General features: G+C 43.5%; 53 protein-coding genes and 1 tRNA gene (1 of these 54 running past the window's edge). 30 read left to right on the forward strand and 24 right to left on the reverse strand.

Annotated features, from left to right (window positions below):
* Positions 1–173: 173 nt before the first annotated feature.
* The 4 genes from FHS10_RS23000 to FHS10_RS23015 all read right to left on the reverse strand — a co-directional run bounded on the left by FHS10_RS23000 (position 174) and on the right by FHS10_RS23015 (position 4,752).
* Positions 174–812: a gluconate 2-dehydrogenase subunit 3 family protein gene (locus FHS10_RS23000; protein ID WP_259095633.1), complete on the reverse strand. Its 639-nt coding sequence runs from the start codon at positions 810–812 to the stop codon at positions 174–176.
* A 21-nt stretch (positions 813–833) separates the two neighbouring features.
* Positions 834–2,567 (reverse strand): GMC family oxidoreductase, encoded by a 1,734-nt coding sequence (locus tag FHS10_RS23005; RefSeq protein WP_259095635.1) that lies wholly within the window; start codon positions 2,565–2,567, stop codon positions 834–836.
* Between the two features lie 126 nt (positions 2,568–2,693).
* A complete protein-coding gene (locus tag FHS10_RS23010) occupies positions 2,694–3,356 on the reverse strand; it encodes a 3-keto-disaccharide hydrolase (protein ID WP_259095636.1) in 663 nt (220 codons plus the stop codon).
* A 346-nt stretch (positions 3,357–3,702) separates the two neighbouring features.
* Positions 3,703–4,752 (reverse strand): hypothetical protein, encoded by a 1,050-nt coding sequence (locus tag FHS10_RS23015; RefSeq protein ID WP_259095638.1) that lies wholly within the window; start codon positions 4,750–4,752, stop codon positions 3,703–3,705.
* Between the two features lie 431 nt (positions 4,753–5,183).
* On the opposite strand from FHS10_RS23015, the gene FHS10_RS23020 reads away from it, so the two are divergent.
* The 5 genes from FHS10_RS23020 to FHS10_RS23040 all read left to right on the forward strand — a co-directional run bounded on the left by FHS10_RS23020 (position 5,184) and on the right by FHS10_RS23040 (position 9,852).
* Positions 5,184–5,612 (forward strand): CBS domain-containing protein, encoded by a 429-nt coding sequence (locus tag FHS10_RS23020; RefSeq protein WP_259095639.1) that lies wholly within the window; start codon positions 5,184–5,186, stop codon positions 5,610–5,612.
* A 392-nt stretch (positions 5,613–6,004) separates the two neighbouring features.
* The gene (locus tag FHS10_RS23025) at positions 6,005–7,261 is read left to right on the forward strand and encodes a DEAD/DEAH box helicase (protein ID WP_259095640.1); all 1,257 of its coding nucleotides are present in this window, start codon (positions 6,005–6,007) and stop codon (positions 7,259–7,261) included.
* A 188-nt stretch (positions 7,262–7,449) separates the two neighbouring features.
* Complete coding sequence (locus FHS10_RS23030) at positions 7,450–8,448, forward strand: glycoside hydrolase family 43 protein (protein WP_259095641.1); 999 nt, start codon at positions 7,450–7,452, stop codon at positions 8,446–8,448.
* Between the two features lie 445 nt (positions 8,449–8,893).
* A complete protein-coding gene (locus tag FHS10_RS23035; protein ID WP_259095642.1) occupies positions 8,894–9,250 on the forward strand; it encodes a hypothetical protein in 357 nt (118 codons plus the stop codon).
* The gene (locus tag FHS10_RS23040; RefSeq protein ID WP_259095644.1) at positions 9,247–9,852 is read left to right on the forward strand and encodes an HAD family hydrolase; all 606 of its coding nucleotides are present in this window, start codon (positions 9,247–9,249) and stop codon (positions 9,850–9,852) included. The genes FHS10_RS23035 and FHS10_RS23040 overlap by 4 nt, the downstream gene beginning before the upstream one ends.
* 424 nt (positions 9,853–10,276) lie before the next feature.
* On the opposite strand, the gene FHS10_RS23045 is transcribed toward FHS10_RS23040, so the two are convergent.
* From FHS10_RS23045 to bshA, 5 genes are all read right to left on the reverse strand, one after another.
* Positions 10,277–10,822, reverse strand: coding sequence for a dihydrofolate reductase family protein (locus FHS10_RS23045; RefSeq protein WP_259095647.1), 546 nt, complete (start codon positions 10,820–10,822; stop codon positions 10,277–10,279).
* Between the two features lie 122 nt (positions 10,823–10,944).
* Positions 10,945–12,333 carry a LutB/LldF family L-lactate oxidation iron-sulfur protein gene (locus FHS10_RS23050; protein WP_259095648.1) on the reverse strand — a complete coding sequence of 463 codons (1,389 nt, stop codon included), beginning with the start codon at positions 12,331–12,333 and terminating at the stop codon, positions 10,945–10,947.
* Positions 12,334–12,627: 294 nt separating this feature from the next.
* Positions 12,628–14,172: a M28 family peptidase gene (locus tag FHS10_RS23055; protein ID WP_259095650.1), complete on the reverse strand. Its 1,545-nt coding sequence runs from the start codon at positions 14,170–14,172 to the stop codon at positions 12,628–12,630.
* A gap of 200 nt (positions 14,173–14,372) precedes the next feature.
* On the reverse strand, positions 14,373–14,807 hold the full coding sequence (rpiB, locus tag FHS10_RS23060) for a ribose 5-phosphate isomerase B (RefSeq protein ID WP_259095652.1): 435 nt from the start codon (positions 14,805–14,807) through the stop codon (positions 14,373–14,375).
* Between the two features lie 376 nt (positions 14,808–15,183).
* Positions 15,184–16,326, reverse strand: coding sequence for an N-acetyl-alpha-D-glucosaminyl L-malate synthase BshA (gene bshA, locus FHS10_RS23065; RefSeq protein ID WP_259095654.1), 1,143 nt, complete (start codon positions 16,324–16,326; stop codon positions 15,184–15,186).
* A gap of 123 nt (positions 16,327–16,449) precedes the next feature.
* Between bshA and FHS10_RS23070 the strand changes: the two genes are divergently transcribed.
* Positions 16,450–16,872 (forward strand): VOC family protein, encoded by a 423-nt coding sequence (locus tag FHS10_RS23070; RefSeq protein ID WP_259095656.1) that lies wholly within the window; start codon positions 16,450–16,452, stop codon positions 16,870–16,872.
* 386 nt (positions 16,873–17,258) lie between these two features.
* Here FHS10_RS23070 and FHS10_RS23075 read toward each other — a convergent pair whose 3' ends face one another.
* From FHS10_RS23075 to FHS10_RS23085, 3 genes are all read right to left on the reverse strand, one after another.
* Entirely contained in the window at positions 17,259–18,119 is an 861-nt protein-coding gene (locus tag FHS10_RS23075; RefSeq protein WP_259095658.1) for a DUF4407 domain-containing protein, read from the reverse strand.
* Between the two features lie 154 nt (positions 18,120–18,273).
* Entirely contained in the window at positions 18,274–19,857 is a 1,584-nt protein-coding gene (locus tag FHS10_RS23080) for a M56 family metallopeptidase (protein WP_259095660.1), read from the reverse strand.
* An 11-nt stretch (positions 19,858–19,868) separates the two neighbouring features.
* Positions 19,869–20,267, reverse strand: a complete 399-nt coding sequence (locus FHS10_RS23085) for a BlaI/MecI/CopY family transcriptional regulator (RefSeq protein WP_259095662.1) — start codon at positions 20,265–20,267, stop codon at positions 19,869–19,871.
* Between the two features lie 356 nt (positions 20,268–20,623).
* On the opposite strand from FHS10_RS23085, the gene FHS10_RS23090 reads away from it, so the two are divergent.
* The gene (locus FHS10_RS23090) at positions 20,624–20,980 is read left to right on the forward strand and encodes a glyoxalase superfamily protein (RefSeq protein WP_259095664.1); all 357 of its coding nucleotides are present in this window, start codon (positions 20,624–20,626) and stop codon (positions 20,978–20,980) included.
* 591 nt (positions 20,981–21,571) lie between these two features.
* On the opposite strand, the gene FHS10_RS23095 is transcribed toward FHS10_RS23090, so the two are convergent.
* On the reverse strand, positions 21,572–23,389 hold the full coding sequence (locus FHS10_RS23095; RefSeq protein ID WP_259095665.1) for a serine hydrolase domain-containing protein: 1,818 nt from the start codon (positions 23,387–23,389) through the stop codon (positions 21,572–21,574).
* Positions 23,376–25,010: an amidohydrolase gene (locus FHS10_RS23100; protein ID WP_259095667.1), complete on the reverse strand. Its 1,635-nt coding sequence runs from the start codon at positions 25,008–25,010 to the stop codon at positions 23,376–23,378. Before FHS10_RS23100 ends, FHS10_RS23095 begins: the two co-directional genes overlap by 14 nt.
* A 686-nt stretch (positions 25,011–25,696) precedes the next feature.
* On the opposite strand from FHS10_RS23100, the gene mutL reads away from it, so the two are divergent.
* The 6 genes from mutL (at position 25,697) to cysS (ending at position 32,717) form a co-directional block, all read left to right on the forward strand.
* The gene (mutL, locus tag FHS10_RS23105; protein WP_259095669.1) at positions 25,697–27,559 is read left to right on the forward strand and encodes a DNA mismatch repair endonuclease MutL; all 1,863 of its coding nucleotides are present in this window, start codon (positions 25,697–25,699) and stop codon (positions 27,557–27,559) included.
* Between the two features lie 21 nt (positions 27,560–27,580).
* Entirely contained in the window at positions 27,581–28,300 is a 720-nt protein-coding gene (locus FHS10_RS23110) for a rhomboid family intramembrane serine protease (RefSeq protein ID WP_259095670.1), read from the forward strand.
* A 38-nt stretch (positions 28,301–28,338) separates the two neighbouring features.
* Positions 28,339–29,217, forward strand: coding sequence for a rhomboid family protein (locus FHS10_RS23115; protein ID WP_259095671.1), 879 nt, complete (start codon positions 28,339–28,341; stop codon positions 29,215–29,217).
* A complete protein-coding gene (locus FHS10_RS23120; protein ID WP_259095672.1) occupies positions 29,207–30,322 on the forward strand; it encodes an endonuclease/exonuclease/phosphatase family protein in 1,116 nt (371 codons plus the stop codon). Before FHS10_RS23115 ends, FHS10_RS23120 begins: the two co-directional genes overlap by 11 nt.
* A 10-nt stretch (positions 30,323–30,332) precedes the next feature.
* Positions 30,333–31,178: an NAD-dependent epimerase/dehydratase family protein gene (locus tag FHS10_RS23125; RefSeq protein ID WP_259095673.1), complete on the forward strand. Its 846-nt coding sequence runs from the start codon at positions 30,333–30,335 to the stop codon at positions 31,176–31,178.
* A gap of 75 nt (positions 31,179–31,253) precedes the next feature.
* Positions 31,254–32,717 (forward strand): cysteine--tRNA ligase, encoded by a 1,464-nt coding sequence (cysS, locus tag FHS10_RS23130; RefSeq protein WP_259095675.1) that lies wholly within the window; start codon positions 31,254–31,256, stop codon positions 32,715–32,717.
* A 294-nt stretch (positions 32,718–33,011) separates the two neighbouring features.
* Here the strand turns inward: cysS and FHS10_RS23135 are convergent, their stop codons facing one another.
* Positions 33,012–33,413 (reverse strand): hypothetical protein, encoded by a 402-nt coding sequence (locus tag FHS10_RS23135; protein ID WP_259095676.1) that lies wholly within the window; start codon positions 33,411–33,413, stop codon positions 33,012–33,014.
* 322 nt (positions 33,414–33,735) lie between these two features.
* Here FHS10_RS23135 and FHS10_RS23140 point away from each other — a divergent pair, with 322 nt between their 5' ends.
* Positions 33,736–34,611: a Cif family virulence factor gene (locus tag FHS10_RS23140; protein WP_259095677.1), complete on the forward strand. Its 876-nt coding sequence runs from the start codon at positions 33,736–33,738 to the stop codon at positions 34,609–34,611.
* 155 nt (positions 34,612–34,766) lie between these two features.
* Here FHS10_RS23140 and pyk read toward each other — a convergent pair whose 3' ends face one another.
* Positions 34,767–36,206, reverse strand: a complete 1,440-nt coding sequence (gene pyk, locus FHS10_RS23145) for a pyruvate kinase (RefSeq protein WP_259095678.1) — start codon at positions 36,204–36,206, stop codon at positions 34,767–34,769.
* Between the two features lie 66 nt (positions 36,207–36,272).
* Positions 36,273–36,794: an IPExxxVDY family protein gene (locus FHS10_RS23150; RefSeq protein WP_259095679.1), complete on the reverse strand. Its 522-nt coding sequence runs from the start codon at positions 36,792–36,794 to the stop codon at positions 36,273–36,275.
* A 52-nt stretch (positions 36,795–36,846) separates the two neighbouring features.
* Here FHS10_RS23150 and FHS10_RS23155 point away from each other — a divergent pair, with 52 nt between their 5' ends.
* From FHS10_RS23155 to rnc, 3 genes are read left to right on the forward strand one after another with little or no spacing between them, the layout of a single operon-like run.
* Entirely contained in the window at positions 36,847–37,083 is a 237-nt protein-coding gene (locus tag FHS10_RS23155; RefSeq protein ID WP_031266521.1) for an acyl carrier protein, read from the forward strand.
* A 20-nt stretch (positions 37,084–37,103) separates the two neighbouring features.
* Positions 37,104–38,357 (forward strand): beta-ketoacyl-ACP synthase II, encoded by a 1,254-nt coding sequence (fabF, locus tag FHS10_RS23160; RefSeq protein WP_259095681.1) that lies wholly within the window; start codon positions 37,104–37,106, stop codon positions 38,355–38,357.
* A gap of 10 nt (positions 38,358–38,367) precedes the next feature.
* Entirely contained in the window at positions 38,368–39,093 is a 726-nt protein-coding gene (rnc, locus tag FHS10_RS23165) for a ribonuclease III (RefSeq protein WP_259095683.1), read from the forward strand.
* Positions 39,094–39,112: 19 nt separating this feature from the next.
* On the opposite strand, the gene FHS10_RS23170 is transcribed toward rnc, so the two are convergent.
* Positions 39,113–39,889 (reverse strand): hypothetical protein, encoded by a 777-nt coding sequence (locus FHS10_RS23170; RefSeq protein ID WP_259095685.1) that lies wholly within the window; start codon positions 39,887–39,889, stop codon positions 39,113–39,115.
* Positions 39,890–40,163: 274 nt separating this feature from the next.
* Between FHS10_RS23170 and FHS10_RS23175 the strand changes: the two genes are divergently transcribed.
* The 7 genes from FHS10_RS23175 to FHS10_RS23205 all read left to right on the forward strand — a co-directional run bounded on the left by FHS10_RS23175 (position 40,164) and on the right by FHS10_RS23205 (position 44,273).
* On the forward strand, positions 40,164–41,039 hold the full coding sequence (locus FHS10_RS23175) for a YicC/YloC family endoribonuclease (RefSeq protein WP_259095687.1): 876 nt from the start codon (positions 40,164–40,166) through the stop codon (positions 41,037–41,039).
* Positions 41,040–41,130: 91 nt separating this feature from the next.
* Positions 41,131–41,712, forward strand: a complete 582-nt coding sequence (gene gmk / locus FHS10_RS23180; protein ID WP_259095689.1) for a guanylate kinase — start codon at positions 41,131–41,133, stop codon at positions 41,710–41,712.
* A gap of 88 nt (positions 41,713–41,800) precedes the next feature.
* Positions 41,801–42,373 (forward strand): nicotinate (nicotinamide) nucleotide adenylyltransferase, encoded by a 573-nt coding sequence (gene nadD, locus FHS10_RS23185; RefSeq protein ID WP_259095691.1) that lies wholly within the window; start codon positions 41,801–41,803, stop codon positions 42,371–42,373.
* 31 nt (positions 42,374–42,404) lie between these two features.
* Positions 42,405–42,584 carry a hypothetical protein gene (locus FHS10_RS23190; protein WP_259095693.1) on the forward strand — a complete coding sequence of 60 codons (180 nt, stop codon included), beginning with the start codon at positions 42,405–42,407 and terminating at the stop codon, positions 42,582–42,584.
* Complete coding sequence (locus FHS10_RS23195) at positions 42,575–42,889, forward strand: type II toxin-antitoxin system RelE/ParE family toxin (protein WP_259095695.1); 315 nt, start codon at positions 42,575–42,577, stop codon at positions 42,887–42,889. Before FHS10_RS23190 ends, FHS10_RS23195 begins: the two co-directional genes overlap by 10 nt.
* Positions 42,890–42,946: 57 nt before the next feature.
* Positions 42,947–43,546, forward strand: a complete 600-nt coding sequence (locus tag FHS10_RS23200; protein WP_259095696.1) for a MiaE family protein — start codon at positions 42,947–42,949, stop codon at positions 43,544–43,546.
* 25 nt (positions 43,547–43,571) lie between these two features.
* A complete protein-coding gene (locus FHS10_RS23205) occupies positions 43,572–44,273 on the forward strand; it encodes a LytR/AlgR family response regulator transcription factor (RefSeq protein ID WP_259095698.1) in 702 nt (233 codons plus the stop codon).
* A 201-nt stretch (positions 44,274–44,474) separates the two neighbouring features.
* On the opposite strand, the gene FHS10_RS23210 is transcribed toward FHS10_RS23205, so the two are convergent.
* The 3 genes from FHS10_RS23210 to FHS10_RS23220 are packed head-to-tail and all read right to left on the reverse strand — an operon-like array spanning position 44,475 to position 48,254.
* Positions 44,475–45,845, reverse strand: a complete 1,371-nt coding sequence (locus tag FHS10_RS23210) for a glycosyltransferase family protein (RefSeq protein WP_259095700.1) — start codon at positions 45,843–45,845, stop codon at positions 44,475–44,477.
* A 48-nt stretch (positions 45,846–45,893) separates the two neighbouring features.
* Complete coding sequence (locus FHS10_RS23215) at positions 45,894–47,540, reverse strand: FAD-dependent monooxygenase (protein ID WP_259095702.1); 1,647 nt, start codon at positions 47,538–47,540, stop codon at positions 45,894–45,896.
* 3 nt (positions 47,541–47,543) lie between these two features.
* On the reverse strand, positions 47,544–48,254 hold the full coding sequence (locus FHS10_RS23220; RefSeq protein WP_259095705.1) for an SAM-dependent methyltransferase: 711 nt from the start codon (positions 48,252–48,254) through the stop codon (positions 47,544–47,546).
* 56 nt (positions 48,255–48,310) lie between these two features.
* Here FHS10_RS23220 and FHS10_RS23225 point away from each other — a divergent pair, with 56 nt between their 5' ends.
* The gene (locus FHS10_RS23225; RefSeq protein WP_259095707.1) at positions 48,311–49,027 is read left to right on the forward strand and encodes a hypothetical protein; all 717 of its coding nucleotides are present in this window, start codon (positions 48,311–48,313) and stop codon (positions 49,025–49,027) included.
* 185 nt (positions 49,028–49,212) lie between these two features.
* Here the strand turns inward: FHS10_RS23225 and FHS10_RS23230 are convergent, their stop codons facing one another.
* Positions 49,213–49,689 (reverse strand): Lrp/AsnC ligand binding domain-containing protein, encoded by a 477-nt coding sequence (locus tag FHS10_RS23230; protein WP_076373882.1) that lies wholly within the window; start codon positions 49,687–49,689, stop codon positions 49,213–49,215.
* Between the two features lie 151 nt (positions 49,690–49,840).
* Between FHS10_RS23230 and FHS10_RS23235 the strand changes: the two genes are divergently transcribed.
* Positions 49,841–49,952, forward strand: a tRNA-Asp gene (locus FHS10_RS23235).
* 757 nt (positions 49,953–50,709) lie between these two features.
* Complete coding sequence (locus tag FHS10_RS23240) at positions 50,710–54,135, forward strand: ThuA domain-containing protein (RefSeq protein WP_259095712.1); 3,426 nt, start codon at positions 50,710–50,712, stop codon at positions 54,133–54,135.
* Positions 54,136–54,243: 108 nt separating this feature from the next.
* Here the strand turns inward: FHS10_RS23240 and FHS10_RS23245 are convergent, their stop codons facing one another.
* Entirely contained in the window at positions 54,244–54,825 is a 582-nt protein-coding gene (locus FHS10_RS23245; RefSeq protein WP_259095714.1) for a porin family protein, read from the reverse strand.
* A gap of 178 nt (positions 54,826–55,003) precedes the next feature.
* A complete protein-coding gene (locus FHS10_RS23250; protein ID WP_259095716.1) occupies positions 55,004–56,458 on the reverse strand; it encodes an aminotransferase-like domain-containing protein in 1,455 nt (484 codons plus the stop codon).
* Between the two features lie 81 nt (positions 56,459–56,539).
* Here FHS10_RS23250 and FHS10_RS23255 point away from each other — a divergent pair, with 81 nt between their 5' ends.
* From FHS10_RS23255 to FHS10_RS23265, 3 genes are all read left to right on the forward strand, one after another.
* Positions 56,540–57,175, forward strand: coding sequence for a pyridoxamine 5'-phosphate oxidase family protein (locus FHS10_RS23255; protein WP_259095718.1), 636 nt, complete (start codon positions 56,540–56,542; stop codon positions 57,173–57,175).
* A gap of 79 nt (positions 57,176–57,254) precedes the next feature.
* Entirely contained in the window at positions 57,255–57,470 is a 216-nt protein-coding gene (locus FHS10_RS23260; protein ID WP_259095720.1) for a hypothetical protein, read from the forward strand.
* Positions 57,471–57,537: 67 nt separating this feature from the next.
* Positions 57,538–57,671: the 5' end (the start) of a S41 family peptidase gene (locus tag FHS10_RS23265; RefSeq protein WP_259095722.1), read on the forward strand. It continues 1,603 nt past the right edge of the window; only the first 134 of its 1,737 coding nucleotides appear in the window; its start codon is at positions 57,538–57,540; its stop codon lies off the right edge, out of view.

Below are 57,671 nucleotides of genomic sequence, written 5' to 3' on the forward strand. Positions count from 1 at the left end.
GCTAAACTGCTACACTGCCATAAGTTGCTTTTATAAAGCAAAACTCATAACTATTCGTGTCATTTGCAATGCGATTATTTGTGCGCAAATAAAACTTACTCAGGATGACAGTATTTTTTAATATATCCTCCCAAAACAAAAAAGGTGTCTTTCGACACCTTTTTTGTTTATATTTAAACTCCTGCTTTTACATCCTGCATGTTGTAGTGTTTTAGCACATCATCAGGTACGCCGGTCCATTTGTTGGGTGAGTTGCCTACGTAACCGATATCATCTATACCCATTTTGGTGGTATAAAAGCCCGACGCGGTTAAATCGCGCATGCGGTTAAAAAAGGCTACGCCCTGGGCCATTTCTGGCTTGGCCTTTTTAGGATAGGCAATCATATCAACCAGTTCAATTTGCTGGGCATGGCTGCAATCGGTAAATACCTTACCAAAGCGGTTAAGGCATTGCAAATCTAACCAGCGCAAACCGCCACGCATCGGGGTTTGATGATCTGGTATATCTTTTACAATAAACTCAATAAAATCCGGCACCTTGGCATCAGATGCGCTGCCCGATTTGGCATCTTTAGGGATAATAATATCGCCCAAAACGGTAATGGTAGCCATTTCTGCCGCGGTAAAGAATTTATCGCCGTTTAGTTTTTTATCGCGGTCAACCTCAAAGGCCTGGCGGCCGGCTTCGGCCTCTGCTGCTGCCGGGGCCGCCTCTTCGGCTGGTTTGGTATCGGTTTTACAGGCTTCCAGTAATAACCCTGCCGATAGTGTGGTAAAGCCTAAGGCTTTAATGGAGTCACGTCTGTTCATGATATTTTATTGGGTTAGCTGTTAAACGTTTAATGCTTTTCTTTGCTGTAAAATGTATTCAGCGGTACGCATACTCATGGCCAGGATGGTCCAGGTAGCGTTTTTATCGCCTTGCTGTACAAACGGCGCAGCATCAACCACAAACAGGTTTTTACAATCATGCGCCTGGCAATATTTATTTAATGCCGATTTTTTGGGATCGTCGCCCATACGGATGGTACCCACTTCGTGGATGATCTTGCCCGGGGCCTCTAAACCATAATTGGTTTCGGGGCCTTGCGGACCACCATAAATAGCGCCCATGTTGTGCATAATTTCCTGGAAGGTTTCCTGCATGTGCTTGGCTTGTTTGATCTCGTCATCGGCCCATTTGTAATGGAAACGCAATACCGGGATACCGTATTTATCAACCACGTTGGGGTCTATCTCGCAATAGTTATCATAACGGGCAATAGCGGTACCACGCCCGGCCATACCAAACTGGGTACCATAAAAACGACGGTAATCTTCTTTTAAGGAAGCACCGTAGCCACCGGCTTCATGCGGTTTACCATCTTTACCCGGCACCAGGCCATTCATGTTGTGGATACCGCCGCTAAAGCCGTATGATGGCATATGCAGGCCGCCGCCATATTCAATATGGTAACCGCGAGGGAAATCCAGTTTCTTGTTATCTAACCACCATGGCGAGTAGATGTGCACACTACCGGCACCATCCTCGTTATAGCGTTTACGATCCATTAGCTGGGGCAAAAAGCCACCGGCGCTTGAACCGGTAGAATCATGTAAATAGTGACCAACTACGCCGCTGCTGTTAGCCAAACCACCCGGATGCGCTTCTGATTTTGAGTTCAGTAAGATCCTGGCCGATTCGCCGGCACTTGCACCCAGTATTACCGTTTTGGCATTTACCTGGTATTCCTGTAAATCTTCGCGGTTTACATAGGATACACCGGTTGCCAGGCCTTCTTTGTTGGTAATTACTTCGCGCACCATCGCATTGGTGATCACTTTTAAATTACCTGTTTTTATAGCCGGGATAACCAAACATGACGATGCCGAGAAATCGCCATAAATTTTACAGCTGCGCCCGCACTGGCCGCAAAAGAAACAGGCACCACGGTCTTTATTATTTGGTAAAGCTTCTGTCAATACCGCACCGCGACCGGGGATAATAGTCACCCCCGCCTTTTTGGCACCGTCAACAATGTAAAGCTCATTTAGCCTTGGTTTTGGTGGAGGTAAAAAGATACCATCCGGTTCGTTTTCCAAACCTTCTTTGGTACCGTAAACGCCTATCATGCGGTCAACCTTGTCATAAAAAGGTTTTACCTCTTCATAAGTGATTGGCCAGTCGTCAGTTAAGCCGTCTTTGGCCTTAAAATCATGCGGCCCCATGCGTAACGAAATACGGCCCCAGTGATTGGTACGGCCGCCCAGCATACGCGAGCGGAACCAGTAAAACTCGGTTTTATCTTTAGTGGTATAAGGCTCACCATCAATTTGCCAGCCACCATAAGCGGCATCAAAATCGCCAAAAGGACGGGTGGTACCGGCACCACGGCGCGGCGACTCCCATGGCCACTTTAACTGGGCCGAATCTTTTTGCGGATCAAAGTAGGCACCCGCCTCCAGCATCAGCACTTTAACACCGGCGTGGGCCAAAACATAACCAGCCATACCGCCACCGGCACCAGAGCCAACAATAACTACATCATAGGTTTCTGATGATTTTTTAATTTGTAGATCGCTCATATTATCTCAAAAATATCCTTTGTTTAAAACAGGAAAAATGCACACCAGCGGCATGCATCAGGAAATGGGATTAACGCTATAAATATATTGAACGCTGTGCGCAAAATACGTTTATGTTAAAAATTATTACAGTTGTTTAATTTTGATTTTACGGAACGCTACCACGTGCCCATGATCCTGCAAAGCGATGTGCCCTTTAGGGTAAGCGGCAAAATCGGCCCAGGTTTTAAACTTGCTGTTGGCTATCATGGTTTTCCATTCGTCGCTGCCCATTTGGGTATCAACTATCTGGGTGCCGTTTAACCAAAAAGTAAGGTGACCATCTTTTTTACGCAGTTTAACCTTGTTCCATTCGCCGGCAGGTTTGCAAACATCAGCCGATGGGGCTTTCATATCATATAATGAGCCGGCCAGGTGATTGGCTTTTTTATTGTCTTCGGCATCTTTGTTATCCAATACCTGCATCTCGATGCCGGTTTGGTAAGTAGCGCCAAATTTAGGATCTTCATGAACACCGAAAATAATACCGCTGTTGCCGGTTTTTTCAATGTTCCACTCTAAAGTAAGTTCGTAGTTTTCATATTCGCCGTCGGTAACCAGGTCGCCTTGTTGTTCGGCTTTCGGGTCGAGGGTTAAAGCGCCGTCAACCACTTTCCATGCACCGGCACCGGTTTTTAAGTAGGTGTGCCAGCCGGTAGTGGTTTTGCCGTCGAACAAGGTTGTTGTTTGTGCCGACGAGCTAAAATAAAGCGCAGGGACAGCCAAAAGGCTAAGTAAGATCTTTTTCATCGATAGTTGTTTAGTAAATTAATGCAGATACTTTTTTAGGTGGTTAAATATATCGGCTTTTTATTAATGCTAAAACGATTATCGGAAAAATAAATTACAAACAGCCGTGAATGCCTTTGTAAAAATGTGGATAGGTTGGGTGGGCGGTTTGCAGCAGGCAGTTTGCAGTGGGCAGTTTTTTTCTGAACCGGGATTAAACAGATTCATTAGATTTTTTGGATTTTGGTTAACTTGATGGGCATTTTTACTCACCACTCACCACTCACCACTCACCACTCACCACTCACCACTCACCACTCACCACTCACCACTCACCACTCACCACTCACCACTCACCACTCACCATTTACGAATGCTTATGATATCCAAAAGACAGCCCCGCGGCTAAGCCAATGGTAACATAGCCATAGCTATCCTGGAACGACTGGTTATAATCATCCTGGCCACGGTAACCGCCGCCAATCACCAGGGCAGATCCCTGCATAAATGGGAACGAGTAGTAATATTTAAGACTAACGTTTAAACGCTTTTTGATATTGATGGCAGAGTAGTTATCGTACTTATCAGCTATATACGTGAAATCAAATTGGATGCGCTGCCAGTTGGCATAGGTTTTACGGCCATGCTCCAATGGATCGTCATAAGCTTTGATAAAATTGTACATACGGCCGCCGTTGATGCGCACAAAACCGTAATGGTCTTTCAAGCCTTCGGATAAGCCAAGGTTGAACAAGCCGGCATGTACTTCAAGGCCCAGGTTATCATAACGTTCTGCAACCAGGTCTTGCTTATCTACCCGTTTACCGCTAAAATAAGTAAGGGTGTAAAAATTGGTAGTGAATTTACCGTCCTCTACATTAAAGGTACCATCCGGGTTTTCTGATGGCCCCCTGGCGCCATTGGAGTGGTGCGAGTAAGCAAACGAAAAGAACTTTGGATTAAATGAATCCTCGTTAACCCTGAAAAATATGGATGCCCCCGGCATATAACTTGGCGTTTTAACCGGTGCCCCCTGCGAAGCCAACAAACGGATTTTTATCCTTGGCGTAAACACAAACATAAAGCGCGATTTGGGCGTGCTAAACAGGATAAAATTGGGCGCGATATCGGCAGTTAGCTGGGTTTTTACCTTGTTAAAATATTCGTTGCCGCCAAAAGACAGCTTTAGGTTCTCTTCGTAAATGCTGCCAAAATTATGATTGATGATGCGCTCCCTCAATAATGCCGAATCGGGGCTGACAGCTTCCTGTTTTACTTTAACAGTATCTGGGGTAGCAGCACCGGCGGTAAGATTGCTTAAAAACACAAGGCCACAAAGAACAACTAAAGCGCGAGAAAATATATGGGTTAAAGCAACTCTTTTATAAGATGCTTTCAAAGGTGCAAATGTGATCAATTTAATAAGTATAAATGTATGTATAACCGTAAGTGTTTAGATAATTAATAAGGTAACCGAACACGTTAAAAACTGCGTGCAATATTAAATATTATTCATTTTTATAGGAACGGCACAGTGTCAGTTAAGCGTCAATGTTGCTGCTTTTAGGGAAATACGGCGTTAAAACCCCTAAGGTTTTACAGTAACATTACAGTTGGCTACCAATTGTTAGTGGTTAACAGGGTAACCGGATGCGTTTGCAGCTTTATTACCTAAAATTGGAGTAAAGCGAGGCCGCAATTAAAACGAGGGTGGTTATTTTTCCCCGCATCATCATCCGCCAAACTAAATGCCTCAATTGTTGATATTTATAGTTTAAAAAACGCTTGCAATTAATTCTGTTTTATTATATTTGATTGTAAGCCAATTCTTAATTAAACCTCAGTATCATGATCAAAGTTTCAAACATCCTTGCCCGTAAGGGAGGTGGTGCCATCAGTATTGATGCCGGTACTTCCGTTTTAGAAGCGTTAGAGTTAATGGCCGATAAAAATATCGGTTCGGTAGTGGTTACCGAAGATGGAGAATATGTTGGCCTGCTCACCGAGCGCGATTACGCCCGTAAAGTTATCCTGAAAGGGAAATCATCGCACGAAACCCTGGTACGCGAGATCATGAGCACCGGCCTGCCCCGCATCCTGCCCGAAAACTCCATTGAAACCTGCATGCACATCATGAGCGAAAGCAATATCCGCTACCTGCCCGTTTTCCGCGCCGATAAGCTGATCGGTATTATCTCTATCAATGACCTGGTGACCGAGACTATCCTAAGTCAGCAGGAAACTATTGAGCAGTTGAGGGGGTATATACATTCTTGATAGTCCCACCCAACCCTCCCGGATAGGCTACTGTGTGTACACATCTTTTTAATAAATAAAATGTCGAACGAACAAGCGCAGGGTAAAAGCGGGGGTGCGAGGAGAAACTCTCTCTCTTGAGCGCAGCGAAAAATCTTATACGCTTAGCATGGTCGAATGTCCGCTTTTATAAGATTTCTCCTCACCTCCTGCGCACAATCCCAACCTGGTTCGTTCGAAATGACAACGTTTGTTATTTATACGGTAAATAAAAAAGAGGTGTATACACGGTGTCCGTAGGAACGGCTTTAAAATATCCGTTTAAAAAGTCTCCCCAACCGGGGGAGATTTAGAGGGGGCCAACTATATCCCGTTTAAATTTCATACCTTGCATAATTTACTTATAAGATATAGTGACTTTTCAGGATTTTAATTTCAACGAACAACTATTTGAGGGTGTGCAAAGTATGGGGTTCACCACCCCTACGCCTATACAGGAAATGGCCATCCCCACCATTTTAGCCGGACACGACCTCATTGCCTGCGCCCAAACGGGTACGGGTAAAACCGGGGCCTATTTACTGCCCGTGCTAAACCATATAACCGGTACGGCCAAACACCAAACCAGCGTGCTTATTTTAGCACCAACCCGCGAGCTTGCCCAACAGATAGATCAACAGGTTGAAGGCCTGGCCTATTTTACCGGCGTAAGCTCCATTGCCGTTTTTGGCGGCGGCGATGGTATGGCCTATGAGCAGCAGCGCCGTGGCATTCAAAACAACGTGAATATCATTATAGCTACGCCCGGCCGCTTGATTGCTCACCTTACATCGGGTGTGTTAAAGCTTAACCACCTTACCCACCTGATATTAGATGAGGCCGACCGCATGCTCGACATGGGTTTCAGCGACGATATCATGAAGATCATCAGCTACCTGCCCAAAACCAGGCAAACGCTGCTGTTTTCGGCCACCATGCCGGGGCGCATCCGTTCATTGGCCAAGGCTATTTTGAAAGATCCGCAACAGATCAATATCGCTATTTCGCAGCCAGCGGTAGGGATAGATCAACAGATCTACCGGGTGCATGATCAGCAAAAAACACCTTTACTGCAACTCATTCTGCGCGATCTGGCCTACTCAAGCACCATTATTTTCGCTTCCCGCAAGGAGATCGTAAAATCGTTATATAAAGAATTAAAAGCCATCAAGATCAACGCCATGGCCTTCCACTCCGATCTGGAGCAGAAGGAACGTGAAGAGATCCTGCTTAAATTCAAAAACAAACAGCTACCGGTTATCATTGGTACCGATGCCCTTTCGCGCGGTATCGACGTTGAAGGTATCGACCTGGTGGTTAACTATGATGTTCCCGGCGATCCGGAGGATTATATTCACCGCATTGGGCGCACCGCCCGTGCGGCTACAACCGGTACTGCCATCACCTTTGTGAACCACCGCGACGAACGTAAGCTTAAAAACATTGAGCAATTAATGGAGCGTGTCATTCGTGTAGTTGGTGTGCCCGATGAGTTGGCTTCTATCCAGCCGGCACCACATTCGGCGCAATCTGATGATAAACGCAAACCCAACCGGCCAAACAAACGCTGGGGTCAAAAGAAACCGAAAAACAACAGCAATAGCGGCGGTAATAGCAGCAACCCTTCGTAGAGACGCAACATTTTGCGTCTCCGGCTGTACAGAGCCACTTTGCATATTTGATTTGCACGCGGGAGACGCAAAATATTGCGTCTCTACAAAAAAAGCGGGAGACGCAAAATATTGCGTCTCTACAAAAAAAGTGGTGTTTCAACTAAACCAATTTAGCTGTTATATTAGCGGTCTTATAAAACTCCTTTATGAAAAAAGGCATCTGCAAAATCTTTTTGGCAACAGCTTTGGTTGCTGCAATAACCGCACCTGCTAAACAGGCTTTGGCGCAGGACAAAAAAACATCGGGCAACCCCGTAGTTGAAGGCTGGTATGCCGATCCTGAAGCCAAGATCTTCAACAAACAATACTGGCTTTACCCCACCTACTCGGCCAAATACAATGAGCAGGTTTTTATGGATGCCTTTTCATCGCCCGATCTGGTGCATTGGACCAAGCACCCACGCGTTATTGATACCAGTGGTGTTAAATGGGTACGCCGCGCCCTTTGGGCACCAGCTGTTACTGAAAAGGATGGCAAATACTACATCTTCTTCGGCGCGAATGATATCCAAAACAATAACGAAAAAGGCGGCATTGGCGTAGCCGTGGCAGATAACCCGGCAGGTCCGTTTAAAGACTACCTGGGCAAACCGCTGATAGACCAGATCATCAACAAAGCACAACCTATTGACCAGTTTGTTTTTAAAGACGATGATGGCCAGTACTACATGATATATGGCGGCTGGGGCCAGTGTAATATTGTAAAACTTAAAAACGATTTTACCGGCGTTGTACCCTTTGAAGATGGCGTTACCTACAGAAAAATAACCCCCGAGGGTTATGTAGAGGGCCCGGTTATGTTTAAACGCAAAGGCAAATACTATTTTATGTGGAGCGAAGGCGGCTGGACGGGTCCCGATTACCGCGTAGCTTATGCTGTGGGCGATACCCCATTCGGACCGTTTAAGCGAATTGCTACCATTTTAAAACAGGATGCCAGTATTGCCACCGGCGCGGGCCACCATTCGGTTATTAACGTGCCGGGTACCGATGAATGGTATATTGTGTACCACCGCCGCCCGTTAACAGAAACCGACGGCAACCACCGGGTAATGTGCATTGATAAAATGTATTTTGATAAAGATGGCATGATCCAACCGGTGAAGATCACCAATGAGGGGGTTACGGCGAGGAAGATTAAATAAAACAGCTTGTTCCAGGTATAGTACTTAGTGGTCGTCATTTGTGAATGATGACCACTAAGGGCAAACGCATCTAAATAATTAAGGGGGATAAGCTGTTATTTAATAATAGGTAACGGAATAAGCTAACGACGTCAGGAAGATATAAGCATCGAACAATACGTTGTTTTTATTGCCTGGTGCTGGTTAAATGATCCAGGTATCGAATGGAATGTATTGGCCAACAACAGGCACAAATATTTGGATGCCCCTAAATTGCGCCATACATCCGTTTAGTGTTAACCATGTTAAAATATAAAATATTGATTATTAGGAAATTACATGATACCATATCTAAAATATGTTAAGTTATGTTAACCCAATTAAACGCGATTTCCCTGGATGCCTCCTAAGTATTTACTTTAAATTTTAAGCTAATAGCTATATTTGATGTGTGAAACTTATCATCATGCTCAACAAACGCACAATAGCCTTATTAAGCTTAATTATACTTTTATTTACAGCCTGTAGCCACGCCAAGTTTGATCGTGATAACTGGAATGATGGCGACGGCCTTACCTTTGCCTATCGTAATAAAATGGTTGAGGATCTTTTGCAAAATTATAAGCTAAAGGGTTTGAGATATCAGCAGGTAATTCACCTGTTGCACCGCCCCCAGCAGAGCAACCCTACTCAAATGATTTATGAAATTGACGAGGTAAATAAACCCGGCCAACCTCATTACGTGAAGCAGCTTATTTTAGCCATGAAAGATTCTGTAGTAATTGACGCGAAGATTTACGAGCACACCGATAAGAAGAAATGATCAACACCATAATATTTGACCTGGGCGCGGTTTTAATTGACTGGAACCCGCATTACATGTACCGCACCATTTTTGATGACGAGCAGGAAATGCTGGATTTTTTGGCCAATGTTTGCACATCCGACTGGAACGAGGACCAGGACGCCGGCAGGTCCTTGCAGGAAGGCACAGATTTACTGGTAGCGAAATTCCCCGAACATGAGGCCAATATCCGGGCCTTTTATAGCCGCTGGATTGAGATGTTGGGCGAACCTTTTCATGGCACGGTCGAGATCTTTCGGAAATTGAAAAAAAGTAACAAATACAAGATCTACGCGCTTACCAACTGGTCGGCCGAGACTTTTCCATTTGCTTTTGCCCGTTTTGATTTTTTAACCTGGTTTGATGGCGTAGTAGTATCCGGCACCGAAAAGATGCGCAAACCAACTCCCGCATTTTATCAGGTGCTTTTGGATAGATACCAGGTTAACGCCTCTGAAGCCCTCTTTATCGATGATAACTACCGCAACGTGCTTGCCGCTGAAAAGATGGGAATCAAGAGCATTCACTTTAAATCGGCAGAAGAGTTGGAGGTTGAGTTAAATGCGTTAGGGATCTTGTAAATATAGATCCCAAATGGCGCGGTGAAAAGCAGGCGCATAGCCTAACCGGCAAATCGCTGTTTAAACTTTATGTGGGAGAAGGTAGCTCCTATGGAGCAAAAAAGCCTATCTTATTTGTGCTACAAACAGGTAGCCGCTATGCGGCATTATCAATTTGATGGATATTTTTCTATAGATCAACGACCGAGACACTACTATTGAAATCGTTTAATTTTTTCAAAAAGCACATCAATTCAACCTGTTTATGTATTTCATATGCAAATCTGCCGCGTAGCGGCTACCCATTTGTAGAACAGAGAACGTCCCGACAAGATGCCGCATAGCGGCTACCTATTCTGCTTAGTGAAAGCTATTACACTATCTGAAAAAATCAGGGGCGATTTCCCTGACGGGCTGAATTTGAGGGAAACGGTTACAGATATTCCTACCCCAAAGAATCAATCATACTCATATCAAACTCCGGCTTAAAAGTATAACGGAGTTGCACCAGGCCGCTTGAGAAACTTTCGCTGCCTAAAAACATCAGGTTGGTACGTTCTTTTATATTGAACAACGGTTTGCCCGCTCCCAGGAGCACCGGGTGTACCGATAGTATAAACTCATTGATCTGCTTTTGATCTATAAAGGCCGATACCAATTGGGCACCCCCAAACAGCCAGATATTGCCCCCTTCCGAATGCCTGACCTCATTTACCCGCCGCTCAAAATCGGCAGAGCGGATAATCTCGGCATTGCCGTCAACACTTGTTAAAGTATCTGTAAAAACATATAGCTTAAGCGCGGCAAATAGTTCCGGCCCGGCAGCCATCAGCGTTTCATAACTTTTACGGCCTAAAAAAATGGCGTCAGAATTGTTCAGGAATTCGGTCATCCCGTAGTCCTGGTCGTTAAAGCACCAATCGTATTCGCCGTTGGGGCCTTCAATAAAACCATCGAGGCTCACGGCCAGGTTTAAAATTACTCTTCGCATATGATAAGTTTCAGTATGTCGGTGCTTCGTTCCTACCCATGACAAGCCCGCCATGTCATTTCCATCTTCAGAATCCTCTGGATTTTATAACTCGCAATGACATATTTTTTATATCTTTTTGTTTACTGCTCTTCGCCCTGGTGCTTTTCCTGCCATTGTTTGGCAAACGATTTTTCGGCAACTACCGGCATCTCTCTTAGATGGCCCCAGGTTTTCTTAAAGAAAAATTTGAGGAAAAAGTTTTTCATTTTACCGCCCAAAAAATCCATCATGCTGCGTTTAAGCATGCCTTTTTTCCAGGCCGCCCAGCCCCAACGCTCTTTGGTAGTCACCAGTCCTTCGTTAACCGCGTCTCGGCGATTAAGCAGCAGCATTTTATGGATATCAATTTTTACCGGGCAAACCTCGGTACAACTGCCGCAAAGACTTGAGGCATAGCTCAGGTGCTTAAACTCGGCCATGCCATTGGTATGTGGAGTTATAATAGAGCCAATAGGCCCGCTGTAAGTAGTATTATAAGTGTGCCCGCCAATGTTCTGATAAACCGGGCAAACATTTAAACAGGCCCCGCAACGGATGCAGTATAAACCCTGCCGTTGTTCTTTCTGGGCAAGCAGATTGGTGCGCCCGTTATCTACCAATACCACATACATTTCTTCGGGGCCATCGGTTTCATTGGCCTGCCTTGGTCCGCTTAAAATGGTGTTATAAACCGTTAAGTTTTGCCCTGTACCATGGGTAGATAACATTGGCCAAAACAAATCCAGATCGGTTATGGATGGAATGATCTTTTCTATACCAACCACCGCTATGTGGATTCGGGGGAAGGTAGTACATAACCGCGCGTTGCCTTCGTTTTCGCTGATGGCTACGCTGCCGGTATCGGCCAGCAGAAAGTTGGCACCTGTAATGCCTACATCGGCCTGTAGGTACTTATCGCGCAGTAATTCACGTGCTTTAAGGGTCAATTGCTCTGGTGTAGCCTCAACAGGTGTACCAAAGTGTTTGTTAAACAGCTGGGCAATATCCTCTTTACTGAGGTGCATGGCCGGGGTAACAATATGGTAAGGTGCCTGGCCCAGCAACTGTACTATGTATTCGCCAAGATCTGTCTCCAGCGATTCAACACCGTTTTGTTTCAGAAACTCATTGAGGTGAATTTCTTCGGTAACCATCGATTTTGATTTTACTACCGTTTTGGCTTTGGCACGCTGAATAATGTTGAGGATTTCGCGGTTGGCTTCTTCGGCATCATTGGCCCAGATCACTTTGCCGCCGCGGCGCTGAAAATTGCTTTCAAACTCGGGTAAAAACTTATCCAGGTTCTCCATCACTTTCCACTTAATCACATGCCCCTTCTTTTTGGCATTGTCAAGGTTGGCTATCCTGGAGATTCCGCTGGTAGCCGCCGCGGTATATTTATCAATACTGTTATTGATAATACGGCGATGATCCAAATCAAATGCCTTTTCTTCCGATGCTACTAAAAAATCTTCGGCGGTGCTACCCATATATGCGAAAGTAACGTTTTTTGTTTAATTATTGGGGTGGATTGAGTTGATTAAGTGAGTGGTTGATTGGGGTGGATTCGGTTGATTGAGTTAGAATAAGTTGAGTGAGTTGATCATAAAAAAAAGCGAAGCGCAAAATATGCGCCTCGCTTTTCTTTTTATAGCGTAGGATTAAATTAGTAAACCTGTCGTCAGAATGAGTTAATTAGCTTTGTTTTATCAGATGAACTTAATTCAACCTAATCAACTTATTCTAACTCAATCAACCGAATCCAACTCAATCAACCAAATCAACTATTTCCCATCAACAACAGGTTTTTTATCCCTGTTTGCTAATTCCCAGCCGGTGTAAAATACCAGTTGGGCACGTTTAGCTAATAACGGGAAGTTAATTTTGCTTACTTCGTCACCCGGTTGGTGATAATCGGCATGTACTCCGTTAAAATAAAATATAATGGGCACACCGTGTTTTGCAAAGTTGTAATGATCACTACGATAGTAAAAGCGGTTAGGATCATTAGGGTCATCATATTTATAATCCAGTTTTAAGTGGGTGTAAGTATCATTGGCTTTTTCGCCAATATCATGCAAATCCTTGCTTAACATGGCCGAACCAATTGGATATACATAGTTTGCAGAGTCGGCTTTGCCAATGTACTCCTCACCAACGCGACCGATCATATCGATGTTTAAATCGGTAATGGTGTTAGCCAAAGGATAAATAGGATGATCGGTATAATACTCAGAACCAAGCAAGCCTTTTTCTTCGCCTACGTTACCCAAAAACAAAACGCTGCGGCGCGGACCGTGACCATCTTTTTTTGCCTGCGAAAACGCGCGGGCAATTTCAAGGATGCCGGTAGTACCAGAGCCATCGTCATCGGCACCGTTGTTCACTTTATCTTTAGCGTTAGGATCATTCACCAAACCAATATGGTCATAGTGGGCCGAAAATACCAAAACCTCATCTTTCAAATCGGTACCCGGCATAAAACCAACTACGTCAACCGCTTTAACATCGCTACGCTCATTACCATAGGTGGCAACAAAATCGGCCTTGGTAGTTACCACAGGAGTTGTCGTCGCCGCTGCCTTTAAATCAGCATAAGTTTTCCCGGTTGATTTTACCAATTCGTCGGCTACAGCTGGTGTCACCATAAATACAGGCACAGCAGCTTTAGGCGCTTTTACATCTTCTTTAATAGTTAACCGCGGACTGGTAACATTTCTGCCATAACGTTTCAACATGGCAGTAAGTTCGCCGTTAGCGGCAACAATAGCAGCCGGGTTTTTGCTTTGCAGGTTTTTAACAATGGCTGTGCGGGCAGTACTCATACGGGGTGCCGTATTTGCTGTTTTGCCAGCTTCAGGTTTATCCTCGTTAATCCACAATACAATTTTGCCAGCCAGGTCGGTCGAGCCAATTTCGCTTTCGGTACCGTAACCTACGAAAACCACATCGCTTGCTTTGATACTGTTATCAGATACGCTTCCGTTAGGGAAAAAGTCTTCGCCCAAGGTAAAAGCTTTACCGTTAACGGTAAAGGCCGATACCTTCAACACGCTTTGTACCAATGGCACATCAAAAAAATACGATCCGTTTACAGGTGCCTGTAAACCTAATTTTTTAAACTCGCCGGCAATGTAGTTAGCGGCTTTTTCGGCACCCGGCTTACCGGTTTCACGACCTTCAAACGCATCAGATGCCAGGATGCTGAGATGTCTTTTAGCATCTTCGGCGCTGATGAGCTTCCCGTACTTCATAGCAGTAGGGTTTTGCTGCGCGCAGGCATTCACGGCAAAAGCCGCAGAAAATGCCAACAATGTTACTTTTTTCATTTATGATAATTAATTAGTCAGTTTCTCTTTTAGTAGTAAGTAGTTAGTATCAAGTAGTAAGACAGCTGCACTGGAGGTATAATTCTCGGTCCCTATTCATTTGTCCAAAAGTCTTACAGTCCGCAAATCCCAAAGTCCTTATTCCTTTGTCCAATAGTCTTTTGTCCCAAAGTCTTACAGTCCGCAAATCCTAAAGTCCTCTAACAAGATATTTTCCCTACTCGTGTAGCATGCCTGCCGCCTTCAAAATTGGTGGTTAAAAATGCTTCAACAATTTTTTTGGCTTCATCAATGCTGATAAAACGGGCGGGGATACATACAATATTGGCATTGTTGTGGCTGCGGGCCAGTACGGCTAATTCTTCATTCCAGCAGATGGCGGCGCGGATTCCCTGGTGCTTGTTGGCGGTGATAGCCACGCCATTGGCGCTGCCGCAAACCAGGATACCCAAGTCGTATTCGCCGCTTTCAACTGCGGATGCAACGGGATGTGCAAAATCGGGGTAATCAACTGAGGTATTGGAGTATGTGCCGAAATCCTTTAATTGATCTGCCTGAAAACCGGCAGCTAAAGCTTCTTTATAATCAAATCCGGCATGATCTGCCCCTATAGCAATTTTTAACCCTTTGTTCATCTGTTAATACTTTTTTGCGAATATGCAAAATTCAGATGACAGATGCACAGGTTTCAGATGAGCAGATTTTTAATAAGAAGATTGTTACAATGGGAAATTTCCCGTCATTGCGAGGCACGAAGCAATCCCCGAACTGTACAGAGCGGCCTTGTATCATTGCTTTGCTAATCGGGGATTGCTTCGTTCCTACCCATGACAAATATAAAAATATGTCATTGCGAGCGCAGCGTGGCAATCTCGTAGCCATACAGAGCGAATATGCATGGCGACGAGATTGCTTCGTTCCTCGCAATGACAAGGGGGCGATGTTGTCATTCCACCTTCAAAGTCCGCCCGATTTTACAACTCGCAATGACGGATGTTTTTTATGAATAAACTATGCAACCTTATCCTTACATTTTTCAATCACTTCCAGGTAATAGTTTTCGTAAACGGGTAATATGGTCGATAAATCGAATTGTTTTGCGCGGGCAAGGGCGTTATCTTTAAACTGCTCCAGGCGGGCTTCATCTTCCAAAATGTAGATGGCTTTTTCGGCCATTGTATCCACATCACCAACGTCGCACAGGAAACCGGTTTCGCCATCAACATTCAGTTCGGGCAAGCCACCTGCGTTACTGCTTATCACCGGCACTTTACAGGCCATAGCTTCTAAAGCTGCCAAACCAAAGCTTTCAGATTGCGACGGCATCAGAAACAAGTCGGCAACAGAAAGAATTTCTTCAATAGCATCCTGTTTACCTAAAAAACGCACGTTATCGGTAACACCCAAATCGCGGCAAAGGTATTCGCAGCCAGAGCGCTCCGGTCCGTCGCCTACCATCAGTAATTTAGATGGGATTTTTTTAACTACTTTGGCGAAGATCTTGATCACATCCTCGGTACGCTTTACCTTACGGAAGTTGGAGGTGTGTACCAGTATTTTTTCGCCGGCAGGGGCTATGGCTTTTTTGAAGTGATCTTTTGCTTTAAGGCTGAAACGGTTAAGGTCGATAAAGTTAGGGATCACCTTAATGTCGTTCTCAATCTCGAAGAATTTATAAGTATCCTCACGCAGATTTTCAGATACAGCGGTTACCCCGTCGGATTGATTGATAGAGAAAGTAACTACCGGTTTAAAGGTACGATCCTTACCTACCAGGGTAATATCGGTACCATGCAGGGTGGTAACCACCGGGATATAAATGCCGTAGGTCATCAATATTTGCTTGGCCATAAATGCTGCCGAGGCATGGGGTATCGCGTAATGTACATGCAGTACATCCAGCTTTTCATGGCGTACCACATCAACCAGCCTGCTGGCCAGGGCCAGTTCATAGGGCGGGAAATCAAACAAAGGATAATTGCTTACCGATACCTCGTGGTAAAACAGGTTTTCGGAAAAAAGGTCTAACCGGGCAGGCTGGTTATAGGTAACAAAATGTACCTGGTGACCGCGGTCTGCAAGGGCTTTACCAAGTTCAGTGGCAACAACCCCGCTTCCGCCAAAGGTTGGGTAACAAACAATACCGATTTTCATTTATGTTGGATAATTCGACGCAAGTTTAACAGCAATTTATTTGAAATGTGTTAACACTGTGTAAAATGATTTAACTTAGTTAAGTAACTTTTTTGCAACACATCATTTACCAATATACCAAACATGAGCAATGTTATCAATTTAAAAATCAACGCGATACAACACATAGGCATCCCGGTTACAGATATTACCGCGTCGCAGGTTTTTTATAGGCACCTTGGCTTTACCAACGTAATGCAGGCATCATTTACCGATAACGGCGGCACCGGCACCTGTGTAATGATGCAGCGCGAAAATATGACCATAGAGTTGTATCAATTACCGGATGCCGGCCTGGCAGAGATAAAAGCCAGGAGCAATGGCCACATAGATCACGTGGCTTTTGATGTAAGCGATATAGATGAAGCCTTTAAAGTAATAACCGAAGCCGGGTTTAATGTGTTGGAACCTGAACCTGTTTTTTTGCAATTCTGGAAAAACGGCTGCAAGTATTTCAACATTACCGGGCCCGATGGCGAGCGGCTGGAATTTAATCAGATACTTTAGGGAGCAAGGATTTTGGGATTAAGGACCAAGGACTTTGGGACTTTTTGGACAAAGGATAAGGGGACAAAAGATAAAGGATTTTTACCTTTGGAGGACTCCCTTTGAGATCTGTAAAATATGGGGCCTGTGAAGGTGGAAATGACAAAGCGACACTATCCTAATGTCATGCTGAACTTGTTTCAGCACCCCACTCGCTAAGTATACATCATGCGGGTTACCTGTCCTGTGGGGTCCCGAAACAAGTTCGGGATGACTTCCGTTTTACAACTTGTCATGGGTAGTTGTAAAACCTGCGGCCTCTGAAGGCGAAAGTGACAAAGCGACGAAAGACTTACGGGTTTTAAAAACTCCGTAAGCCTGGGATCTACAACTTGTCATCGGTAACTTTAATGACTTATATGTAAACCTTGATAAGTATGCACCCCATTGCTGTTGCCATAGCTGAAGTTTAATTTGGTAAAGCGGTTGTACTTTCCTTTATATTTATTAAAAACGGTGTCGGGCTGCTTTTTGCCGTTAACGGTCATTTCTTCGTCGTTCAGGGTTAATTCATGCAAAGCATCGGCGTTGGGAATAATGCCATCCTTCACCAGGTCGGCAGTGAGTAGTTTAACCTGTCGCTGGTCTTCCGCGGCCTGAGCCTGGTCTTTTTTGGCCTGGATCTGGTCAAGCCGGGCTTGTTCCTGGTCTTTTTTGGCCTGCTCCTGGTCGCGCAAGGCCTGTTCCTGGTCTTTCTGTGCCTGCACTTGTCCTTCTTTTGCTTCGGCCTGGTCTTTTTCGGCTTGTTGCTGATCACGCTTGGCTTGCTCCTGGTCGCGCACTGCCTGTTCCTGGTCGCGTTTTGCCTGGGCCTGATCTTTAAGTGCCTGTTGCTGATCACGACGGGCCTGAGCCTGGTCTACCAACGCCTGCGCCTGATCTTTCTTAGCCTGAATCCTGTCTTTACGGATCTGCTCCCTTATTTTACCAACTACGGTGCTGTACTCTCCCCATCGCGCAACGGGGATCTTTTCGCCATCAACATACAAATCGGTCATTTTATCTTTAACCAGTTCAATTTTGTAAATGGTGCCGTTCCAATTAGTTTTAATTTGCTCCAGCTGTTTTCCATTCCGGATGATAGTTTGGTCGTAATTGCTATACTCATAATCGCCGGCATCTACTTTGGCTTTCTTTTGGGCATAGGTAGTAGTAGTTACAGCCATTGCCACTATCAGCAGGCTGCGTTTTAAATAGTTTGTTTTCATTTTCTGTCGATCTTAAATTTTAAAAAATAGGGCAATACAATTTCATCCCGCACCATGGCGGATTAAAAAAATTGCAGAACCGTTTGGGTTAAAAATTGCTATACCTATAGCCTTGGGCGCGCTTTCCCTAAACTACTTGTTTGAGCAGGTTGGTTTATAATTGAATACTTACGTTGCTTTGCTTTACCTGTTGTTTACGTGCTTCATCCTGGTCTTTAAGTGCCTGTTGTTGGTCTTTCACGGCCTGCTGCTGATCTATCATAGCCTGGGCCTGGTCGCGTTTGGCTTGTTCCTGATCACGCTTTGCCTGTTCCTGATCTTTTAAGGCCTGCATTTGATCACGCCGGGCCTGTTCCTGATCGCGCCGGGCCTGCAACTGATCGGCAGATGCATGTACTTGTGGTTTAACCGGCTCCTGGCGTTCAAGATCGGCTACCTGCTTAAGCGCATCGGCTTTAAGCTTAGCCTGCCATTCGGCCAATGGTGGTGGCTGCGGTTTATCAGTAGGCTGCGCTGGCTCTGTTGGCTCACCAGAAACCTGAGCGGTTTGTAAGGCTTGTTTTTTAATATGAGCTAACCGTTTTCCAGCCACGTGGTTTACTGTTATCCCCTCTGTAGACTGAGGCGGCGTAACAGCGTAGTCAATGGCTTGCGCAATTTTAACAGCAGCCCTTGCTTCACGGCGAACAATGGTTTGCACCCTGGTAACAGCGGCTGTTGTTATGATGAAGGCCAGCAGCATGATCCCCAACCAAAAGAACGATTTTTCTGATGCTCCCGAGGGTTTGTTTTGCCCCTGCATAATACGGGTAGCCCTTTGCAGCAGCTGATTTTTTTTGCCCGGGAAAGCCACCTGGTAAGCCTTGCCGTATAAGGCGTATTCTTTAAAGCTGATGAGTGCCTCTACAAACTCCCGTTTGTTTTGGGTTTGTGCCAGGGCTATATCATCGCAGCAGTTTTCGCGCTCATCGCGCAACAGGGCCGAAATCCATAGCAAACCGGGATTAAAGCAAAACACGGTTTCGATGATCACCTGTAAAAAGTTCACAAAATAATCGTTCCGCCTGATGTGGGCCAGCTCATGCAACAGTATCGCTTCAATCTGCCCCGGCAATAAACCGCTAAGCAAACCCGCAGGGATCAATATCACCGGTTTTAAATGTCCAATTACAAATGGCACCTTCACAAAGCCCGACTCTAACAGTTGCACCGTACGTTTTAACTGTAGTTTTTGGCAAAGTACCCCCACCCTTTGCTGCCAGTAAGCATCGGGCAAAGTAGTATACCTGCGCCTGGCCTGGTGAATAAACAGCACCGATTTCATCATCCGTACCAATCGGTACACAAACAATACTCCCCAAAGCAACACCACCATTGGCGCGTTGGCGGTAAAGTAACTAACACAATTATTGGTAAACAGCCTTAAGCCGCCGGCGTTCAACCAAAACAGGGAGCCGGCCCCATCGGCAAAGCCAAGCGTTGCTGGCCTCAAAAGGTACGGCGTTGCATTCCGGTTCCATATCCAAACAAACGTAAACACACAGGCTGCCACAAATAATAAAAACTGCACCAGCATTAGGTTGTACCGCAGGCTCGCGCTGGCCCGGCGGGTAAACATCAACAGCATGGCGCTCAGCATAGCCAGTAATAACCCCTGCCATAACGAGTGGATCAGCATCCAGCTAAAAGCCTGGATAAATCTATCGGGAATAGCGGTGGTTAAGGCTAACAGGTGCATATTGGTTTTAATTATTTGTCCTTATCAAAATTATTAAGCAACTCACGCATTTTATGCAATTCCTTTTCCGATGTTTTATCGCTCCCCAGCAAGGCAACCACCAGGTTACTTGCCGATCCATCGTACCACGAATCAACAAAGCGGCCCAGCATATTGCCTTTAATCTTCCCTTCCTCCAATCGGGCACTGTAAATATGCTTCATGTTGGTTTCATCGCGGTCAAGCATCCCCTTTTCTTTCATCACCTGCATCAGCTTCAGGGTTGATGTATAAATTACAGCATCCTTTTGCTCATTCAGCTTATCGTGCACAAAACGCACCGTTGATGGGCCATGCTGCCACAGTATTTGCAGCACATCCATTTCGGTTTTTGTGGGGATCATATCGTTTGGTGTATCTTTCATCATCATAACTAAACCAAAGGTATGTATTAAAAACGTACGTTACAATACATAGGTTGAAAATATTTTTTTTATTTAAAAATGAGGGCGTTACCGTCGGTAGAAGCGGTCGGGCTGTACGCTCATACGGCACGGGCCTTAGGCGCCGGTATCCGCTGCCATCCCTAACGCGGAAGAAGCGAGAACCCTTCCCACTGTGTGCTCGCGCTTGTTTCTACTTGTTGTTGCGGTTTTGTTGCGGTTTGTAAAATATGACAATTTGTAATTTATTGATTATTAGGCGGGTGCCATTTCAAAGCATTTCACTTGTTGCGCAACAGAACAGTTTTTGAGTATATATTTGTAAAACTCTTAGCTCCAATTATATGAAATTTGAAAAAGCGGTACCAATACTATATTCTACGGATGTAGTGCGGAGTTTAAATTATTATGTTGAAAAACTGGGCTTTGAAGAAAAATGGGAATGGGGTAGTCCGCCCGATTTTGGCGGCGTTGTAAAAGGTGAAGTACAGATCTTTTTTTGCGAAAAAAACCAGGGCAGCCCAGGTACCTGGCTTTCTATATTTGTTGATAATGTTGATGAGTTTTATGAAGATGTAAAGGCCCGCGGGGCCAAAATACTTTCGGTACCGGATGATAAACCCTGGTATGTGCGCGAAATGCTGGTAGAGGACCCCGACGGGCACATCATCCGTTTTGGACACGGTATCGACTGCGATTGAAGGAACAATCGGCTACTCTTCAATCTCCGATTCGGCCTGCGTTTCCAACGTCGCTCATCAAGCAAAAGCTGAATATTATCCATTCCGGCAGGGCAAACGCATCTAAATAGCTAACGGTGATAAACTGTTATTTAATAATAGCTAACGGAATAAGGCTATGGCGTATGGAAGATATAAGTATCAAACGATACCTTGTTTTTATTGCCTGGTGCTGGTTAAATGATCCAGGTATGGAATGGACTTGTATTGGCCAACAACAGACACAACTATTTGGATGCGCCTAAATTGCGCGATACATCAGTTTAGCGTTAACCTTGTTAAAATGTAAAATATTGATTATTAGGAAATTAAAATGTATTTTATCTAAAATGTGTTAAGTTATGTTAACCCAATTAAATGTATTTTCCCTGTCCATTCTTTACGGATTTAATGATGAAAACCCATAAATTGCAGCGCTTTTCGGACTATACTGTACTACGAATTTATAAATGGCAGTTGAAAACTGCCACCATGAAACACCACGAGCTGAAAGCTCGCGGCAGCAAGAAACTTCAAAAAATCCGAAATCGAACATCCCAATTCCGAAATCCCCTACATTCCCTTCCCTATCGCTTCGTAAACTACATCCTGTATCCTCGGGCGAATGTTTAAACTGCCCAGTTTGCTGCCTACATTAGGGTTTACGCGATTGCTCAGGAAGATGTACACCAACTTATATTTAGGGTCAACCCATACGCAGGTGCCGGTAAAGCCGGTGTGGCCAAAGGTTTGATCAGAAGCTAATTTACTTGGATAATGCCTGTCGGCTATGGGATCCCACCTGTCAAAGCCCAAACCACGCCTGCTAACCGGCGATTGTTTGGTGGTAAAAAGGTCAACTACTTCTGGCTTGAAATATTGTACACCTCCGTAGGTGCCTTTGTTGAGTAGCATTTGATAAAGTATAGCCACATCATTGGCGCTGGCAAATAAACCGGCATGCCCGGCTACCCCACCTTTTAAGGCAGCGGTTGGATCATGTACATAACCATCAAGCAAACTATGGCGGTATTCCTGGTCGTTTTCTGTTGGGATGATTTGCGTAGGACTAAACCTGTAAAGCGGCAAAAAGCCGGCGGTTTGCATGCCAAGCGGGGTATAAAATTGCTGCTGTACGTATACGTTTTCGGGAATAGCGGTAATATTTTCAACCACTTCCTGCATAAACAGCATACTTACATCGCTGTACACATATTGCCCGCGGGTTTTAAGCGGCGAGTTTAACATCTCCGGAAACATTACATCCTTATAATAATCCTTCCGCAAAAAGTAATGATCAGATACCCGGGTTGGGTAGGCGGCCGATGAATCGGTGCTATGGTCTGATGGCTTTACTTTTTCAAACGACTGGATATCCGGGATAAAACCGGCCTGGTGCAGCAGCACCTCGCGCACCTTTACATCGTTTTTATTGCTTTTAACCGCCAGGGGAATATAATCGCCCAGGGTGCCTTCTACATTTAGTTTGCCCTGGTCAACCAGTTGCATAGCTTCTATCGTGGTAGCCGAAATCTTGGTCATGGATGCCAGGTCGAAGATATCGGTCAGTTTATCCGGCATTACATTATCATAGGTATGATAGCCATAAGCTTTATTAAAAATCACCTTCCCATCTTTTGCTACTAAAACTACGCAGCCTGGTGTGGCATGTTCGCTGATAGCTTCACGGGCAATTTTATCAATGCCATCCAGGTTTTCGGTTTTAATGCCCACATCTTCGGGTACCGAATACTGTAGCCTGGTTTGCTGACTGGTAAAGCCCATTCCCGTGCTATAAACCGGCGAATAGGTTTTGGTTAATTTTTGAGTAATACCCACGCCGCCAAAAATGGCCTGCGCAGCATATGATGCCGAAACGATAGATACCCTTTCCGTCCAGATCACGGGAACGCTAACATCATTTAGTTTCGTTAATAACGTGCCGTTGCCAAAAGCGGCTACAATCACGTTTTTAACTTTTTGATTGGTATTGATAAAGCTGATCAGTTCGGGATTATTCAGATCGGCATCATTTACCTGCAAAATAATGGTGTTGTACCACTTTAAATCGTTGGCCAAATTACTGAGGCTTTTGCCGCCACTATAAGCACTGCCATCAAATGTTTGTACTTTGGCATATTTATTCAGCAAACTATCAAACGTGGTAGCGTATTGATTGGTAAAATGCACGCTGGCTATTTTCAAATCTTCCAGCTTTTGCAGCGGGACCATGTATTTGGCGTTGTTGAGCAAAACGGTTGAGTTTTGAACCAGCCTTTCTTCGGCTACGTAATTTTGCCCGCTTAGCGGCGGTACCTGCGCGCAGGCGGTGTTAAACAATGCAAACCCCGATAGTACTAAGGCCGTGCGGCCCCATTTATTTTTTATCATATACTTTAACTCCGTTTATATAGGTACCTGTCACTTTCACTGTAGGCAGCTCCGCTCCTTTGGCTTTCATAATATCCTTATCCAGGATCACAAAATCGGCATACTTGCCGGGCTCGATACTGCCTTTTTCCTTTTCTTCAAAATTGGCTTTAGCCGCCCAAATGGTGATACCGCGCAAGGCCTCTTCTCTTGTTAAAGCATTTTCCTTTTGAAAACCGTGCTCCGGGAAACCTTTCAGGTCCTTACGCTCCACTGCTGCATAAAACGTATACATTGGGTTAATGTTCTCAACCGGGAAATCTGTCCCTAAGGGGATCCATCCATTTTGTTTTAACAAAGCTTTGTAGACATAGCCAGATGATTTTAATCGTTTTTCGCCAAGGCGTTTGCCCGCCCAATACATATCTGATGTAGCATGTGTAGGCTGTACCGATGGAATGATGCTGTTATCGCCAAAAAGCTTTACATCCTCTGGCGCTACAATCTGCGAATGTTCTATCCGCCAACGGCGATCATTTTTACCTTTTAAAACCGAAGCATAAATTTTCAGGATCACCCGGTTAGCCGAATCGCCGATGGCGTGAGTACACATCTGGAAACCTTTTTCGGCAATTTTTTTAGCAACTTCCTCAAAGTGCGCCTGGCTGCTCAGCAAAAAGCCATTCCACTTGGCCGAATCGGCGTAGGGTTTCAACAAACACGCTCCCCTTGAACCCAGTGCCCCATCAGCATAAACCTTAAACGCACGTACATCAAGGTAAGGGGTTTTATAGGCACCGCGCTTAAACAGGTAATCATAATTCTCCTGCCTGTCGGCCAGCATTACATACAGGCGCATTTTTAAGGAGCCTTTATGCTGCAAATCGGCCAGGGTATTGATCATGGTATAGGGCAGGCCGCAATCATCCACCGTAGTCAAACCCACCTCAAAGCAGTTTTTTTGTGCCGATAGTAAAGCGTTTTCCACAACGGGTGCGGTCGGCTCGGGAATTTTGCGGGTCACTATACCTACGGCGTTGTCAACCAATATCCCGGTTAGTTTGCCCTTAACAGTTTCAATTTCGCCACCATTAATGGTTTGCCCTGGTTTTACACCGGCTATATTTAAAGCGGCCTGGTTGGCTATTACCGCGTGCCCGTCAACACGGCTCAGTATCACGGGCCGTACGGGGAATAAAGAATCGAGCTTAGCTTTATCAGGGAATTGTTTTTTATCCCAATCGTTTTGATCCCAACCGCGGCCAACTATCCAGCCATCGGTATTACGGGTGGCATAAGCTTCAACCGAATCCACTATTTCTTTCCAGCTTTTGGTACCGTCAAGATTTACTTCCTGTAAACCAAGTCCGTATTCATAAAAATGGGCGTGGGCGTCAATAAAACCGGGATATATAGCCGCGCCTTTAGCGTCGAGCACTTCGTGGGCGTTATACTTTTGTTCCAGTGTATCGGCATTACCCACAGCCAATATTTTACCCTTGCTTACCACAAAAGCGTTAGCGGTGGTAAAGGTGCTATCAACCGTGTAAACCACGGCGTTTTTAACTAAAAGATCCGCATTATATTCTTTTTGTTTGCAGGCTGCGGCCAAAAGCAGCAGCGCAGGCAAGAGTTTTTTCATAAGCTTTATTAATAGTATCAAGTAGTTAGTATCAAGTAACAAGAACGCTCTCAATGTTGAATAGTTTGCAAATTACCTGTAGATAGTGATCAATTACAAAACTAATGTATTCTCAGCCAAATCTTGATACTTGATACTTACTACAAGGGATATCGCTTTTAATATTTAACTTTATTTTCTCACAAGCTGAGCGTTGAGTAAACACGAATTTAACTGCCCGTAAGATAGATTATAGCTAATTTCACGAATTTTTTCAATCACATTTAAATTTGTGCTACGGGGTAAACGCAGCTAACCAGGGTTAACATAACTTAACATATTTCAGAAATATATTTTATAAATAGTTAATAATCAACGTTTTATATTTTAACATGGTTAACACTAAACTGATGACTGGCGCAATTTAGGCGCATCCAAATATTTGCGCCTGTTGTTGGCCAATACAAGCCCCTTCGATGCCGGATTTGTGCTATCGATCAATTCCAAAATTCGTGAAATTCGATTAAATTGTAATTGGGTCGATGGGCATTCGTGTCTAAAAAAAAGTGCCTTAAGATAACACGAATTCAATACTTGTGAGGAAAAGCGATTTCCCCGACTTACTACTTGACACTACAAAATCATAAAGTTATGGCTTCAAATATTTAATTTAGCATCGAAAACGAAATTGGAGGGAATTTTTTTAGATGTCAGACATAATTCAGCTTTTACCAGATGCAGTTGCCAACCAGATTGCCGCAGGCGAGGTGGTACAACGGCCAGCATCAGCCGTAAAAGAATTAGTGGAGAACGCCATTGATGCCGGGGCCGGCAAAATACAGCTCATTATAAAAGATGCAGGTAAATCATTAATACAGGTTATTGATGATGGCTGTGGTATGAGCCTTACCGACGCCCGCATGTGCTTTGAGCGCCACGCCACTTCTAAGATCCGCAAAGCCGACGACCTGTTTGCCATCCGCACAATGGGTTTTCGGGGCGAGGCCATGGCATCTATCGCGGCTATTGCCCAGGTGGAGCTAAAAACCCGCCGCCATGAGGATGAACTGGGCACCTGCATTTTTATTGAAGGATCAGAAGTGATCAGCCAGGAGGCTTGTTCGGCCAATACCGGCACATCCATCTCCGTTAAAAACCTGTTTTACAATACGCCTGCCCGCCGCAACTTTTTAAAAAGTAACCCGGTAGAGATGCGTCATATTATCGACGAATTTCAACGTGTAGCCCTGGCTAACCCGCAGATATTTTTCACCCTGCACCACGATGGGCAGGAGGTTTATCATTTACCCGGTGCCGGGCTTAAACAACGTATTGTTCACCTTTTTGGCAATAACTATAACCATCGTTTGGTACCGGTTGAAGAAGATACTACCATTATTAACCTGCGCGGCTTTGTTGGCAAGCCCGAGTTTGCCCGCAAAACCCGGGGCGAACAATTCTTTTTTGTAAACTACCGCTTTATACGCGATGCGTATTTAAACCACGCCGTGCTCACCGCTTTTGAGGAGTTACTGCCCGATGATTGCTTCCCGTTTTATGTGCTGTTCATTGATATTGATCCATCGAAAATTGATATCAACGTACACCCTACTAAAACCGAGATCAAGTACCAGGATGAAAAGGCTATTTATGCCATTATCCGGTCGGCAGTAAAGCGCTCTTTAGGGCGATATAATATTACACCCAGTTTGGATTTTGACCAGGAAAACAGCATTGAGCATTTGATAACCCCCAAACCTTTTGAGGAGATCATAGCACCAACCATATCTTTTAACCCCGATTTTAATCCATTCGCGGCCGAAAAGAAACCGCAGCGGGAGTACCCTAACTTCAGGGACAGTAGTAGCAACGACCATCGCGGCAGCGCTATCCCCATAAATTGGGATACCTTGTATGAGATCAGCAAAAGAGAGACTAACCTGCAGCATGAAATGCATGAGGAAAAGGTTATTGCTGTTGATGAGCAGGAAGTAAGCAAACCCAGCGAGCGGCAGCTGTTTCAGATCCATAACCGGTTTATCCTGTCGCAAATCAAATCGGGCTTTATGCTGATAGGGCAGCAGGCCGCGCACGAGCGCATTTTGTACGAGCGCTTTTTGCAGCAATTGCAAAACCACTCGGGTGTAAGTCAGCAAAGTTTGTTCCCGCAATCGGTGACACTAAACGGTGCCGATTTTGAATTACTACGCGAACTTTTGCCCGATATTAAAGCCCTTGGTTTTGATATCCGCGAGTTTGGCAAAAACACCGTGGTGGTTGATGGCATCCCTGCCGATCTGAACAATGTTGGCGAGCATGAGCTGCTTGAACATTTGTTAGAAGGCTTTAAAAACAATATGGCCATTTTAAAGGTAGATAAACGCGACAACCTGGCCCGGTCACTGGCACGCAACGCGGCTATAAAAACCGGCACCAAACTATCGCTTGAAGAAATGAACCAACTGATCGATCAGCTTTTTGCCTGCCAATCGCCCAACCAGGCGTTGAACGGTAAGCCGGTAATCAGTACCTTTACTTTGGCCGAATTAATGGAACGCTTTGAAAAATAGCCCGCGGGCTTTTACTATACTATGAACGGATACAATCAATCGCCTTTTGCAAATATTACACCGGTTGTAAAAAACCTGCTGATTATCAATATTCTATTTTTTATAGGCGACATCACCATTGGTAAATATATCCCCCAAATAATACAATTTTTACCTGTCTATTATTTCAATTCTCCATTTTTTAGGCCATGGGAAATAATTACCTACATGTTTATGCATGGTGGCTTTACGCATATCTTCTTTAACATGTTTGCGTTGTTCTCATTTGGTCCAATACTTGAATATTCCATCGGACCAAAAAAATTTTTTAACCTGTTCTTCTTATGTGGTATAGGCGGCATATTGTGCAATTTTGCAGTGCAAGCCTATGAAGTTCATGCAATTACCGGGGCCTTTACTATATCGCATCCCGAATTGCAGGAAACATTTGATCAGTACCACGGAGCAAGTGAGAAACTTACAGCTATTTATTATGGGCAAACAGTCGGAGCTTCAGGCGCTATATTTGGTTTGTTGGTAGCGTTTGGAATGATGTACCCTAACCTGGAATTGATGATTATGTTTATCCCGGTTCCAATTAAAGCTAAATACATTATACCTGTATATATTGTAATTGAACTTTTCCTTGGCTATCAACAATATTCATGGGATAATACAGCCCACTTTGCCCACCTCGGTGGTGCGCTGCTTGGTTTTATTTTGGTAAAAATTTGGAAATTACAAAACTCGGGCAATTATTAAACGTAACAGGAGTTATCAATAAATAACGGGCAAATATCATGAGCACCCTTTGGCAAAATATTCAGTACAAAATGCTTCGGTCTGGCAATAAGCTTAACCTGCTTATTGGTATTAACGTAATTGTATTTTTAGCCGTTAACATGACGGCCGTTCTTGAAAAGCTTTTTACAAGCGTAGGCCATCAAAGCCTTATTGAATATTTTGCGACGGAATACCTGCAGCTACCTGCGGCATTTTCCAAATTTCCCACCCATTTTTGGACGCCTATTACCTACATGTTTATGCACGATGGCATTCTGCATATCCTTTTTAATATGCTATGGCTGTATTGGATGGGGCAGATATTTGAAGAGTACCTGGGCAATAAACGTACCATTGGTTTATACATAATGGGCGGACTGGCAGGTGCCTTATTTTATCTTTTGGCTTTAAACTTCCTACCGTTTTTTACCAGTGTTAACGCGGCGGCCACCACTACTATTGTGGGTGCATCGGCCAGTGTAATGGCTATTGTTGTCGCTACAGCCACCTTATTACCCAACTACACCATATCGCTCATATTTATTGGCCCGGTAAAATTAAAGTGGCTGGTAATTTTTATCCTGGTTATTGATTTCCTGGGCACTGTTGGCCCCAACGCAGGTGGCGAAATTGCCCACTTAGGCGGCGCGTTGCTTGGCTTTATTTATATCAAGCAATTACAAAAAGGTCATGATTGGATCGAAGGGATCCGTAGTATCTTCAAATCAAAGTCAAAATTAAAAGTTGTATACAATAATACAGGTAAAAACACTGCCGACTATCCCCGCCAGGACGAAATTGACCGTATATTAGATAAAATTTCACAATCGGGCTATGACAGCCTCAACAAGCAGGAGCGGGAAACCTTAGCACGGGCAAGCAAGAATGAAAAATAACAAACGCGGTTTAAGTTTTATTGATAAAGTTTTTTTATGGATAAACTTCCTGCTTTGTTTAGCGTTGCTGCTTAGCTACCTTGCCCCAATTGTTAATCCCCAAACGTTTTGGGGCATTGCTTTCTTCGGCCTCGCTTATCCGCCTCTGCTGCTTCTTAATGTTATACTCATTGTTTATTGGCTACTGCGCAGGCGCTGGCCGGCGGCAATTTCTATTATAACCATTTTGATAGGATGGGGAGTGCTTACTAACAATATCGGCTTCCGTTCTTCCTCGTCATTTTCGCCGGCACCGGGCATTAATTCTATCCGTATAATGACCTATAATGTTCACAACTTTAAGCATTATGGCTCAAAAAACGATGTATCTACCAAACAGGAAATCCTTGCGCTCATTGCCAATGAGTCGCCCGATATTATCGGCTTTCAAGAGTTTTATACCCGGTACAAGGGGCCTTATGATACCAGCGATTCGCTCAAAAAAATATTGGGGAGCAGTAACGTTTATTTTGAACCTTTTTATTTCAATGAATCCGAAGGTATAGGTATGGCCATTTTTTCTAAGTTCCCAATTTTGTCCCGGGGGATGATTCGCCTGTCTGACGAGAAAGGATCTGGCAACCAATGCCTGTATGTTGATGTAAAAAAAGGAGAAAAAACGTTCAGGGTATACAGCGTACACCTGCAATCTATCAAATTTGATCCCGAAGATTATAAATACCTTGATAGTGTATCCAAAAAAGGCAAAACAGATATGAACTCTACCAAAAGGCTGGGCGTAAAGCTAAAAAACGCCTTTATTAAACGCAGCATGCAAATTGTTAAACTAAAGGAGCATGCAGCGCAATGCCCTTACCCCTACATTATTTCGGGCGATTTTAATGATACGCCTACATCATACGCCGTAAACCAAATGGCTAAAGGCCTTAAAAATGCCTTCCGCGAAAAAGGATCGGGTTTAGGGCGAACCTATAACGGTGATTTCCCTAACTACCAGATAGATTATATTATGGCCAGCAAGCAGTTTAGCGTAGCATCATACCAGATCATCGAAAAAAAGCTATCAGATCATTACCCTTTACGCAGCGATCTGATATTGAATTAAGGCATAGGCTATGAAAATATTGGTTACAGGTTCATCGGGCCAGTTGGGCTCAACCACTGTAAAACATTTAAAAGCGTACGGGCACCAGGTTTGGGGGATAGATATAGCGGCATCTGCTACCACGAATGAACTGATCGATATCACCAATAAAGACGCCGTTGAAACACTATGCCACGGCTTTGATGCCATTATCCACACAGCTGCAGTACATGGCAAGCATTATGAGCTCAATTACCCCAGGGAAATTTTTATTGATGTTAATATTAAAGGCACCCTCAACTTATTAAATGCTTGTGTTAAAAACGGGATAACGCAATTTTTATACACCAGCACCACATCTATTTACGGTAGTGCTTTGGTTGATGACGCAAAAGCGGTTTGGGTTGATGAGCTGCTGCCCGAGCAGCCGAGGGATATTTATGATATTACCAAGCAAACTACCGAGCAGCTTTGTAAAGATTTTTTTTATAAAGAAGGCCTGCAAGCATCTGTATATCGCGTTGGCCGCTTTTTGCCCGAGGCCGATAGCCTTAAAATTAACCACCGCCTGTACCGGGGCTTAGATGAGCGCGACGGTGCCGAAGCATTAAGGCTTGCGCTGGCCGCTAAGTTTACCGATTTTGAGGTCTTCAATATTTCCAGCGGATCACCATTTGGCCGGGCCGATCTGGTAGCTTTAAAACATTTCCCCCGGGAAGTCATCCTTCAATATTATCCCGAAGCCAAAGACATCTACCAAAATAAAAACTGGGATTTCCCTAAAAGTATAGATAGGGTTTATGTATGCGATAAGGCAAAACAACAGCTGGGTTACCGGCCTAAGTATACTTTTGAATACCTGTTACATCAACCATGATATTATATGTATCAACCATGTAATATTCAGTATGCCCAATTAGCTTAAAATCTAAAAAATCGTAAGTTTGCCTTCATGAAACAAAATTTGTTTGTTTACAACACTTTAAGCCGCAAAAAAGAAGAATTTAAGCCACTAAACGCCCCGCATGTGGGCATGTATGTGTGTGGCCCAACCGTTTACAGCGATGTACACCTGGGCAACTGCCGCACTTATATATCGTTCGATCTGATGTTTCGCTACCTGAACCACCTGGGTTATAAGGTACGCTATGTACGTAATGTTACCGATGCCGGTCACCTGGAAGGCGATGCCGGCGACGAGGGAGAAGACAAAATTGCAAAAAAAGCAAAGCTGGCGCAGTTAGAGCCTATGGAAATTGTACAAAAGTATACTGTAGGTTTTCGCGAAGTGATGGCTATTTTAAATACCCTGCCGCCAAGCATCGAGCCTACCGCCACCGGCCATATTATTGAGCAAATTGAAATGGTAAAAACCATCCTCGAAAAAGGCTATGCCTATGAGGTTGATGGCTCTGTTTATTTTGATGTAGAAAAATATAATCAATCAAAAGATTATGGCGTATTAAGTGGCCGTAATTTAGATGATTTGCTGAACAACACCCGTACTCTGGGTGGCCAGCAGGAAAAGCATGGCAAACTTGATTTTGCCCTGTGGATAAAAGCCAAGCCCGAACACCTGATGAAATGGCCATCGCCCTGGGGCGTGGGCTTCCCGGGCTGGCATTTAGAATGCTCGGCCATGAGCCAGAAGTATTTGGGTAACCAGTTTGATATTCATGGTGGCGGGCTTGACCTGGTGCCCACACACCACACCAACGAGATAGCGCAAAACGAAGCCTGCTGCGGTAAAAACCCGGCTAAATACTGGCTGCATACCAATATGCTAACGGTAAACGGTCAAAAAATGTCAAAATCATTAGGTAACAGCTTTTTACCGCATGAGCTTTTCAGCGGCGAAAACTCTATTCTTAATAAGGGCTATAGCCCCATGACTGTGCGCTTTTTTATGCTGCAGGCACACTACCGCAGCACACTCGATTTTGGCAATGATGCTATGGATGCGTCAGAAAAAGGTTTTAAACGTTTGATGAATGCTTATGCCCTACTCAATGGTTTAAAAGCATCTGCCAGTACCGAAATTGAAATAGCACCGCTATTGGAGCGTTGCTATGCTGCCATGAATGATGATTTTAACAGTCCGGTGTTAATAGCCGAACTTTTTGAAGCATCGCGCATTATCAACTCGGTACACGATGGCAAAATGAAAATAGACGCCGCCAACCTTGAAGCGCTTAAAAACCTGATGCATTCTTTTGTACAGGATGTGCTTGGTTTAAAGGATGAACAGGCCGACAATGATGATTTACCAAAGGTATTAAACCTGATAGTTGCCCTCAGAAACGAAGCCAAGGCCAATAAAGATTACGCAACAAGCGATAAAATTCGCGAAGGGCTTTCGCAAGTTGGCTTTCAGCTAAAAGATAGTAAAGAGGGCACGCTTTGGAGCAAAAACTAAGAAAGAATAAAGAGGCAAGAATCAAGAGTTAAGACTTTTTCTGTCCTGCTGAGTTGTAAAATTTCGCGAAATTCTAAAGGTGGAATGACAATATAAAGCTATGTCATTGCGAGGCACGAAGCAATCGCGAACTGTGCAGATCCGCCCTGTAGAGCATGAGATTGCTTCGTGCCTACCCATAACGTTTCGTAAAAATGTTTGTCATCCTGAACGTAGTGAAGGATCTTCTCCACTATAAAAGCCTGCGATGAGCAGGGCGAAGAAGATCCTTCGTTCCTCAGGATGACAAATCTTTTACGTCATTTCACCTTCAAAGTCCGTGGATTTTAAAACTCGCAATGACATGATGCACTTGTTATGGGTAAGCGACAGATGAAGACTGTTTTTTTCCCGTCTTGATTCTTGACTCTTAATTCTTGATTCTTCTTCACAACGAGTTATAATAAGTAAACAGCTTAGTTCATCCTTCACAAGGTCGTATTTTAACTTTGCCGTAATGGCTTTGCCGCTGCTTAGATTAACTGTTCCCGGAAACCAGTTCGCGTTAAAGTAGGGGCTACCCTCCACATCAGTATAGCTTTGCTCCATTACAGGCTTGCCCTGGTTATCATTTAAAATTTGCGATTGTTGCGCCTGTACCAAAACACCAAAACAAAGCATCGGCATTAACAAAAAACCAAACAATGATATCTTCATAAAAGCGTAATTTTATTGTTCAATTGTAAAACGAGGCATTTAAATGAAACATTATACATATTATTGGGTTAGCTTAATTAACATTTTAAAAGATGGTTAATGTGCTTTACCGCTGTAACCTGTTCATTCAATAAAATTCATTTGTGCACAATATTTATATGCTAACGTCCCCTCCATCCACAATTAAATATAATCGTTTTCGTTTCACAAGGTGTATGTAAAAACGTAATAGCATAAAGCTATTCATATTTACAGCAATTACAATTGCATAACCTACTTAAAATTTATTACTAAATTGCCTTCCCCATTATTTGATCAAAACATGAAAAAAATAGTATTAGCCGCCACATTTGTGAGCTATAGTTTTTTTGCTTTAGCACAATCAGCCCCGGTTAAAGTAAATAAAGTTGTTACCGCCGAAGAGGCTTTCAACAAATTAGTTGAACGTAAAGGCATTAAAGATGGCTTTTTATCTGTTGCTGCGCCAGACGGCATTGTTTTTAAACCAGATGCCGTTAAAATAGTTGATTTTTACTCTAATATAGATAAACAGGCCGGTAAGTTAAGCTGGCAACCAAAGTTTGCCCGTATATCTGCCAATGGCGATCTTGCATTTACCGCAGGGCCTTATGTTTACGATAACGGTAAAGGCGATGATGAAAAAGTTTACGGTGATTATGTTTCTATCTGGCGTGCCGATGTTGATGACAACAACAAATTAAAATTATTAATTGACCTTGGTATACAACATCCCGAACCAGAAGAAGCAGTTGTGACCGATTTTAAAGAGCCCGATGCCACAACAAAATCGGCACCAAGCAAAGATCCGTTCACCGCAAAAAGCGTTATTGTAAATACCGATAAGATCTTCAATCACTCGCTTACCATATCTGCCCTTGCCAGCTATAAAGAATTTTTAAGTGCCGAAGGTCGTTATTATTTCCCGGGCTTTTCGCCAATGAGTGGCCCCGATGTGATTATGAAATTCATCAACAACGAAGCCATAAGCATTACTGCAGAAACTACAGATGCAGGCCGGTCCGTAAGCAACGACCTGGCTTATAGCTACGGTCATGCCCGCATTACCAAGGGCAACGTTGTAGGCAACTACAATTACGTACGTATCTGGGAAATTGATGCCCAGTCAAAAAAATGGAATATCCTGCTTGAAGTATTTTCGGCAATTGAAAATGAATAATTAAATCTTTATTGATACTTAAACGGCGATGGGTAATTCATCGCCGTTTTTTTGTGCCTATTTCAAATACTCCCAGGCCCCAATTGAGCTGAAATAACGAAGGCTTCCCGGTTTACCCGGGAAGCCTTCGTTTAAGAATCTATTTAAAGAAATCGTTATTCAATAACGCTTACTTTAAGCATGTTGGTTTTTCCTTGTTTAATGATTGGCACAGCAGCGGTATTAATAACTACGTCGCCGGTTTTAATAAGCTCGGCAGCTTTAAGGATACCATTAACATCATTAATGGTATCATCGGTGCTTTCCAGTTTATCATAATAGAAAGAACGTACACCCCAAACCAGGCTTAGCGCGTTTAGCAGTTGCTTGTTTGATGTAAAGATATAAGTGCTTGCTTTAGGCCTATGGCTTGAGATTTGGAAAGCGGTATAGCCAGATGTGGTCATTGACACAATACCAACGGCATCAGTACTTTGTGCAAGGTGAACAGCCGACTCGCAAAGGGCATCGCTCAGGTAATTTAATGAGGTTGGATCAACCACCACATCCGTTTTTGAGGTATTGAACGGATAGCCTAACTCCTCAACATTGCGTACAATTTTTGCCATTGTTTCAATAACAATCACCGGGAACTCGCCAACAGATGTTTCGCCGCTTAGCATTACCGCGTCTGCACCATCTAATACAGAGTTGGCCACGTCATTAACCTCGGCACGGGTAGGGCGCGGGGTGGTGATCATTGACTCAAGCATCTGTGTGGCCACAATTACCGGTTTTGATGCCGCACGACATTTACGGGCAATCATTTTTTGCAGCAATGGTACTTCTTCCAACGGCATTTCAACACCAAGATCGCCACGGGCAACCATTACGCCATCGGTAGCGGCAATAATTTCATCTATATTATCAATAGCTTCAGGTTTTTCAACTTTAGCTATCACTTTAGCCGCTTTACCACTTTGCCTGATGATCTCTTTTAATTCAATAATATCCTGTCCCGTACGTACAAAAGATAAGCCGATCCATTCAACATCATATTTTAATGCGAATTGCAGGTTAATCAAATCTTCTTCCGTTAAGCTTGGGATAGATACTTTGGTGTTTGGCAGATTAACACCTTTACGTGATGTTAAAATACCGCCGTGTACAACTTCACAAATAACAGTATCCAACCTGTTGGTAGTAATTACTTTTAACTGCAGCTTTCCGTCATCTAATAAAATGATCTCATCGGCCTGTACATCTTGTGGAAATGTATCGTAAGTAATGTAAATCTGCTCGTCGTTACCAATACACTCCTGGGTAGTAATTTTAATTTGGGTACCATTTACTAAATGAATACCGCCATCTTTTACCAAACCTATACGGATTTTAGGGCCCTGCAAATCGGCAAGGATACCAACATTGGTCTTATATTCGGCATTGATCTCCCTGATGGTATCAATAACGCCTTTATGATCTTCAGGACGTCCGTGTGAGAAATTAAGGCGACAAACATTTACTCCGGCCTTTATCATCGCTAATAAAACTTCTTTTTTAGCTGATGCCGGGCCCATAGTGGCAACAATCTTAGTACGGTTATAATATAATTTCATATTGTTCTGGTTAAAACTGGCTTCGTTTCACGTTAGGTGTGATACCAACACTTTTAAAATTTTGCGCTAAAATAACAGATTTTCCCGTGATTTTATTTTTTTCGGATCAATCTTTACTGCGGCAACAATTTCGGGTATTTTATTTAGGGTTGATATCAGGTTGTCAAGGTCGGTATCGTCAATATAATTGCGGATCATAAAAAAATAATCGGCGCTCTTCATTTCGGGCACTAAATAGCCCTCAGAGCCTTTATTGGCAATAAAATAAAAGTCTGTTTCGGTGGTTTCCCAATTATAATAGTACTTGGAGAACAAAACAGGCTCGCTTCCCTGTGAAATATCCACAGACAAATCTTCGGTTTTACTAAAATTAAAATTTAAAAATTTGTTGATAAGATAACATACACGGTAATCTTTTAAGGAAGATGTTACCGCAATAAGCACAAAATCAAAATCGATCTCAAACTTTAAAAATTTCCTGTTCAAAATCATTACTTTTACGCCGTCAAAAATACAAATACAAACCGTTTGCCTGAAATATTTGTTATCGAAATATATTGTAAAAGTTTTAGATTTGATTATTGACATAATTTATTTTTCTTTGCACTGAATTTTTATTAATCATTAAACTATAAAGACTATGTCTGATATCGCTTCAAGAGTAAAAGCTATTATCGTAGAAAAACTGGGTGTTGACGAAAGTGAAGTTACACCAGAAGCGAGTTTCACCAACGATCTTGGTGCCGACTCGTTAGACACCGTGGAATTAATCATGGAGTTTGAAAAAGAATTTAACGTGGCTATTCCTGACGATCAGGCTGAAACTATCGGTACTGTAGGCCAGGCGGTTGCTTACCTTGAAAAAAACGTTAAATAAGACTCCCCTAACTGGATTAAATGGAGTTTAAAAGAGTTGTAGTAACCGGGCTTGGAGCACTTACTCCTATTGGTAATACCGTTTCTGAATATTGGAATGGATTGATCAATGGAGTAAGTGGCGCTGCCTTTATCAAAAGTTTTGATACCACACATTTCAAAACTAAGTTCGCATGCGAAGTAAAAGGCTTTGATGCGGATGGTTTTTTGGGTCGTAAAGATGCCCGTAAATTAGATCCCTTTGTTCAATACGCGCTGTTTTCAACAGAAGAAGCCGTAAAGGACGCGGGTTTGGATTTTAGCAAATTAGATACTAACCGCATTGGCGTTATCTGGGGATCTGGAATTGGCGGTTTAAAAACGTTTTTGGATGAAGTTACAAACTTTGCCAAAGGCGATGGTACCCCCCGCTTTAACCCTTTCTTTATCCCTAAAATGATAGCTGATATTGCCCCTGGCCATATTTCTATTAAATACGGTTTACGCGGACCAAACTTTTCAACAGTTTCTGCGTGTGCTTCATCAAACAATTCACTTATCGATTCATTTAACTATATCCGTTTGGGTAAAGCTAATATGTTTATAAGCGGTGGTTCTGAAGCCATCATTAACGAAGCAGGTATCGGTGGCTTTAACGCCATGCACGCATTATCAACCCGTAATGATGACCCGGCAACGGCGTCACGTCCGTTTGATTTGGACAGGGATGGTTTTGTAGCAGGTGAAGGCGCAGGTACTATAATTTTAGAAGAACTGGAGCATGCAAAAGCCCGTGGCGCTAAAATTTATGCCGAAATGATTGGCGGCGGCATGAGTGCCGATGCTTACCATATGACAGCACCACATCCTGACGGACTTGGCGCGGCACTGGTAATGCGTATGGCTTTAGAAGATGCTAACCTAACTCCTGCCGATATTGATTATGTAAATGTTCACGGCACATCAACACCAATTGGCGATCCGCAGGAAATTAAAGCTATCCAGGATGTTTTTGGCGATGATATTTATCGCATCAACATTAGCTCAACCAAATCAATGACCGGCCACTTATTAGGTGCCGCTGGTGCAGTTGAAGCTATTGCCTCTATACTTGCTTTAAAGAATGGTATAATACCCCCTACTATTAACCATTTTACCGATGATCCTTCTTTTGATCCTAAAATTAACTTCACCTTTAATGCAGCGCAAAAAAGGGATATTAATATAGTTCAAAGCAACGGATTTGGTTTCGGCGGCCATAATGCTTCTGTGATATTTAAGAAATACCAAGATTAATTGTGGTTTGATGCCTATCAGTCGGTTTTACAAGCTTTATATATCGCCCAATAGAAAATATGTTAAGGTTTTAAAGAATTTGCTCGGCTTTGTGCCGGGCAATTTATCTTTATACCGGTTGGCATTCAGGCATAAATCTGTAGCACAAAACGTAAAAAAAGGTGTAAAAAACAGCAACGAGCGCCTTGAGTTTTTAGGCGATGCCGTGTTGGGCAGTGTTGTGGCCGAAGTGCTTTTTAAGCTTTATCCCTATGAGGATGAGGGGTTTTTAACTGAGTTGCGTTCAAAAATTGTGAGCCGCAACAACCTTAACCAGCTTGCCCGTAAGCTGGGTTTTGATAAGCTTATTGAGTATGATAACCGCATGCTAAACTCCAGCAGGCAGGGATCATTACTTGGTGATGCTTTTGAGGCATTAATTGGAGCTGTTTATCTGGATAAAGGCTATGATTTTACCAAAAACTTTTTGATAAACCATATCATTAAAGCCCATATTGACATCCATACGCTTGAGCAAACCGAAACCAACTTTAAGAGTAAACTGATAGAGTGGTGCCAGCGCCATGGCCGCGATATTACTTTTGAATTGGTTACCAACCAGGAAGGCGAAAATGCCAAATTATTTACCGTACAGGCGCTCATTGATGGCGAGGTAACCGGTTCCGGTAAAGAGTTCAGTAAAAAGAATGCCGAAAAGCTGGCGGCCGAAAAGGCTTGCGAAGCATTAGGTATCTAATAATATCCCGTTTCTTATTTTAATGTTGACCGGGCTTTGATAGCCTGGTAGAGTCGGGCTTGATAAAGGTTGGCGAATTGATCAATTCCAGCCTGTCTTTTTCATTGCTTTGCTTGTAATACTCATATGATTTTTGGGTATGGTGTATCAGGTCGTAATCATTCCATCCCTTCAGATCATCAAAAGTAGGCGTATAAAAGTCCATGAATTTATGCGCAAGGGTATCCGACTCCAATTTGGTAACCAACCTCACAAAGCCCACATTATAACGCCTGTTAATTTCGGCCTGCTCTAATTCGCCTTTCGAAAATTGTGCAAAGCGTTTGGCGCGATTAGGGGTTTTACCAAAAAGTTCGTAAACAGCGGTTATCGGGTTAGTAACAAATGACGATACCGGTGGCTTGCCGGCATAAAAAGTGCCTTGCTTACGATAGTCGCCCATGATTTCATTAATTTCCTGTTTTTTTGTCTGGCCGGTAATTTTAACCTCTTTTAATACAATTTGAGGCTGCATGTAAACAGGCATATCGCTGTTATTGAGTACTTCTATTTTTTGCGGAGTAAAGTTTTCTTTCGAAAAAAGGAGGGTATCACCAACAGAAACTTTTATCGAAAACCAACCCAGATCGTCACTCATTGCCAATATCTTGGTTTTAAGGTTTTTGATCATTACCTGACCTTCACGTTCGGGCGTGTTCTTTTTGGATGTAACCCCTTTAAGGGTAAATTCCTGTGCTGATGCATTTAAAACAAAGCAAAAGCAAACGAGTAACTGCAGGGAAAAACGAATGCGCATTAATAAAGTATAAACGTAAAGATAGCCAGAGTATTTTAAACTAAATGTGAAAAAGTGTTAAAGGGGGGAAGTCGAGAAGACCGGAAGTCAGTAAAGTCGGGAAGTAAAGGAGCCTAATGGCCAATCCAATTGAACAAATTCTTAACATCAGATTCCTTATGAACTTTTCCGACTTTCGGCGTTTCTAACTTCCGGTCTTTCGGACTTTCCCGACTTCCGGACCTCCCAACTTTTCAGACTTTCCGACTTTGCTAACAAAACCCTATCTTTGCACATGATAAAATCCATGACAGGGTATGGAATTGCCAGTTTTGACTCGGGTAATACAAAATATACCGTTGAGATCAAATCCCTGAACAGCAAGTTTCTTGAACTTTCACTTCGCTTACCCAAAATATTTTCTGAAAAAGAATTTCAGTTGCGCAACGAGTGTAGCAAACTGATTGAGCGGGGTAAGGTAAACCTATCTATTAATGTAGAACAGGCTACATCTGCGGTAAAAGCCGCCGGTATTGATAAAGTATTGCTTAAACATTATTACCAGCAGTTAAAAGATGTAAGCCAGGAATTGAATGATCCTACATCAAACCTGTTACAGCTTGCGCTGGGTTTGCCCGAAGTTGTGAAATACGATGAGGAAACTGTATCTGAAGACGAATGGAAACAGGTTGAAAAAACCTTCCAGGCTGCTTTAGCCGCTTTTCAACAGTTTAGGGCTGATGAAGGCAATGTACTGGAAAATGATGTAAAATACCGCATCGATATCATCCTTAAAAACCTGGAACTGGTTGAAGTGGAAGACCCTAAACGGATTTCACTGATCCGCGAAAGATTAAACACCTTTTTAGCCGAAGCCACTAATCGCGAAGCTATCGATCAAAACCGTTTTGAACAGGAATTGATCTATTACATTGATAAGCTGGATATTACAGAAGAAAAGATCAGGCTTAAAACACATTGCGAATACTTTTTAGAAACCCTTAAGAATGCAGATGCCAATGGCAAAAAGCTTGGGTTTATATCACAGGAGATCGGTCGCGAAATAAACACCCTTGGCTCAAAAGCAAACGATGCCAACATCCAAAAACTGGTTGTAGGCATGAAAGAGGAGTTGGAAAAAATTAAAGAACAGCTTTTAAACGTATTATAGTATACAGTCATTGAGTCATCTGGTCATTAAGTCATTGAAAAATGCCCCTTAATAGCCTAATGGCGGCAATGACCCAATGACTTAATGACTAATGACCAAAGAAGGTAAACTCATCATATTTTCGGCACCCTCTGGAGCGGGTAAAACTACTATTGTACACCACTTGCTGAGTATTATTCCCGAGCTGGAGTTTTCCATTTCGGCCACAACCAGGCAGGCCCGTGGCGATGAGCAGGACGGCAAGGACTATTACTTTATTAGCCTGGCCGAGTTTACACACCGCATTGCCAAAAAGCAATTTGTTGAATTTGAAGAGGTTTATACCGGTACTTTTTATGGCACACTACGCGCTGAGATAGAGCGTATTTGGGCAAAAGGCAAAACCGTTATTTTTGATATCGACGTAGAAGGAGGCCTTCACCTTAAACGTAAATACGATGGCCAGGCACTTGCCATATTTGTACAGCCCCCATCATTGGAGGTTTTAGTTGAACGCTTGACCGGCCGCGGCACCGATAGCGAAGAAAAACTGAAAGAACGCTTCGCCAAAGCCGAAAAAGAGCTAAAATACGCCCCGCAATTTGATATTATCCTCAAAAATTACGATCTTGAAACGGCTTGTAAAGAAGCGAAGGAGTTGGTGAATAATTTTATTAGCCCCCCGGCCCCCTAAAGGGGGAGTGTCAAATTTTGTTTGGCAAGGCTTACACATTAATAAATAACATTTACTTTATTCCCCCTTCAGGGGGTTAGGGGGCAAAATGAAGATAGGCTTACTGTTCGGTTCATTTAATCCAATACATATAGGGCACCTTATCATTGCCAACTACATGGCTAACCATACTACTTTGGATAAGGTTTGGTTGGTGGTATCGCCGCAAAATCCGTTAAAAAAATATGGCGATCTGATTAATACCTATGATCGGCTGGAAATGGCACGCCTGGCCACTGAGCACGCCACTAATATTGCCGTAAGCGATGTAGAACTTAAGCTACCACAACCATCATACACTATTGATACTTTAGCCCATTTAAAAGAAAAACATCCGGAACATGAGTTTGCCCTCATTATGGGGTCTGACAACCTGGGCACCTTGCATAAATGGAAAAACTATAAACTTATCCTGCGCGACTACCGTATTTACGTTTATCCCCGCCCGGGCTATGAAAACGCCGAACTGGCCGATCATCCATCGGTAACCATCACCATGACCCCGCAGATGGAACTCTCTGCAACCTTTATCCGTAAATCCATCGCCGAAAAAAAGAACGTGCAATACTTTGTACCAGACCCGGTTTTGAAATTCATCGAGAGCAAGAGTTTGTATAAGTAAAATCGTATATTTATAAAAAGGAGATTGAAAGATGCTTACCAAAGATAAAGTGAAGGAACTGATAGACCATATGCCTGATACATTTTCTGTTGATGATGTGGTAGAAGAAATTATACTTCTACAAAAAATTGAAATAGCCAAAAAACAAGTCCAGGATGGTGATTTCTTAACAGAAGATGAGTTAGACGCAGAGATTGAGAAGTGGAACTAAAAATAATTTTCTCCAGGTTAGCACTGCATGATCTAAAGGAGATATATAACTATATCAGTAAAGACTCTGTAAAATACGCACATAGGGAAGTCCAGTTAATTCGTTCAGCAGCCAGCAAACTTAAAAGCAATTCTCTTTTAGGCAGAAAATTTGAAAAACTTGATGATGAACTAACCCGCGAACTTATCTTTAAGAACTATCGGATTATTTATTCAATTGCAGTGAACGAACAAATAGTCGTTCTCTCCATCCATCATCATTCACGTTTAATTGCTAACAATCCTGCTTTTAAACCCGAGGATTAAATTTTGTCTTAATTGCTGATTTTAATTTCTTGACTCTACTTCCCTATCTTTGTTCCTGTGAGCGAGAAAACCATACTTAAATTACAATTGCCTACAGACCCTCTTTGGGTTAAAAATGTGGTGGAAAGCAATATTGAAGAACTGCTTACCGACCATGCTTATTGTGAGCAGAAAGCGGCAACCAATGGCATTACCCTTATTGTACAAAACCCCAATCTGTCAGATCTGGTGCAGGAAATGATTGCCCTGGTGCAGGAAGAAATGGACCATTTTAAGCGTGTGCATGAAATTATTGTGGCCCGCGGTTTTGTGTTGGGTAAAGAGCGCAAGGATAATTACGTGAATGAATTACGCAAATTCATCATTGTTGGCGGCGGTCGCGAAGCGCAGTTGATTGACAGGTTATTGTTTTCGGCGATGATAGAGGCCCGCAGCTGCGAGCGTTTTAAAGTACTTTCCGAAAATATCAACGATACCCATTTATCCGAATTTTATCACGAGCTGATGATCAGCGAAGCTACCCATTATTCGATGTTTATTCGCCTTGCTAAGAAATACGCGGTTGAAATTGACGTAGATAAACGCTGGAAAGAATTTTTAGAATACGAAGCCGGCGTGATTCAAAATTACGGCAAAAGCGAAACCATACACGGGTAATGCATCTTTATTATATATTAGACCTATGGTATTAAAATGTATTGCTATTGATGATGAACCCCTGGCGCTAAAGCTGATTGCGGGTTACGTAGCCCGTTTCCCGTTGCTGCAATTGGTGCAAACATTTGAGGATGCCATTACCGGTGCCGAATTCCTGAAGGCCAACCCTGTTGACTTGCTGTTTGTTGACATCAACATGCCCGACATTACAGGCATCGACCTGGTGCGCTCATTGGATGTAAAACCCATGGTAATATTTACCACCGCCTACAAAAACTTTGCTTACGAAGGCTTTGAGTTAGAAGCCATTGACTATATCCTGAAGCCAATCGATTTTAAACGTTTTGAAAAAGCGGTTGAAAAGGCTATTGAATATCACCGGTACAAAACCAAACCTACCGATGAACAGACTGATGAAAGCCTGTATGTGTACTCGGAATACCGCATGGTAAAAATCGATCTTAATTCAATAGAGTATATTGAAAGCATGGAAGACTATATCAAGATCCATGTAGCCAATGCCAAAACCATACTTACCCTGATGCCATTGAAAAAGGTATTGGAAAAGTTGCCGGCCGATAAATTCCAGCGCATTCACCGCAGCTACATAGTACCCATCAGTAAAATCCGTTCTATCCAAAACCGTAAGGTTAAACTAACCGATACCGAGCTACCCGTTAGCGAAAGCTATCTCGACTTTGTGCGCAACTGGATGAAGTCAAGATAAGCTACGTTATCACTACCCAAACATTATTCATCCATACATAATGCCCGTTCACCGATACATGATTGGTTAAACAGCCCGGCAAACGCATCTTTACATCGTTATCCAGCGGCGTTGCAGGGCAAAGTTGGGTAACGATACCCTTTTTTCATAATAGTTTCGATAAAAGCGTCTGTGTTACAAATACACAGGCGCTTTTTTTTATTATGCTTCCGTTTGATAGTTTTTCAACCGGGCCAAATCAATGGCAAACCAAGCCTCGTCGATATAGGAAAATAACAAAATTACAAGCGCGGGCATGGCAGGTAATATCAACCGTGGATATTCTGAATAGCCACCCAACACGGCTATGGTCAACTGCATTACAACAATCATCCACAAAACCATCCTAAACCAAGGCATTCGTTTCGTTTTGATACAGGTGTAAATGATAGATACGAAACTAAGCACAATAAAAATATATAGCAGATTAAACGTAGCACAAAACATAATATGCTCCACATTTTCAATTCGGTATGCCAGGAAGCTATTTTTATGAGCGGCGTAATTGGTAAATAGATTGACAGCCGATAGGTCCGTTAATTTACCGCAAATATACCAGGCGTAAGTAGCGAGCCGGTTTTTTATACACGCTATAATGAACCGGTGAACCCTATCCGGCTCAAAACGTTTAGCGATATTGATGCCCAGTGCCGGTTTACCGTTGTTTTGCTTTTGTAACTCGATATTATATTTTAACGCGCCAGATAATTCGGGATCATTGCCGCTTTGGTAAATGCCTGCATTAATTACCTCGGTCATCCCGTTATCGTTACTCACGGTAGAAATTCCATTAAAGTTGGCATTCATTTTATTTAAATGCGAATAGCCGAAAATTAAAAAGAGCACCAATACGGATGCCGCCAACCCCGAAAGGCATATTTTCCAGTCTCTTTTGAAAATCAGCAATCTCATCAACCAAAACACAATAACAAAAGGAAGCAGGTAGATAAAAGCTGGCCTAAGCATTATGGCTATAAAAACATATAAGGTTATCAACCATGCTTTCCAACTTGCAGGCTTTTGCAGATATCGCGTCAGCATAAAAACAAACAGCAGGCAGCAATTAACAGAAAGCGATTCGGTGAGGATTAATTTATCAAAGTTGATAACTGGCAGCATAACGCCATATAACAGCGATGCGACAAGCACTACACCAGGTGATTTAAAAATCGGTGTAACTGTTTTATAAAACAGCACTATCCCCAAAAAGGAGATGATAATCTGAGCAACAACCACATGATCAATTAAACTCTGCTCCCCTAATAAACCTATCAGCTTAATAAAATAAGGATAAACAGGTGTACGCCGACCTTCGGTTTGGCCGTGCAGGATATTGGCGCTGTAGCTTAAGTAGCCAGCGCTATCAGGAGCAATGGTGTTTAATAAAACTGAATAGTAGATAAACCTTGTAACCCCGCTGATAGCTAAAATTAAAAACAACGGGCTGCGGATAACTTTTAACAGCCTATTACGCCATCCGTTTCCAGGGGCAGATGATGTTGGGTCTTGCTGAAGATTTAAGGGTTTATCCACGATGAATTGTTGCTATTAACAATTCGTGGATGGAGGGGAAAAGGTTGCCTAAGCGCCTTGATAATAGTTTTTAAAGTCGCCGGTTTTATCTGGAGCCATGCCCCCTACTACCCCCACCACGTTCTGCAGATAGTTATCCATCATATCAATATCAACCACATCGTTCATAAAACCAATATGCAGATCGGGCCGAACGATGATGGCCATTTTTCGATTCTTTTTGATGCCGAAAGCATCAAACACCTGTTGATTTTTGACCGATGGTGGCAGGTAAAAAAAGTTAAGGTTAGCAGGATACTTTTGGGTGATCCATTTGGCAAGGGTAAACAGGTCTATCTCCTGTAGTTTGCCAAGGGTTATCATGGTAAAGCCGGGTTTGCTGCACCATTCATGCAAATCGGTTTCCAGCTGTTTCTTTTCGTCGAATACCTTAAGATAGGGCAATCTATCGCCCGCCTTTATTTGTATCGATTGGCTCAGGTGCAGATTGAGCTGGCTATCGCGATAGCTGATACCCGTTTGTGATACCCGCTTAAAAAACGCATCCCTAATATTGGGTTTGCCCCAAACAGTTTTAAGTATCGACGGCAATACGAACTTCTTAAACAGACCGATAAGCCAATTGCGGGATAGGATCATTTTAAAGATCCTGTCAGTAGTATTGAGCAGGTCTTTGGCAACAGGCATCCGTTCGGCGACGTAGCTATCCAAAATAGATGCTTTGATTTGTCCGTTTACCACACCCGCCAGTTTCCAGGCCAGGTTATAGGCATCCTGTAAACCGGTGTTCATCCCCTGCCCGCCAACCGGCGAGTGGATGTGTGCTGCATCGCCAATTAAAAAGCAGCGCTGCACTCTAAATTTATCGGCCATGCGGTGGTGTAACCTGTATTCGGTAAACCAATTGGCATGCGCTATTTCAATCTCCTGCCCGGTTACGGCATTCAAAAACGGCAAAACATCTTCAATCTGTAAATCGGTTTTGTTATCAAAACCATCGGGCAGGTTACCAACAATGCGGTAGCAGGCATCTTCGGGCATCGGGAAAAATCCGACAAAGCCTTTTTTACTTAAAAACAAGTCTACCTTATCACCAAACTTACCAGCAAGTTTAACATCGGCCAAATAAAATTTATGCTGATAGGTATCGCCCGAAAATGGAATCTGTAACTGCTTGCGTATAATGCTGTGGGCACCATCGGCACCAACCAGCCAATCACAAGTGAGTATTTGCTCAGTTTCTCCGGTTTGTAGCTGTACAGCTACCTGCCCGGCACTTTGAGTAAGGCTTAACAGCGATGTATTCCAGTAAACCGGGCAGCAATTGAGCGTTAAAAAATCAAGCAGCAAGCGCTCGTTTTTACTTTGCTGATACATCAGGATATAAGGAAAAGCGGTTTGCCCTTCTCCTACATTATCCAGCGATAATTCGGCAACTTGTTTTCCCTCCTGGTTAAAAGTTACACCGCCGCCCTTTTTACCACCTTCAAGTATTTTATCAATAACACCCATTTGCCGGTAAATTTCCAGCGAACGGGACTGCACGGCCAATGCCTTTGATTGATTAGTTGGCCCTTGCTTGTTATCAATAATAATGGGCTGCACGCCATAACGCAACAGTTGGGCGGCCATCATCAATCCCGAAGGGCCGGCGCCTACGATCAACACACTGGTATGTTGCTGCGTAATTTGCATTACCTATCCATGAAAAAGTAAAAAGATGGTTGGCCTTTTATGCAATTCGGGCACTTTCTTTTGCCACTCGGCTATGGTTTTGGTTTGCACAAATTCGGTAGCTGCGGTAAGATCTGTAGCTATGCACAATTTTGTTTTTGGTGACGCCGTTTTCAGGATCTCCTCCAACAACGGATTATTACGGAAGGGCGTTTCAATGAAAATCTGTGTCTGGTCGTTTTTGGTAGCCAAAGTTTCCAATTCTTTGATCTTTTTTGAACGGAGTAATTTATCAATAGGCAGGTAACCATTAAACGTAAAACTTTGCCCGTTAAAGCCCGAGGCCATCAGCGCCAGCAAAATAGAACTTGGCCCAACCAGGGGTACTACCTTAATGCCCATACGGTGGGCCTTGTCAACAATTTCGGCACCAGGGTCTGCTATACCGGGGCAGCCGGCTTCGCTCATCAGGCCAACATCGTTGCCGGCCTGCAGACCTTTAAAAAAGTCGGCTTTGCCCATATCACGGTTATGTTTGCTGTAATCATGAATAAGCAACTCACTTTGCGGGGTTTTTAAACCAGCTTCTTTTAAAAACTTGCGGGCGGTTTTCTCATTCTCCACAATGTATTCTTTAATACTGTTAATGGTATCAACCAAATACGGGGTGAATGATTTTGCTGCCGCTTCATCGGCAAGGGGTACGGGTATTAAATAAAGGGTTCCATAGGGCATATTGCAAAGTTGGTGTTTTTTGTTTAATTTAAGCTATTGAAAGGAGCCTGAAAAATATGAAACCACTGGGCGTTAACTGGTTTATTGAGGGATTTATTGATTTTGAGCACAAAAAATACCTGCTGCTAAGCTATCTGCAGGAAATTAACCGCCACTTTGATAAAAGCCGGTTATACCCCAACCTGGCCGATCTTATTTTTCACTATAACAACCTGGTAGATTTTAAGAAGAATAAATCGCTCATGCAGCAAGCCTTTCCGCAGCGCTTAACCCAGGCCGATATCGACGCTGTAAAGCTCACCTATCAAAAGATCATCCAGGACGATCAAAGCATGCAGGAAATAGAACAGATCATTGCCTTTGCTATTGCCCAAATGAGCCCCGCTATTGAGTTGGGTAAAGAGATTTACGACTTTGTGGAAAGCAGGCTAAACATTAACCCTATTGGTATTATGCCACTGATGCCGTACCACGGTTATTTTTCGCTCCGCAACGGTAAAGAGCGCACCGGCTTTATTTACGAATACCAGATTACCATATTTGAAGGGAAAGATGATAAATACCGCGGCATCAATATTAATTTTATTGATAACTATGAGTATAGCATTGTAAACACCCCAGAAGCCCTGAAACTAAACTTAATTAACCGCAATAAGTTTATCCCCAACCCGGCGGTTTATTATGTACACAGCGATATCACCTTTCCGCTTGAACAAACTTTACTGCCGGTAGCTAAAAGAAGCTTGGTGAAATATATATCCAATGCGGCGTAATGTCTGAACCGGGATTCATTGGATTAAAGGATTAACAGGATTTGCGTGAAACAATCCGGATTAATCAAAATCCCAAAAATCTAATTAATCTGTTTAATCCGGGTTCAGAAAAAATCCCGATCCAAAAAAGGCCGTTACTTTCATAACAGCCCTTCTTAAAAAATCATTAAAATCTAAAGAACGGGTTATTCTAAGGTAATCTGCCTTCTGATGCTTTCCTCAAGCGATATGAAGGTTTCGGTACGTTGAATGCCTTTTACACCCTGTATCTGTTCGTTTAAAACTTCGCGCAGGTGGGTGGTATCGTGGCACACAATTTTGGCAAATATGCTCCATTCGCCTGTGGTATAGTGCAATTCGACTATCTCTTTTATAGTTTTCAGCTGCTTTACAGCCTCATTATATTGTGATCCTTTTTCAAGATATATCCCCAAAAAGGCGGTAATATCGTACCCTAATTTTTGCGGATCAACCTCTAAACTGGCGCCTTTAATTACCCCCATCTCCTCTAACTTTTTCATCCTCACGTGGATAGTTCCGCCAGAAACGATTAACTCTTTAGCTATCTCGGTGTATGGCGTGGTAGCATTTTTCATTAATATTGATAAAATCTGGATATCAAGATTATCAATTTCTAAATTTTGAGCTTTTCTGTGGGACATAAATTTGAATATCTATATTGAAATACAAGTTTAATTAAAATTTGAATAAAAATAAAATATTTTTGTTGAAATATTTGCAAGGAATTGACAGGTCTCTTAAATTTGTATCAAGCAAATGACAATTGCCGACCGTTCTTTAAAAGAAAAACAATGTTGGGTGGTGAAATTTTTGGCAGACACACCTCCTTGTCCCGGTGGCGGAGATCATAGAAAACCCGAAGCGGGCTAACTACTCTGTGGAGGTTCGAATCCTTCCCCAACAGCAAATCCATGAAAGACGGGATTTTTAAAATGTAGGATGGTGAAATTTTTGGCAGACACACCTCCTTGTCGCGGTGGCGGAGAAATTGGGAAACTTTTAGCAATAAAAATAACCACTCCGTGGAGGTTCGACTCCTTCTCCTACAGCTCTTCTCATAATTTAGGTTTATAATTGGTTAGTAAAGGCCCCTGCCCATCAGGGGCTTTGCTGTTTTTAAGACTTTTTTTGGGGGACTTTTGAGATTTTGGGACTGTGAGACTTTGGGACGAAAGACGGTCAGACAAGGGACAAAAGATTAAATTCCCTCATATCACTAAAATTTCAAGACTACTACAACACAACTCTTAGTAACTCATAACTGCTATTATATACCATAACGGGCGTTGCCTTCGGCCGGGCGTTCCGCTCATACTACACTGGTTATTAACCACATGGCCGGTATACGCTACAATATAACGCGTTTCATCAGAACCGGGATTCATTGGATTAATGGATTACAGGACTTTTTCTGAATGCGATCAAAATCCAGAAATCTGATAAATCTGCTTAATCCCGGTTCAGAAAAAATCCCATAGTCCCAAAGTCTAACAGTCCAATCGTCCACCAAAAGAAATATTGTGTCACAATAACACAATAGGTATTGACACATCAATTTTTAATTATAAATTTGGTGAGTGTACCAATTGTAATAAATTGATACAAAGCCCCTAAACACCGTCCTCAAAACACCAATTAACCAACACACATAATAAGTCGATATGAAAAAAATCGCCCTGTTAGTTCTTATAGCGCTTAGCTGTACTTACTTTTCATGCAACAAAACCAGGCCCAATAAGCCGCGCGTACTTATTTTTTCAAAAACCATGGGCTTCCACCATGCATCCATTGATGCCGGGATAGCAGCCATTCAAAAACTGGGAAAGGAGAATGGGTTTGATGTGGATACCACCAAAAACTCGGCGATGTTTAATGATACCACGCTAAAAAAATACTCAACCGTTATATTTTTAAGCACCACCGGCGATGTGCTTGATTACCGCCAGGAAGCAGCCTTTGAGCGCTACATACAGGCAGGTGGTGGCTATGTGGGCATCCACGCCGCAGCCGATACCGAATATGACTGGGGCTGGTACGGCCGCCTCATGGGCGATTGGTTTTATGACCACCCCGGCATTCACGATAAAAACCCCAACGTACAACCGGGCACCTACAATGTTGTTGATGCCGATAATGACGCTACCAGGCACCTACCCAAAGTATGGAAACGTACCGATGAGTTTTACAGCTTCAAAAAAGCCCTGGCACCCGACGTTCGTGTATTGATAACCCTCGATGAAAGCACCTACAAAGGCGGCAAGCGCATGGGCTTACACCCTGCTACCTGGTACCATGACTATGATGGAGGCCGTGCGTTTTACACCGCTATGGGCCATACGGACGAAAGTTATAAAGACGACAACTATCTTAAAATGCTGACCGCCGGCATCAAATATGCCATTGGCGAAAACAAGGAGCTGGATTATTCCAAAGCTAAAACACAAACCCCGCCAGATGAAGACCGGTTTACCAAAACCCAGTTATCAACCGGTGAGTTTTTTGAGCCTACTGAAATGACCATTCTGCCCAATTTTGATATCCTGGTGATTCAACGCCGGGGCGAAATTATGCGTTATGACCATGCTACTAAAAAAGTAAAGCAGGTAGGTGCTTTTGATGTATACTGGAAAACACTGCACACCCCAGGCACCAATGCCGAAGAAGGTATGCTTGGCCTTGCCAAAGACCCCGATTTTGCCAACAATAACTGGATCTATATTTACTACAGCCCTGCCGATAGTTCGGTTAACCGCTTGTCGCGCTTTACGTTTAAGAATGATACGGTTGATAAGAAGACCGAAAAAGTGATCCTGGAAGTAAAGGCCCAGCGCGAAATTTGCTGCCATACCGGTGGCTCCATCGCCTTTGGACCAGGGCCTGATAAAATGCTGTTCTTCTCGGCAGGTGATAACTCCACTCCTTTTGATGAAAAAGCACAAAAATATGTAACCAGTGGTTATGCCCCGCTGGATGATCGTCCGGGTCATTTGCAGTTTGATGCCCGTCGTTCGGCCGGCAATACCAATGACCTGCGCGGCAAGATCATGCGTATCAAAATTAAGGATGATGGCACTTACGAGATCCCCGAAGGAAACCTTTTCCCTAAAGGCACGCCAAAAACCCGCCCCGAAATTTATGTAATGGGTGATAGAAACCCATACCGAATCTCGGTAGATCAGAAAAACGGCAATTTATACTGGGGCGAAGTTGGCCCGGATGCCCATAACGACAGCCTGGATACCCGCGGCCCAATGGGTTACGATGAAGTGAACCAGGCACGCCACGCAGGCAATTTTGGCTGGCCATATTTTGTGGGTGATAACAAGCCTTACCACATTTATGATTACGCCACAGGCAAATCGGGCCCGGCGTTTGATCCTAAACACCCGGTAAATAATTCGCGCAACAATACAGGTTTAACCGATTTGCCACCGGCGCAACCAGCCTTTATATGGTACCCCTACGGTCCATCGGCCGATTTTCCGCAGGTGGGTACAGGTGGTCGTAACGCTATGGCCGGCCCGGTTTATTATACCGATATGTTCCCTGCCGAAACACGCTATCCGGATTATTACAATGGCAAGTTTTTAGCCTACGAGTGGATGCGCGGCTGGATCAAGGCAGTGAGCCTTACACCAGAAGGCGACTTTGATAAAATGGAGCCGTTTTTCCCGGGCCTTAAATCAAACTCCATGATTGATATGGAGGTTGGTCCCGACGGAAGGCTGTACGGACTGGAATATGGCAGCGGATGGTTTAGCCATAACCCCGATGCAGGCTTATTCCGCATTGATTACATTGCAGGTAACAGACCACCAATCATCAGCAGCGTAAAGGCTGATAAAAGCTCGGGCTTATTGCCATTTACGGTTAAACTAACCGCCCAGGCCAAAGATCCCGAAGGAGATAAAATAACCTACAGCTGGAAAATGGGCGATGGTACCACCAAAGAAACCGATGTGCCGCAACTAAGCTACACCTACACCAAACCTGGCGACTATAAAATAAGCGTTGAGGCAAAAGACGGCGAGGGTGCAGTGAGTAAAGCTGTCCCTGTTGAAATATATGCAGGTAACGAGCAGCCGGTTGTATCTGTTAAACTAACAGGCGGCAATAAATCATTCTACCTGGCCGGCGTGCCGCTTAGCTACGCCGTTACCGTGACGGATGGCGCGGCAACCAGTAAGGTTGATACTAAACGGATAATAGTTACGGCAGATTATATAGATGGCTATAAAAAACCGGTTGAAGCGTCACAATTAGAGCAAACAGCGCCAGAAAACGACGGCAAAACACTCATGCTGAGCATGGATTGCAAAAGCTGCCATAAAGAGGTGGGCAAATCTATTGGTCCTGCTTTTATAGATGTAAGCAACAAGTACCAAAAAGACCCCGATGCTATGAACAAGCTTAGCCAAAAAGTAATTAAAGGCGGCGCGGGCGTTTGGGGCGAAACGGCGATGTCGGCCCACCCAAGCATTAAAAAGGGCGACCTGGAGCAGATCATTACCTGGGTAATGTCATTAGGGAATACGGCTAATCAGAAAAAGTCATTGCCACCATCGGGCACTATCATGCCAGATCCGGGCAAAACGCCAACTGCCACGCTGGTTTTAACAGCTAAATACACCGATGATGGTACCGATGTTATTAAAGCTTTAACCGGCACCGGCATTGCATCTTTAAACAGCAGCAATTACGCCTTTAAGGGTACCGAAAAAACCAACGGATTTACCGGGTTTAAATACAACGGTATTAACCTGATGATCCTTCCACCAAGTGAAGGATGGTTTGAGGTAGATGATACGGACCTTACCGGCGTAAAATCAATAAACCTGAGCACATTTTGGCAAACAGCGCCAAGCTTTGGTTTCAATTTTGAACTGAGGGTTGATGCTCCGGATGGCAAAGTTGTTGGCAAAGGCAGCATGCCAACACCGGCAAAAGACCAAAAGGGAGGCATGGTACATGTGGTGGCCACCCCTGTAACCGATGGCAAACTGCACAAGCTGTACTTTGTTTACAAGCCGGCAAAACCAGGCTCATTAACGGCCGGTGTTACGGGAATATCATTTGGAGCGAAGTAGAAGCCTCACCCAACCCTCTCCTTTGGAGAGGGCTTTAAACCAAAAGCTCCCGACAGGTAAAATTGCCGGGAGCTTTTGGTTTGTGCGCATAATAGAGACTTACCTTCTTTAGAAAATCTTAAAGCCTACACTTAAAGCCCAAAGGTTTTGACGCTGACCGTAGTTGGAATTTACTTTTGATAAACCACCCTCGTAACGCAAATCGGCAGTGATGGAGCCGATATCAACACCCGCGCCGGCCTGGAAACCTAAAGTGCTTTTGTTGTAGTTGCCAAAATCGGCAATAGCACCAGATCCGTTAGCAGTTAGACTTTCGCTTTTATCCAACTGATACGTATAAATAGGACCAGCCATAACACGGAAATTTAAATCCTTTGCACCAAATGATTTACCAACCAATAATGGAACATTCAAATTGGTAAACCTTACTTTTCCGCTGAATGATTGAGAGTTATCGCCGGAATCGAATTTACCGCCTGTACCACTCAGGTATAATTCAGGTTGTAAGTAAAGGCCTGAACCAATACGGGCGAATAAACCTGCCTGGTAACCGGCGAGAGTTGATTCTTTCACATTATCGGCACTAATTTTCGAAAAATTGACACCACCTTTAACTCCTAAAGAAAATTGCGCTTTTGCACTGATGCTTACCGCTATCAGTAATACTGCACTTAACAAGTACTTTTTCATAAATTTTAATTTTAGCGGGGCGAAGCTATACTTTTCTGTACAATTCCATTTGCCCCTTTGTTAAACATAGTTAGTTTATAAACTGGCCGTGTTGAAGCCGTTTTATTGCCTATCAACTGACGCGCCAATGCCTTAAACGTTGCTTTGTATGTATTTTTTATATTACGGCTAAAATAAATTATGGGTTTGTCAACAGTTTTGCCAGTATTTCTACACTGGTTTCCAACTCAGTAGGGGTTGATGATGCAAAACCAAGCCGGGTAAAACCAAGAGTAGCAGAGTTGTTTTCGCCTTGAAAATACAGCCCTTTTTTTAACGCTTTTTGAGCCAGTTCGTTCAAATCGATACTTTTATCAAACTGAGCCCATACGGCCAGGCCCCCTTCGGGCACTTTAAATTGTACATGGTTTTTAAGCTGATCATTCATCAGGCTGCAAAAAATATCGCGTCGCTGGCGGTACAATCTTAAAGATTTACGCAGGTGTCGTTGAATGATCCCATTTTGCAATAGTTCGGCAATGGCATTCTCAAGCAGGGTATCGCCCTGCCGGTCGATGATCCGCCGCAGGCTTGCCAGGTATTCAATCACATTTTCTGATGCTACCAGGTATCCCACCCTAATGGCCGGCGATACCGTTTTTGAAAAAGAGCCGCAATACACTACCATTCCGGCGTCATCGGCGCTGGCCAACGGCATTAAGGGTTTATTTTCGTAATGAAAATCGTAATCATAATCGTCCTCAAAAATAATGAAACCATGTTTACGGGACAGCGCAAGCAAGCTCACCCGGCGGTCGGCCCGCAAGGCTACGGTTGTTGGATAATGGTGATGAGAGGTTACATACACTAACTTTACCTTTTGTTTTTGACAAAGCGTATCGAGTGCACCAATATCCAACCCATATTCATCAACTGGAATTTTTATCAATTTGGCCCCAGCTTGCAAAAAGTTGGCTTCTGCTCCAACCCAACCCGGCTGAGCAGTCACCACAGTATCACCCGGCTCCAGTAAGCCGGTGCAGGTAAGGTTAAGCCCCATAATAGTACCCCGCACCACCAGGATATTGGCAGGCGTTATCCGCAATCCGCGGGTAGTATTTAAATAGGTGGCCAGTTCGTTCCGCAACCATTCAGTTCCCCGGGTATCGCCATACCCTAAGCGTACATATGGGTTACCGGTTAAAAGCTGGGTGCGATAAGCTCTTGAAAGATCCAGCACCGGGGCAATGCGTGTATCCGGAAAGCCATCGTCAAGGTGTAACGGGATATTCAGGTTGGCTATCGGCCTTTGTAAATGGGCCGGGCTTTTGATAGCGAAGCCGGCTTTAACCGCCGGGGTTGTGTTATCGACTAAAATGGTTTGCGGTTTAATTACCGGTAGGTTGGCGGCTACAAAGGTGCCGCTCCCGGTATGGCTTTGCAGCCAGCCTTGTGCCAACAAATCGTCATAAGCCCTTATAACTGTTTTACGGTGAATGTTTAGCTGCCCGGCCAATTGTCGCGTACTCGGCAGGCGATACCCTGCCATTAGAGCGCCCGTTTTAATGAACCCGGTGAGCTGATTGGTAAGCTGCAGGTAAACCGGCATAGCGGCTTCCTTATCTATAACTAACTGTGATAAAAGTGCCAGCATAAAAATTGGACTACCGTTTTTATAATTATTGGATGATTTTAATCATCCAATAAACACATAATTTTATAAAAAAACAAAATTATGGTCAATCCAAAACCACATCTTGTCCCCAGCCGGTCGGCCAAAAGGGCCAACTATGATCCCGAAGTGATCAACAGCATTCTTGACGAAGCGCTGTATTGCACCATTAGCTATAGCTATGAAAATAAGCCCTTTGCCATCCCAACCGCGTTTGTACGTTATGAGGATAGGATCTATATCCATGGCTCGGTAGGCAGCCATTTTATCCGTGAATTGGAAAAAGGTATCCCGGTTTGTATCTCGGTTACGCTGATGGATGACTTGGTAGTTGCCAAATCAGCATTCCATCATTCGGTTAATTACCGGTCGGTTGTCATTTTTGCACAGGCCGAAAAGATAGAAGACCCTGAAACCAAAACAGAAGCATTTAAATGGCTAACCGATAAAATTGTACCCGGCAGCTGGGACTATTTGCGCCCGATACAGGCCCGCGAGGTACTTAAAACAACGGCGTTGGCCTTTAAAATTGATGAAGCATCGGCCAAGATCCGTACCGGGATGCCGGTTGACGACGATGAAGATCTGGAGCTGTCCATCTGGTCGGGTCTTATTCCATTACAAACCAGGCGGATGTCGCCTTTGGCTGATAGTTTAAGTCAGGCCATCCCCTTACCGCCCCATCTTCAACACCTATAGGTAAAATATCGGGCATAGCCCGATATTTTAAATTCGCCTGCTGTGTATTTTTTATATTTTTGCTTAAAATAATTTAATCATGGCTGAGATCAGTATCACCAATAAGGATTGGGAACGTGTAAAAATTAAGGTTCAACGTAAATATAACCACCTTACCGACGAACAATTAAAATATACCGAAGGACAGGAGGAAGCACTGATAACCAAACTAATGGACCTTGTAAACCGTAACAGGGAATATGTAGTGTTCACTTTGAAAAAAGCATTAGTGAATATTGATAATAACAGGCTGTAAATAAGCCTGTATTTGTAAAAATCGGGATGCTTTTCGTATTTTTATATGCTTTAACGTTGTACAGGGTATGGTGATTTCAAAAAAATACAAAAAGATAGGCTTGTTTGCCGGCATAATTACGCTGGCTGTTGGTATTGCGGCTTTTGACGACGACTTGTTCCAGATTTCCAAAAACCTGGATGTTTTTGCTTCGGTATATAA

Origin of the sequence: Mucilaginibacter dorajii (genome assembly GCF_024808255.1) — a bacterium.
Taxonomy (GTDB): Bacteria; Bacteroidota; Bacteroidia; order Sphingobacteriales; family Sphingobacteriaceae; genus Mucilaginibacter; species Mucilaginibacter dorajii.

Excerpts from the sequence above, each read along its gene's own strand:
- FHS10_RS23135 (WP_259095676.1), bottom strand. The coding sequence starts at position 33,413 with ATGAAGATATCATTGTTTGGTTTTTTGTTAATGCCGATGCTTTGTTTT.
- FHS10_RS23080 (WP_259095660.1), bottom strand. The coding sequence starts at position 19,857 with ATGCACCTGTTAGCCTTAACCACCGCTATTCCCGATAGATTTATCCAG.
- FHS10_RS23245 (WP_259095714.1), bottom strand. The coding sequence starts at position 54,825 with ATGAAAAAGTACTTGTTAAGTGCAGTATTACTGATAGCGGTAAGCATC.
- FHS10_RS23035 (WP_259095642.1), top strand. The coding sequence starts at position 8,894 with ATGCTCAACAAACGCACAATAGCCTTATTAAGCTTAATTATACTTTTA.
- bshA (WP_259095654.1), bottom strand. The coding sequence starts at position 16,326 with ATGAAAATCGGTATTGTTTGTTACCCAACCTTTGGCGGAAGCGGGGTT.
- FHS10_RS23000 (WP_259095633.1), bottom strand. The coding sequence starts at position 812 with ATGAACAGACGTGACTCCATTAAAGCCTTAGGCTTTACCACACTATCG.
- nadD (WP_259095691.1), top strand. The coding sequence starts at position 41,801 with ATGAAGATAGGCTTACTGTTCGGTTCATTTAATCCAATACATATAGGG.
- FHS10_RS23155 (WP_031266521.1), top strand. The coding sequence starts at position 36,847 with ATGTCTGATATCGCTTCAAGAGTAAAAGCTATTATCGTAGAAAAACTG.
- FHS10_RS23260 (WP_259095720.1), top strand. The coding sequence starts at position 57,255 with ATGGCTGAGATCAGTATCACCAATAAGGATTGGGAACGTGTAAAAATT.
- mutL (WP_259095669.1), top strand. The coding sequence starts at position 25,697 with ATGTCAGACATAATTCAGCTTTTACCAGATGCAGTTGCCAACCAGATT.
- FHS10_RS23115 (WP_259095671.1), top strand. The coding sequence starts at position 28,339 with ATGAGCACCCTTTGGCAAAATATTCAGTACAAAATGCTTCGGTCTGGC.
- FHS10_RS23150 (WP_259095679.1), bottom strand. The coding sequence starts at position 36,794 with ATGTCAATAATCAAATCTAAAACTTTTACAATATATTTCGATAACAAA.
- FHS10_RS23190 (WP_259095693.1), top strand. The coding sequence starts at position 42,405 with ATGCTTACCAAAGATAAAGTGAAGGAACTGATAGACCATATGCCTGAT.
- fabF (WP_259095681.1), top strand. The coding sequence starts at position 37,104 with ATGGAGTTTAAAAGAGTTGTAGTAACCGGGCTTGGAGCACTTACTCCT.
- FHS10_RS23005 (WP_259095635.1), bottom strand. The coding sequence starts at position 2,567 with ATGAGCGATCTACAAATTAAAAAATCATCAGAAACCTATGATGTAGTT.
- FHS10_RS23055 (WP_259095650.1), bottom strand. The coding sequence starts at position 14,172 with ATGAAAAAAGTAACATTGTTGGCATTTTCTGCGGCTTTTGCCGTGAAT.
- FHS10_RS23085 (WP_259095662.1), bottom strand. The coding sequence starts at position 20,267 with ATGATGATGAAAGATACACCAAACGATATGATCCCCACAAAAACCGAA.
- FHS10_RS23090 (WP_259095664.1), top strand. The coding sequence starts at position 20,624 with ATGAAATTTGAAAAAGCGGTACCAATACTATATTCTACGGATGTAGTG.
- FHS10_RS23070 (WP_259095656.1), top strand. The coding sequence starts at position 16,450 with ATGAGCAATGTTATCAATTTAAAAATCAACGCGATACAACACATAGGC.
- cysS (WP_259095675.1), top strand. The coding sequence starts at position 31,254 with ATGAAACAAAATTTGTTTGTTTACAACACTTTAAGCCGCAAAAAAGAA.
- rpiB (WP_259095652.1), bottom strand. The coding sequence starts at position 14,807 with ATGAACAAAGGGTTAAAAATTGCTATAGGGGCAGATCATGCCGGATTT.
- FHS10_RS23020 (WP_259095639.1), top strand. The coding sequence starts at position 5,184 with ATGATCAAAGTTTCAAACATCCTTGCCCGTAAGGGAGGTGGTGCCATC.
- FHS10_RS23240 (WP_259095712.1), top strand. The coding sequence starts at position 50,710 with ATGAAAAAAATCGCCCTGTTAGTTCTTATAGCGCTTAGCTGTACTTAC.
- pyk (WP_259095678.1), bottom strand. The coding sequence starts at position 36,206 with ATGAAATTATATTATAACCGTACTAAGATTGTTGCCACTATGGGCCCG.
- FHS10_RS23040 (WP_259095644.1), top strand. The coding sequence starts at position 9,247 with ATGATCAACACCATAATATTTGACCTGGGCGCGGTTTTAATTGACTGG.
- FHS10_RS23215 (WP_259095702.1), bottom strand. The coding sequence starts at position 47,540 with ATGCAAATTACGCAGCAACATACCAGTGTGTTGATCGTAGGCGCCGGC.
- gmk (WP_259095689.1), top strand. The coding sequence starts at position 41,131 with ATGACCAAAGAAGGTAAACTCATCATATTTTCGGCACCCTCTGGAGCG.
- FHS10_RS23010 (WP_259095636.1), bottom strand. The coding sequence starts at position 3,356 with ATGAAAAAGATCTTACTTAGCCTTTTGGCTGTCCCTGCGCTTTATTTT.
- FHS10_RS23175 (WP_259095687.1), top strand. The coding sequence starts at position 40,164 with ATGATAAAATCCATGACAGGGTATGGAATTGCCAGTTTTGACTCGGGT.
- FHS10_RS23205 (WP_259095698.1), top strand. The coding sequence starts at position 43,572 with ATGGTATTAAAATGTATTGCTATTGATGATGAACCCCTGGCGCTAAAG.
- rnc (WP_259095683.1), top strand. The coding sequence starts at position 38,368 with ATGCCTATCAGTCGGTTTTACAAGCTTTATATATCGCCCAATAGAAAA.
- FHS10_RS23075 (WP_259095658.1), bottom strand. The coding sequence starts at position 18,119 with ATGAAAACAAACTATTTAAAACGCAGCCTGCTGATAGTGGCAATGGCT.
- FHS10_RS23250 (WP_259095716.1), bottom strand. The coding sequence starts at position 56,458 with ATGCTGGCACTTTTATCACAGTTAGTTATAGATAAGGAAGCCGCTATG.
- FHS10_RS23140 (WP_259095677.1), top strand. The coding sequence starts at position 33,736 with ATGAAAAAAATAGTATTAGCCGCCACATTTGTGAGCTATAGTTTTTTT.
- FHS10_RS23095 (WP_259095665.1), bottom strand. The coding sequence starts at position 23,389 with ATGATAAAAAATAAATGGGGCCGCACGGCCTTAGTACTATCGGGGTTT.
- FHS10_RS23110 (WP_259095670.1), top strand. The coding sequence starts at position 27,581 with ATGAACGGATACAATCAATCGCCTTTTGCAAATATTACACCGGTTGTA.
- FHS10_RS23050 (WP_259095648.1), bottom strand. The coding sequence starts at position 12,333 with ATGGGTAGCACCGCCGAAGATTTTTTAGTAGCATCGGAAGAAAAGGCA.
- FHS10_RS23100 (WP_259095667.1), bottom strand. The coding sequence starts at position 25,010 with ATGAAAAAACTCTTGCCTGCGCTGCTGCTTTTGGCCGCAGCCTGCAAA.
- FHS10_RS23125 (WP_259095673.1), top strand. The coding sequence starts at position 30,333 with ATGAAAATATTGGTTACAGGTTCATCGGGCCAGTTGGGCTCAACCACT.
- FHS10_RS23170 (WP_259095685.1), bottom strand. The coding sequence starts at position 39,889 with ATGCGCATTCGTTTTTCCCTGCAGTTACTCGTTTGCTTTTGCTTTGTT.
- FHS10_RS23045 (WP_259095647.1), bottom strand. The coding sequence starts at position 10,822 with ATGCGAAGAGTAATTTTAAACCTGGCCGTGAGCCTCGATGGTTTTATT.
- FHS10_RS23225 (WP_259095707.1), top strand. The coding sequence starts at position 48,311 with ATGAAACCACTGGGCGTTAACTGGTTTATTGAGGGATTTATTGATTTT.
- FHS10_RS23030 (WP_259095641.1), top strand. The coding sequence starts at position 7,450 with ATGAAAAAAGGCATCTGCAAAATCTTTTTGGCAACAGCTTTGGTTGCT.
- FHS10_RS23120 (WP_259095672.1), top strand. The coding sequence starts at position 29,207 with ATGAAAAATAACAAACGCGGTTTAAGTTTTATTGATAAAGTTTTTTTA.
- FHS10_RS23230 (WP_076373882.1), bottom strand. The coding sequence starts at position 49,689 with ATGTCCCACAGAAAAGCTCAAAATTTAGAAATTGATAATCTTGATATC.
- FHS10_RS23255 (WP_259095718.1), top strand. The coding sequence starts at position 56,540 with ATGGTCAATCCAAAACCACATCTTGTCCCCAGCCGGTCGGCCAAAAGG.
- FHS10_RS23220 (WP_259095705.1), bottom strand. The coding sequence starts at position 48,254 with ATGCCCTATGGAACCCTTTATTTAATACCCGTACCCCTTGCCGATGAA.